This window comes from Pseudahrensia aquimaris, from assembly GCF_042676045.1.
Taxonomy (GTDB): domain Bacteria; phylum Pseudomonadota; class Alphaproteobacteria; order Rhizobiales; family Rhizobiaceae; genus Pseudahrensia; species Pseudahrensia aquimaris.
The window spans coordinates 57,672-113,416 of sequence record NZ_JBHTJV010000009.1 but is presented as its reverse complement, the minus strand read 5'-3'; the positions used below and the strand labels follow the sequence as shown (position 1 = coordinate 113,416).

Here is a 55,745-nt window from a genome sequence, read left to right as displayed (position 1 = left end):
ACGCTCCGCCGCTTTGTAAGGTGGGATGTGTTGGCCGCATTACCGCGATGCAGGAATCCGGTGATGGTCGCCTGATGATGAACCTTTCAGGAATATGCCGTTTCCGTCTCTTGGAAGAAGTTGAAGGCGAAAACGGTTATCGGCGGGCGCGAATTGCAGCATTTGGTGACGATCTTGGCGATATGAGCGAAGCCGAAAAAGAGGTGGATCGCGATGCGCTTTTGGCGGCGTTCCAGCAATTCCTGGAAGTGAATCAGTTGGAGGCAGATTGGGAAGGTGTGAGCGAGGCGAGCACCGAAACTCTGGTTAATTCGCTTTCCATGATGAGTCCTTACGGTCCCGCCGAAAAGCAGGCTTTGCTCGAAGCGCCAGATTTGAAAACGCGTGCCGAGACGCTGATTGCCATCACCGAGATTGCTTTGGCTCGTGAATCTGGCGATGCCGCCACCACGCTGCAATAGGAGCTTGATTTGAAGGAGCCTGGGTCCAGCAAGGGTTCGTCGGACAAATCCAACAAACTGACAAAAAAGCGTGCGAAGCCTGAAATGCAGGCTGCCGTGGAGGTGGACGGCAAGATGCTTCAGCTGCTGGTGTGTCCACTAACCAAGCGCCAACTGCATTTTGACCACGAGGCTCAGGAACTGATTTCCGAGACGGCCAAGCTGGCATACCCCGTTCGTGATGGTGTGCCGATCCTGCTGGTTTCCGAGGCACGTGAACTGGACTAACGGCGCGTTGATTTGACGGCTGGACGTGATGCGGTTGGCTGTGCCAAATTGGCGCAGTTGGAGCCCTTAATGAGCCAGATTGACGATGGACGACGCGCTGAGCCGCACAGATGACCGCGAAGACGCCGGTCTTTTACCAGAAGAAAAAGCTAAGCCACGACGCGAACTGGTGGAGCCGACTTTTCCGCGAAAATTGTTGGGCGGCTATGTCAATTTTCGTAAGAACCGCCTTTCGCGTGAGCGAGAGCGCTATGAAGAACTGGCCTCGTCTGGGCAAAAGCCAGATACGATGGTTGTCGCGTGTTGCGATTCCCGTTCCGCACCGGAGGTGATATTCGGTGCCGCTCCGGGGGAGATTTTTGTGGTGCGTAATGTGGCGAACCTCATGCCACCTTACGATCCTGCCGGCGCCTATCATGCCACTTCAGCGGCGCTTGAATTTGCGGTGCAGGAATTGCGGGTGAAGCATATCGTGGTCATGGGGCACGGGCGATGCGGTGGCATTGCCGCTTTTCGTAGGACAGCGACGGGCGAGGCAACGCCGCCGTTGTCGCCCGGCGATTTCATTGGCAAGTGGATGTCGATGTTGGCACCGGTGGCGGAGAAATTTGACTGTACGGGTGCGGACAGTGCGGAGCTTTTACAACGACAGTTGGAAGAGGAAGCTATCCGCCAGTCTATCGCGCATCTTAAGACCTTTCCCTGCGTTTCCATTTTGCTGGAGAGAGAGCAAATCTCGCTGCACGGGGCATGGTTTGATATTTCATCAGGCGAATTGCTGACCATGAACGAAGAGACTGGGGTTTTCGAACTGCCGTTTGGATGAGTGTTTCTAGGCGATGCTGTAAAGCTCGACGGGGCGGCTGATGCCGCGCAATGGCTCTTGGCCTTCATAGACAAGACTGGTGTGCAAGGTTGGCGGCAGACTGTCGGCAAAACTGCCGTCCAGCAAGATGGTTTTGCCCATTCCCTTGGCGCGCTGTTCCAGCCGTGCGGCGATGTTGACCGTTTCACCATAAACTGTGAAGGCCTGACGGTTATCCGTTCCGATCTTGCCTGCCACAACAGCCCCGTGGGAAAGCCCGATACGGCAAGCGAAGCCTTTGGATGCGCAGGTTTCAACAATTTTTTCGGCCGCCATGAAGGCATGAAACTGGGGCGTATCCTGCGGTATCGGATTGTTGAAAGAGGCGAGCAGCCCATCACCGGTATAGGAAATTGTCACGCCACCCTCGTCGGCGATGATTTGTGCGCACTGGGATAGATAATCGTCCAAGGCCGCGATGACCTCGCCGGGCGTGTGGGCGGCAGCGAACGTTGAGAAATCCGCAATGTCCAGCATCAGGATTGATGTGGGACGCTCTTCCGGTTCAATCCGCGTGTCCCCATCGAGTAAGCGTTTTGCAATTGGTTCTGGCACAAAGCGTTTCAACGTGTCTGCCGCAAGGCGCCTCTTTTGCCGCTCGCTGGCGTGCTGGCTTTCGAAACGTAGCTGGTTGAGGAAAACCTGCCGTGCCCGATAGACGGTAACCGCGAGAACGATCGACACCGTCAGCATAATGCCGATCTCGACTGCTCTGTTGCCTCGCCCGACAAAGTCTATGGACAAAAACACGGCCTGATAATCGGCGAGTGTTGGCTGGCGAGATAGGTCATCCCATGAAAGGGGCGTTGCGATACCGCTTGCCGTATAAAGGTAAAGTGCCAACCAGCCCACAGAGCAGATAATACCTGCCCAAATCACCAGTCTCCATGAGAGCGTTAAGCCCGCAAGCACGATGATTGGAATGAGCAAATGCACTCCCCAGATACGGATAGAGAGCACTTGCGGAATGTCGTCGTAATTGCTGATCGGAACGAAGGCGAAAGCGGCACAAATTCCAAGTGCATCGAGAGTTACAACAACAAATTTCAGCCAAGGACGGTCGTGACGGGTTCCGATCACCGTATAATGCACAAGGCCGAGCACAGTATAGAACCCGAGCACGCCGATGACGCTCATCCGAAAGGTGAAATCGAGGGCTAGTGTCAGGCTGAGCCACCACAAAAAGCCCACGCCGACAACAGCTGTCCGTAAGGCGATTGCAATTTTCAAGCCGTTGCGTTCAGCGCTCGCAAGCCGGCTCAGTGCGTTGACGCGAAAAGCATACTTAGGGTCTGTCGCGCCAAGCTGGGGATCGATGGCGCTTGCCGCAGCCATCGCGTCAGATCGCTTCGCCGTTCAATAGGGCCGGGTTAGTGCCTGCGCGGCCTGCGGCTTGATCAATGAACATCTTTTTGATGCCGGGCATGCGGTCCACTAGCCCGAGACCGAAAGAGCGCACCATACGCAGCGGGGTGATGTCGTTGGAAAACAGGCGGTTCAGCATATCGGTTACAAGTCCCATCTGTACCGTATCGAAACGGCGCCACAGCTGATAGCGTTCCAAGACGGTTTCCATACCAATATCGAGGCCGAGGCGGTCGGCTTCTACAATGGTTTGTGCCAGCGCTGCTGCGTCTTTGAAGCCAAGGTTCAGCCCTTGGCCGGCGATGGGGTGAATGCCGTGGGCTGCGTCTCCCACCAATGCAAAGCGGTGACGGATGAAATCGCGCGCCAGCGTAAGGCCGAGCGGAAAGGCTTTGCGCGGTCCTGCGACTGAGATTTCTCCGAGTTTGTGGCCAAAGCGGCTTTCCAACTCCAATTCGAACGTGAAGTCACCGGCTTCCATCAGGCGCTTGGCGTTTGCGGTTGGTTCTGTCCAAACGAGCGATGAGCGGTGTTTGCCGTCTTTGTCTGGCAGAGGCAGCGTTGCAAACGGGCCGCCGGGTAAGAAGTGCTCCTCGGCGCGTCCGTGGTGCGGGCGTTCGTGGGAAACGGTGGTGACCAAGCCCATCTGGTCGTAGTCCCAATGCACGGTTCGGATGCCGGCCTTGTCGCGCAGCGATGAGCGGACGCCGTCGGCTGCAATCAGCAGGCGGGTGCGAAGTTTTTTGCCGGAACCGAGGGTGATCTCGCTGGTCGGATCGCTCGTTATGAAATCATCGACGGTTTCGCCATGCAAGATAGTAACGCCCACCTCTTTAGCCTTGCCGCGCAGTGCGCCGACGAGAACTTTGTTGGGCACCATATGGGCGAAGGGTTCATTTGATTCTTCATTAACGTCGCCGAAGGTAAGGAAGACCGGGCGCACAGGGTCGGTCGTGCGGCTGTCGGTAACGATCATTTCGTTGATTGGCTGCGCTTCCTTCAGCATGTCCTCCCATAAGCCAAGCTGGCCCAACATGCGGCTGGCGGCAGCGGCAATCGCAGAAGCGCGTTCGTCTGTGGAGAGCGCGTCTTCGGGCGCGGCATCCACAACGAGCACGTTCATGTGCGGGGCTGCATGTTTCACCGCAACCGCAACTGACAGGCCTACATAACCACCGCCAGCAATGAGACAGTCTAGCGTGGCAGTGTCATTAGTTGTCTCAGCCATTTTTCGCTCCTGAAATATCAGCCGCGCGGCTTGCGCCCGGTGGCTTGACTTGGCGGTCAACGCGCCCATTCATGGGTGCATTATTGTTGAATTACACATCGGCAGTCGAGACCCGCATGACAAGCCCCAACCCCGCAAAATCCGGCAGAACGCTTAACGCAGCCGTGACCGAACTCCTTAGCATCCTTGACCTCGAATCGCTTGAGCACAACCTGTATCGTGGTCGCAGCCCGAAGACCGGCTGGCAGCGGGTTTTTGGCGGTCAAGTGATCGGACAAGCGATGGTGGCAGCCCAGCGCACCGTCCCAGCGGACCGGCATATCCATTCCCTGCATGGTTATTTCATGCGGCCCGGCGACCCTGCGGTGCCGATCATTTATGAGGTTGACCGCATTCGTGACGGCGGTTCGTTTACCACGCGGCGGGTGGTGGCCATTCAGCATGGTAAGGCAATTTTCTCCATGTCGGCGTCGTTTCAAATTGCCGAAGATGGTCTGGATTACTTCATGCCTATGCCGAACCAGCCAGACCCTGACGAACTGGAGAGCGATTCCCAGTCGAAAAACCGTTCTTTGGAAAATGCACCAGAGGCTGTGAAAAATTATTGGAAGCGCGAACGCCCCATCGAGATGCGCGCGACTTCTTATGAGCACTTTCTGTCCGACAAGAAGTTGGACCCGGAACAGCACGTTTGGATGCGGGCGACGGATACCATTCCTGATGATCAGGCATTGCACGCGGCTGTTTTGGCTTATGCATCAGATATGACCTTGCTGGACACTTCCCTTTATCCTCATGGGCGCAAAATTTTCGATCCAGAAATGCAGGTGGCAAGTCTCGATCATGCGATGTGGTTCCACCGTCCCATCAATGTGAACGACTGGATCTTGTTTGCGCAGGATTCTCCCAACTCGTCGGGAGCGCGGGGTTACAACCGGGGGAGCCTTTATTCACGCGATGGAACGCTTGTTGCCTCGTGTGTGCAAGAAGGTCTCATTCGCGTTCGTGATCCCAACAGGGCTTAATCCAGCGGCGCGTGGAGTTTTGTTCCTTTGGTGATGATCCCGCCACGGTTGCCGATTTCGAGCGAACCGTAGCGTTGGGCAAAACATTCGGGGAGGGCGCGGTCGTCGGGTATGGCGAGCCACAGGCGCAGCAAGTGGCGGCGCTTTTCGCGCTCCGGCCAATCTATGAAACCAGTACGGTCATGCAATTGGGAATGGTTGTAGACGAATTGCATATCGCCGGGTTGCAATTGCATCGAGAAGTGCAGATCGGGATCGTTGGCCAGATCATCGAATAAATCGAGCGCTGCTAGGTGTTCTGGCGTTAGCCTGAGCGCACCATCAAATCGCTGGGCGCTGTCGATATACTGGCGCTGGTAGCAAACAGTCAGACGGCCCTCATGCCATGTGAAGGGCGGGATTTCGAAATAGGGGTTCGCACCATCTGGAACTTCGCCGCGCCTGTCGGTGGCGATGGGGTCGAACAGGCGTTCCAGCAAATCCGGGCTTTGCCTTCGCATTTCATTGTAGATCGTCTCGGCGCTTACCAACAGGGAACGGCCACCTTCTTTCGCCTCGCGGATGCACAGCAATCCTACAACATCGGCGCTGTCGGTGTGGAATGTCTGGCGCTGGCTGGTTTGATAGATGCGGGTGTTCGGGTCGGTCGCATCCGCACCGGTGTCGCGTACATGGCCAAGAATGTGACCTTGTGCATTTTGCGAGCGCGCGCGGCCGAGATGAGCACCTATGCCACAGAAGATAGCGGCGGAGAATTTCTGGTTGTACCGGTCAATTGGCAGGCCGCGCAAAACCTCCACGCCAACACCACTGATCAGTTTTTCCCGCAGTGCTTCCAGATGCGCTGAAAAGTGAGGCAATGGAAAATCATCTGCAGTGATCTCGCCGATATCCAAGCCCAAAGCGAGAAAATGCCGAGCGGCAGCCTCTAGATCCTCTACATCTCGCCGAGCCAGTTCGTAAAGCCAACATTCGGGGTGTGCTGCCATATCCGAGCCAAGCCAAGCTGAGGGACGGTCTATTCGGCTTGGTAATTCAGAGAGCATGAGGGGAATCGTTGCATGGGCTTAAAATTGGACTGCAATTTATGCCTACAGGATTGCCGCGTCTGCGCAAAACGCGATGGAACAAGACCATTATCTACGCACAGAATTTAGTCATCTGTTAATGAGTGAATAAATTTTAAGCAGGCATGCCATGCCGGTAAAGCTGCTCCAATTTTGAGCATCGGCAAAATTATTGTTTTTAATCAATACGGTAGAAGAGAATATCAGAACTGGCACGCTTCTTGAAAGCTCTTGAACATTCCCGACCGCGTGATCGGGACAGGAAGGGGGTCGTGTGTGTTTGCGGCCTCTATCAGGAAACGGGACGAATTCATGAAATTCATCATCGCAATCATCAAACCGTTCAAGCTGGACGAAGTGCGTGACGCGCTTTCCGGTCTGGGCGTTCAGGGGCTGTCGGTCACTGAAATCAAAGGGTACGGGCGGCAAAAGGGGCAAAGCGAGATTTATCGCGGTGCTGAATACGCCGTGCATTTTGTGCCGAAGCTGAAATTGGAAATCGCGGTGTCTGCCGAGCAGGCGCCTGCGGTCGTGGAAGCGATCCGCGATACCGCATCCACCGGTCAGATCGGCGACGGCAAAGTCTTCGTACTCGATCTGGAATCAGCTGTGCGCATCCGCACCGGCGAGACGGGCGGTGAGGCGCTCTAAAGCGTCGCACAGGCTCTCAACAGACATTCAGGGAAAAGACAGATGAAATCTCTTACAAAAACAGGCGGTCTGATGGTTGGCATCGCCGCTCTTGGCGTGGCGCTTGCGCCCGCCGCATTCGCTCAGGACGCCGCTCCACCCGTTTCGCCCGAAACGGCCTATATCTTCAATACGCTGCTGTTCTTGATCGGCGGCTTCTTGGTCATGTGGATGGCTGCAGGCTTTGCGATGCTCGAAGCCGGCCTGGTGCGTTCCAAGAACGTCTCAATGCAGTGCTTGAAAAACATTTCGCTCTATTCAATCGCCGGCCTGATGTATTGGGTTGTCGGCTACAATCTAATGTATACAGGCGTTGACGGAGGCTACATGGGTTCCTTCGGCACCTATTCGTTTGATCCGGTCGGCGGCAATGCGCTTGATACGGGCTATTCGACAGCGTCCGACTGGTTCTTCCAGATGGTGTTTGTGGCAACTGCCGCATCCATCGTTTCGGGTACGGTCGCTGAGCGCATCAAGCTGTGGCCCTTCCTGATCTTTGTCGTTCTGCTGACGGGCTTCATTTACCCGATTGCCGGTTCCTGGAAATGGGGTGCTGGTTGGCTGGACGCGATGGGCTTCCTCGACTTTGCCGGTTCCACGCTGGTTCACTCCGTGGGCGGCTGGGCTGCTTTGACGGGTGCGATCATTCTGGGCGCTCGCAAGGGTAAGTACGGTGAAGGCGGTCAGGTTATGCCGCTGGTGGGTTCCAACATTCCGCTGGCAACGCTTGGCACGTTCATTCTCTGGCTCGGTTGGTTCGGCTTTAACGGCGCGTCCCAGCTCGCAATGGGTACGATCAACGATGTCTCCGACGTCTCACGCATCTTTGCCAACACAAACCTTGCTGCTGCCGGTGGTGTGGTGACCGTGCTGGTGCTGCTGCAGATCATGTACAAGAAGGTTGATGTGACACTGGTGCTCAACGGTGCGCTTGCTGGTCTCGTTGCCATAACGGCTGAGCCGCTGACACCGTCGCCCATTATGGCGATCATCATCGGCGGTATTGGTGGCGCAATCGTGGTGTTCACCGTGCCGCTGCTGGACAAGATGAAAATTGATGATGTTGTCGGTGCCATCCCTGTTCACCTGTTTGCAGGCATCTGGGGTACGATTGCTGTGGTTTTGACCAACAGTGATGCAAACCTCGGCGTGCAGCTGATTGGTATCGCGTCTTACGGCATCTTCACCGTGGTTGTCTCGGCTGTTGTCTGGCTCATCCTCAAAGCGGTCATTGGTATCCGTGTCAGCGAAGAGGAAGAGGCCAACGGTCTCGACCGTGGCGAGGTGGGTGTGGACGCCTATCCAGAGTTTACCTTTGGCCGTGGCTAAGGGTTGAACTGACACACAGGTTGACGCGGCGGGATCTCCTCCCCTCTCCACCCGCCGCGTCCGCAACACCCCAGATTTGGGGACAGGCCCATCCGGGAAACCGGGTGGGCCTTTTTCATGGTGTTTTGATCGTTGGGAAACGCTTCGATGGTTAACAGGGCTTTAACCATCGCCGTCCTATCTTGCCTTCAAATTAATCAGGGGTGAAGTGCGACTGCAGGTCGGCTCAACCTTTGATGTGTATGCGTTGTGGTGTTTGGGAAGGTGAATCATGCAGGCTGGCGATGTGACGATGATAGCGCCGAGACATGCTAGCGGTTCGGCCGCAGGCGCTGCCTCGGATATGGACCCCATCGCCACTGGCGGCACTCCGCGTGGCGCACGACGTATCTCTGTGCACGTCCCGCAGTTTGTCATCCGTTCGATTGACAGAATCTCCGGCGGTTCGCTGGTGGCAATTGCCCTTTTGGGTTGCATTGCGCTGGCCACTTGGAACGCTGCCGATCCCAGCATCACGTTTGCTAACGACAAATCACCATCGAATTGGTTGGGCTACGCCGGTGCGAGTTTTGCTGATATCGCTATGCAGTTTTTTGGTTTTGCATCGGTTGTGCTGTTGTTGCCGCCTCTCGTTTGGGGCTTGTTCAAATGGACAGCCCGTCCGCTTGGCCTTTTGAAAACCCGTTTTGGCTTTTGGGCTTTGGCACTGGGGCTTCTATCCTCCGCCGCAAGCTGCCTCGCTGTTCCGAATGGGTGGCCTTTGCCGGTAGGTATGGGCGGTGTTCTGGGCGATGCGGTGTTGGGCTTTCCAGCCGCTTTCCTAGGAAATTACCCAGGTGGCGCATTTGCAGTTGTATTGGGCGCGGTCTTCTTCGTGCCCGGCTTCTGGGCGCTTCTGCGCGCTTGCCGATTGACCAAGGGCATTCCTGCCCGTGCTGGTGCGGTGGTGGCTGATTCCGATGCAGTGGAAGAGAGCAACGTCGCCTTTGATGATTTTGCCGAGACGGATGACGGTTCGCGCGATTGGTTCGCCATCGCTGCAATGCCGATTGGTCTTGCAATGCACCTTTATTATTCCGCACGCGCTGGCCTTTCCAACATGGCTGGGCGCCGTGCAGAGCGCCATCAGGCTGCCTATCTGGCGAAGATGCAGCAGCAAGGTATGCAGCCTCAAGCACCTCACGCACCAATGGCGCAGCAGCCGCATGTTGAGCCACATTTCGATGCCCAACGTCCAAACACATTCGTGCCTGCCGCCGATGCCGACGATAACGAAGATTGGATCGAGCCGGAAGTGACGGCTTATGAACCTGTTACAATCGAACCACAGGCTGAAGCGATTGCGATGCCTGATTATGATGTTGCGCCATCTGCACCCGTTGCCTCCAAACCTGCTCCGGCTCCTGCGCAGGCTGTTCGCGCAAAGGCAAAGACGGGCGGCAAGTTTTCATTGCCAAATCTGGATTTGCTTTCGGAAGAGCGCAATTTGGTTCAGGACGAGACGCTCTCCAAAGAGCAGCTTGAGGAAAATGCCCGCACGCTGGAAGGCGTGTTGGAGGACTTTGGCGTCAAAGGCCAGATCATCGCTGTGCGACCTGGTCCTGTGGTTACGCTTTATGAACTGGAGCCAGCACCGGGTATCAAGTCTTCCCGTGTGATCGGTTTGGCTGACGATATTGCCCGCTCCATGAGCGCGATTGCTGCCCGTGTTGCAGTGGTTCCCGGTCGCAACGCCATCGGCATCGAATTGCCGAACAAAAAGCGCGAGACGGTGTATTTGCGCCAGCAGCTTTCCAGCAAAGAGTTCAAACAATCGAAGATGAAACTGCCCATGTGCTTGGGCAAAGATATCGGCGGCGCACCAATCATCGCCGACATGGCGAAGATGCCTCACCTTCTCGTGGCCGGTACAACCGGCTCGGGTAAATCGGTCGCTATCAACACGATGATCCTGTCGCTGCTCTACAAGCACGGCCCGGACAAGTGTAAACTCATCATGATTGATCCGAAGATGTTGGAATTGTCGATCTATGACGGCATCCCGCATTTGCTCACACCCGTCGTCGTGGACCCGAAAAAGGCCGTTGTTGCGCTGAAATGGTCCGTGCGCGAGATGGAAGAGCGCTACAAGAAAATGTCGAAAGTCGGCGTGCGTAACATCGATGGGTTCAATGCCCGCGTCGAGGAAGCCGCAGCGAAGGGCGAGAATATCACCCGCACCGTGCAGACCGGCTTTGACCGCGACACGGGCGAAGCGATTTATGAGGTCGAGGAACTCGATCTGGAGCCGATGCCTTACATCGTGGTCGTGATCGATGAAATGGCCGACCTGATGATGGTTGCCGGTAAAGACATTGAAGGCACCGTCCAGCGTCTGGCGCAGATGGCGCGTGCTGCGGGCATTCACGTCATCATGGCGACACAGCGTCCTTCAACCGATGTGATTACGGGCACGATCAAGGCCAACTTCCCGACCCGTATCTCCTTCCAGGTCACCTCAAAAATCGACAGCCGCGTGATGTTGGGCGAATCCGGTGCCGAGCAACTGCTCGGCATGGGCGACATGCTCTACATGGCTGGTGGTGGCCGCATCACACGTGTCCACGGTCCGTTCGTGGATGACCCTGAAGTGGAAGCCATCGTCAATCATTTGAAAGCCCAGGGTGTGCCGCAATATCTTGAAGGCATCACGGAAGAAGATGAAGAAGACGAAGGTGGCTCTGAAGGCGGTGGCGGCGGTGCTGCTGGTGGTCTGGGCGATAGCGACGATCCGTATGATCAGGCTGTGGCCATCGTATTGCGCGACCGAAAGGCATCTACGTCCTACATTCAACGCCGCTTGTCGGTTGGTTATAACAAAGCTGCTTCGCTCATCGAGCGGATGGAGCAAGAGGGCGTTATCAGCCCCGCCAACCATGCGGGCAAACGCGAGATTCTGGTGCCTGCGGAGGACGAGACGATATAGTCTCGCGCTCTGCGCGCATCATCATATCAGCGCCAAAGTTGGCGCTTAACACAAGGAACCGTCCGCCAGTAGTTTTCGAGTTCGCGGATTTCAAACACGCTTTATCGAAAGACGATCCCGCTATGGCATCCCTGACACAGTCCGTTTCCAGAATTTTCTTCGGTGCCGCCGTGGCCGGAATGTTGGCCCTTGCGCCTGCTCAGGCAAAAATGTCTGGCAAAGATGCCGCCGCGGTTAAGCGCATCAGCCAGCATTTCTCTGGCGTGCCATCGATGATGGGTGAGTTCATTCAGTTCGGTCCTAATGGCGAACAGACTGGCGGAAAGTTCTTTCTCAAGCGACCGGGCAAAATTCGCTTCGACTACGCCAAACCTTCCCCGATCCTTGTGAAGGCAGATGGCAAAACGGTTGCTATTCACAACCGCCGATTGAAGACTTGGGACTATGCGCCTTTGTCTAAAACGCCGTTGAGGCTTTTGCTGTCAGACCGCATCGACATTAACGACGAAGCGATCAAGGGTGTGAAGCGTGAGGCGGATCTGACCACGGTCTACCTCGCCAATAAGAGCGTGTTTGGAAATGCCAAAATAACGCTGATGTTTGACCCGAAATCGTATGAATTGCGCCAGTGGACGATCACTGACGATCAGGGCAAGGATACGTCGGTGATGATTTTCAACGTGCAGAATAACGTGAAGCTGCGCGACCGCATTTTCAAAATCAATCAGCTCGCCAACACCCGAAACAGCAACGATCGCTAAGTCTTTGGCTCATTTGCGCGTGGAGAAGCCCGTGCAGCCCTTGTGAGTGAAGCGCTGTCTCGGCAAATTGGGTCTTTGATCCCTTTGCTAAGGCGCACCCCGCATGGCCCCGTTTTCAATCGCAACATGGAACATCAATTCGGTGCGCCTGCGCATCGGCATCGTGGAAGATTTTCTGCGCGAGTACGAGCCAGACGTTTTGTGCTTGCAGGAAATCAAGTGCCAGAACGATCAGTTCCCGGCCAAGGCTTTCAAAAAGCTTGGCTATGAGCACCACGCTGTTCACGGTCAAAAGGGCTATCACGGAGTGGCGACAGTCTCTAAGCATCCGTTGCGCGATGTGAGTTCAACCGACTATTGCGGCAAGGGCGACACTCGTCATGTTCATACCCATATCGACACATCTTCCGGACCGATTGGCTTGCACAATTTTTACGTGCCTGCTGGTGGCGATATCCCGGACCCGGACAAGAACGAGAAGTTTGCCCACAAACTGGATTTTCTTGACGAAATGAAGCGGTTGAAAGCAGTGCAAAGCTCTGTGCCGCAAGTGTTGGTGGGTGATTTGAACATTGCGCCGCTGGAAACCGATGTGTGGTCGCACAAGCAGCTTCTTAAAGTTGTCAGCCACACCCCGATCGAAACTGAAGGCATGCACGAAATCATGCAGCTTGGTGGCTGGTCGGACGTTATGCGGCAGCACTTTCCGCCGGAGGACAAGCTGTTCACCTGGTGGAGCTATCGCTCTCCCAATTGGGATGAGAGCGATAAAGGTCGCCGTCTGGACCATGTTTGGACAGCGCCGGAACTGGCTGCAAAATTGGTGGATGTGTCGGTGCTGCGCGAAGCGCGCGGCTGGGTCAAACCGTCAGACCACGTGCCGGTGATTGCCCGTTTCGCGCTTTAGCGGCTGAATATGCCCTGCATCAGTGTTTGATCGAGTTCAAGCGCTGCGTTGTTTTTCAGACACTTGTTGTGGGTGACTGCAACGCTCCAATCGCCTCCTATGATAGCGAAATAGGAGCCTGCATCGTATTCGGGGTCAGGAAAGCACAACATGCCGAAATGCCATACATTGGTTCCTAAAGTCCGGTTTTTTCGAAAAAGAACGCCAGGGCCATAGTATAAGTTGTTGTCAATTTCCGCGTAGGGAAGGGCAAAGCGGTTGTTTTGGATATCGGTGTTTTGCCCAAAGGCTGCGTTGGCGAATGTCAAAAAACTCTGCGCTGATGCTTGCCAACCGCCAAAGGCGGAAATGGATTTTAGCAAGGGACTGGGCGTGATGCCGTCCATTCCGTCGAGCTCTTCCAGCGCTTCTTTGCACGCTTCTTCGTATGTCGTCTCAGTTTTGGCCTCGATGATCGCGCCTATCACCGCATAGTTTCCATTGTTGTAAAAGTAATCCCCAATCGTGCCGCGCAAATTACGCGCGTCGACGGCTTCCAGCGCGATCTCCTCCAAACGGTTTTCGCTCTTGTTGAAAAGATTTTGAACATTGCCCTGTGTGATGTCCGGCTGGAGCCCTGAAGTGTGCGTGAGGAACTGGGTGAGAGACACTTCGTCCGCGGCTGAATCGGAGAAGTCTCTCAAAATGCCTTCTGCCCGAAATTCGCCCAAGGTTGTGTCTCGGGAAAGAACCTCGTCTTTTTCAAGTTGTAAAAAACAAGCTCCGGTGACTGCTTTGCTGAGGCTGGCCAGCGTCATTGGAGCCTCAATTTCGGTGTTCAGTGCGCGGCTGTACACGATGCGACCGCGATAGCCCAATGCCAATTGCGATTGACTGACACGATTTTTGCGCGCCCATGCGAGCCAGTTGGTCTCGACTTTGGTGAAGCGCTGTTGGTTGGGTGCTTGCGCATTCGCGCTGTTGTTCGGTGCAGCAAATGACAACGCGCAGGCCAGCGCTACAAATGCGGTGCCGGTTGAAAAATTAAACGAAGCAAGCCCCATGCGCTTCATGTCTCGGCCTCTGATTTTGATTCTTGCGCGGCACGCTCGTTTGCTTGGTCCAGCTTAATGCGAACGGTTTCCAGTTTTGCGATGAACTCTGAAATGGATGTGCTGATACGGTCACGCAGACTTTCTGCCAGACTTGGGTATTCCTCCAGCATTCTGCGGAACAGCGGACGAGGAATTTTCAGCACCTCTGAATCTTGCGCTGCGGTCGCTGTGGCGGCGTGGTTGGTTTCTGTGATGAGAGCCAATTCGCCGATCAGCGCTCCGGTTGAATGGACGGAAATAACTGTATCATTTGGCCCGGACGTCAGTTGCATCATGCCGCTAATGATCACATAGCCGCCGTCTGAATAGGTATCTTGCCGATAAAGGCGAGTTCCCTGCGCCAGCGTGCGGTGCTCCGCGCCAAACGCGATCAAACGCAGATGTTCGGGCTGAAAGCCTTCGAACAACCGCACCCGCGACAGCAGGCGGATATCGTGATCCAGGCTCATGTGTGGGCCGTCCTGCGATTAGGGAACAAGTTTGTATCCACCTGAGTCGGTGACCAACAATTGTGCGTTAGACGGATCGCGTTCGATCTTTTGGCGCAGGCGGTAGATGTGGGTTTCCAACGTGTGGGTGGTAACGCCGGAATTGTAACCCCAGACTTCCTCCAGCAGAACATCACGCGTGATGACCTTACGCTCTGCGCGGTAGAGATATTTAAGGATTGCTGTTTCCTTCTCGGTCAGCCGGACCTTGGATCCGTCCTCCTCAATCATGATTTTCTGTGCCGGACGGAAGGAATATTGCCCGATGGTGAAAACGGCATCTTCGCTTTGCTCATGTTGGCGAAGCTGTGCGCGAATGCGGGCAAGCAGGACTGCAAATTTGAACGGCTTGGTGATGTAGTCATTGGCCCCAGCTTCCAATCCAAGGATCGTGTCGCTGTCGGTGTCATGGGCCGTGAGCATGATGATCGGTGATTTGAATCCACCCTTGCGCAGCAGCTTGACCGCCTCGCGGCCATCCATATCTGGCAGACCAACATCCATCACCAGAAGGTCAATTCGGTTGTCGCGGGCGGTTTTGATGCCTGCCGTGGCCGTTTGCTCTTGGATCATTGTGAATTCGTCGTAGAGCGACAATTGCTCTACGAGAGCCTCGCGCAGATCGTTGTCGTCATCGACAAGAAGCAGGGTGCGTTCGGTCATGTTTCCCTCGGATTGGTCTGAAATTTCAAAAGGCGCATCTAAGCCGCTAAATCATGATAAAAAACGGTGTGAATTAGAATCACACGCGATTGTGAAATCTGCCAGTCGATTGTGAGCCAAAAGGGGCCAAAGTGCAAAGAACTGACCATGTGTGCAATACGCCGTTTCGGCAGTTGATTGTTCGGAAACGGCCTGGCCACGAAACCCAAGGGTTTTTGCAGGCAGGTGGGCGCGTTTTGCGCTGCGCCTTGGGGCGCGGTGGTTTGGGATCAATCAAGCGGGAAGGTGACGGCAAGACACCAATCGGACGCTTTGTGCTGCTGGATGTCTATGCAAGACCAGATGCTGGATTTCAGAACGTCTCTGCGCTTCCGCAAGCGTTGATCGGGCCGAACGATGGGTGGTGCGATGCAGTTGGCGACCGCAATTATAACCGACGGGTCAAGCTGCCCTATCCGGCAAGCCATGAGCGGCTTTTGCGCGACGACCATCTCTACGACGTGTTCATTGTGATAGACCACAACATCACGCGGCGAATGACCCGTGGTGGCAGCGCGATATTCTTTCACCTCGCCCATGACGATTATCGACCCACTGAAGGGTGCATTGCAATCTCGCGGGCTGACATGCACTGGCTGTTGCCAAGGATCAACGGACGCACCGTGATGGTTGTTGGCTAGGTGCTGGTCTTTAGAAATTCGTTATAAAGAACTGCCAAGGCCGAGGAGGCGAGCCGCGCTTCGGCGCTGTCGGCGCGACTGGTGAGGATGACGGGGGCTGTTGCGCCAACGACAAGGCCAGACGTTTCGCCACCACCCATGAAGGTAAGGGCTTTGAAGAAGATGTTGCCCGCTTCGATGTTTGGCACAACCAGAATATCCGCGTCCCCCGCCACGGAAGATTTGATGCCCTTTAGCTCTGCGGCCTCTATGCTGACTGCGTTGTCGAGCGCAAAGGGGCCATCGACCTCGCCGCCGGTGATCTGACCCGCTTTGGCGGCGTCAGCAACTTGGCGCGCAACCATAGAAGAGGGAATGCCGGGGTTGGGTGTCTCGGTGGCCGACAGAATTGCTGCTTTCGGCGTTTCAATGCCAAGTGCACGAGCGAGATCAAGGCCGTTTTGAGTGATTGCGATCAGGTGCTTCAATTCCGGTGCGACGTTGAGTGCGGCATCGGTGATGATGACCGGACGGGGCCAATTGGGCACGTCCATCACGAAACAATGGCTGGTGCGGCCCTTGCCGCGCAGGCCGTTTTCCTTGCGGATAACGGCGGCAAGATAGGTATCGGAATGGATATAGCCCTTCATCAAGGCGTCGGCCTTTCCTTCCGATACGAGATCTACACCGCGATGCGCCGCTGCCTCTTCAGTATCGCCTTGCACAATTTCCAAACCCTCGATGTTCAGCCCGGCGGCGTTTGCCGTCATTTCGATGCGGCTACGATCACCCACTAAGATCGGGGCGATAAGTCCTGCATCACGGGCGTCGAGTGCGCCTTCGAGCGCGTTGGCTTCCTCAGGACAGATAACTGCTGTGCGCAGGGCTGGCAGGTCAGCACACATTTGCAGCAGCTTGTGAAAATGTGGACGGGTTTTGGCTGTGATCTCGGTCATGGCAGCGGCTCTTTCGAGGAATCGTTTTCGCTTCTTAGCCTGCTGGACGATCTTGGCCAATTGGTTCAGATATCTAGCGACGGTTTCATGAGGTATTCGAAATGACAGTTTTGATTGCTGGTGGTGGTATTGCAGGTTTGGCGCTCGGATTGACGCTGCACCAAATTGGCGTGCCGTTTCATATTTTTGAACGGGCAAGCGAGATGAAGCCGCTGGGTGTTGGCATTAACGTGCAACCCAATGCAGTGCGTGAATTGTATGAAATGGGTCTGGAAGACGCGCTATCGAAGGTCGGTGTGAAGACCCGTGAATACGGCATGTTCACAAAGCACGGACTGGAAATCTGGACTGAGCCGCGAGGCATATGGGCAGGCTATCATTGGCCGCAATATTCGGTGCATCGCGGTGAATTGACAATGTTGCTTTATCATACGTTGCTGGATCGTGCCGGGGCCGATTGCATCACTCTGGGTGCGAAGGCTCTGGGTTTTGATAACGGCGATGATGGTGTGCGCCTCCATTTGCTTCGCGGTGGTGAGCATATGAACGTCATCGGAGACGTGCTTATTGCAGCAGACGGCATTCACTCTGCTATTCGCACGCAGATGGCCCCCGATGAAGGCCCGCCGATTTGGAACGGTGCCGTTTTGTGGCGTGGAACAAGCCTTGGCAAACCGTTCCGCACGGGCGCGTCCATGGCGCTAATCGGCCACGCAACTCAGCGCATCGTGTCGTACCCAATCACTGCGCCTGACCCCGATACGGGTGAAGCGGTTATGAACTGGATTGCTGAATTGTGGTTTGACCCGTCGAAAGGCTGGGAAAAGAACGACTGGAATCGCGAAGCATCGTTGTCGGATTTTCTGCCACAATTTTATAGCTGGGTTTACGACTGGTACGACTTCCCGGCGTTGATGGAGAAGGCTGAGAAGGTGTTCGAATACCCGATGGTGGACCGTGATCCGCTGCCGCGCTGGACCCGTGGACGAACGACTTTAATGGGTGACGCTGCTCACGCGACTTATCCCGTCGGTTCGAATGGTGCGAGCACCGCGATAATTGATGCCCGCAAGATCGGTCGTGCGTTTCTTGAGTACGGGGTAAATTCTGCTGCTTTGGAAGCCTACGAGGCGGAAATGCGCCCCGCCATGCAAAAGCTGATAGAAACCAACCGAGGCTCCGGTCCCGATGCCGTTTTGCAAATGATGGAAGACAAGTGCCGCGGTATGTTTGAGAATCTGGAGGATGTGGTCAGCCGAGAGGAACTGGCGCATCATGCGGAAACATATAAAGCGGTTGCCGGATTTTCGATTGAAGCGCTGAATAATGCGCCGTCAATAGTTCCCAAGAGTGTTCACATTACCCACGTGTGACGGCTTGAGAGTGAAGTTTATTGATTTTATAATTTTTGTGCTTCTCTGTTTCGCGGTAGTCTTGAAATAATTCGCCGCCGGGGCTGCTTCAAAGCGACAGACGCTAGTCCTCGCCATGCCCTGCAACCATTGCACGGGTCGCCTCAAGCGCCATGCGTTCTTTAATGCGCATCCGTTCGGATTCTGATTTCAATTGCCCGCACGCGGCCAAGATATCGCGGCCTCTGGGGGTGCGAATGGGAGAGGCATAGCCGTTGGCGTTGATGAAATCAGCGAACTTTTCAATCTCTTCCCAATCGGAACATTCGTAGTTTGAGCCGGGCCACGGGTTGAACGGTATGAGATTGATTTTGGCTGGAATGCCTTTCAACAGTTGCACCAATTCCTTCGCCTCATTGAGCGAATCGTTGACGCCCTTGAGCATCACATATTCAAAAGTGATGCGTTTGGCGTTGGAGACGCCGGGATAATCGCGGCAGGCTTGTAGCAATTCTGCGATGTTGTGCTTTTTGTTGATCGGCACGATTTCGTCGCGCAGAGCATCGTTTGTCGCGTGGAGCGATATGGCCAAAGCGCAGCCGATTTCTTCGCCCGTTCGATAAATCGCTGGAACCACGCCGGACGTTGAAAGGGTAATGCGCCGTTTCGACAACCCTAATCCTTCGCCATCGGCGGCGATAAGCAGAGCTTGTTTTACGTGCTCGAAATTGTAGAGCGGTTCGCCCATACCCATCATCACAATATTCGTGACTTTCCGGCCCTCGCTTGGCACGACACCGCCTTGGGGAATGTCTGCATCGGGAAAATCGCCCAAGCGGTCGCGGGCGACCATCAATTGCATCAATATTTCACCTGCCGTGAGATTGCGCACCAGCTTTTGGGTGCCGGTATGGCAAAACGTGCAGGTGAGTGTGCAACCGACTTGGCTGGAAATGCATAGCGTGCCGCGATCCGCTTCTGGAATGTAGACGGTTTCCACTTCCACCGGCGCACCTGCTCCACGGGCGGGAAAACGGAAGAGCCATTTGCGTGTGCCGTCTTCGGAAATTTGCTCTTCGACGATTTCCGGACGTTCGAGCGTGAATTTTTCTTCCAGCGTGGCGCGCAGTTCTTTGCCGATATTCGACATGCGGGAGAAATCGTCGTGGCCGCGAACGTATATCCATTGCCACACTTGGCTCGCCCGCATACGCGCCTGCTTTTCGGGGACGCCAGCGTCCTTGAAAGCCTGCGCCATCTGCGTCTTGTTCAGACCGATGAGCGCGATTTTGTCGCCGCTCGCAGCCGTCATTCCGGCCCATTGCAGGCGGGTTTTGGCGTCGGTTAGATCGAGCGAAAGGGGCATCGGGTTTCCTAGTGGGCCGCCGCCAAACAGCAAAAAGGCGGCACGGGTGCCGCCTATATGGCTTTGTCTTGTGTCACTCGCAAGGCCGCGCGGCCGCTCAGCTTATTTGCAGTTGTTCACTTCGCTCAGTGCTGCCGTCACGCCCGACAACGAATAGGTGTAGGTCGTCTGAGTGCCACGGCGCGATTCTGCCGAGACTGTCATGGAGCGGCCAGCGCGCATGGCGGTGACAAGCTTTGGCTCTTCCGCGAGGTCTCTCACCCAAGCGTTGTTGCCTTGGCTGAACATCTGGAATTTGGTGCCATCAATGTCGACGGTCACGGGCGTTTCCGTTTTCAGCGGGTAGCCGACTTCGACCTGTGGTTCGAGCGCACCGGATTTATTTGGCTTCTGGCTGACCAGAAAAAACACATCGCCATGGTCGCGGTCTGCGGGCGCTTTTACCGTTGGGATCGACAGGATGTAGCAAATCTTCCCGGCGCGAGCGTCGTTATAGCTGTAGGCACCCCAAGCATTGTGTTGTTTGATCGGCACCGGAGCCTGCGCAAACGCGGCCTGTGGCAGCGTCATGGCTGCTGCGATCATTGCGCCTGCAAAGGCCGAAGTCTTCATAAGCGAAATACGTTTCATCATTCCCACCGCTTGTCTCATTTTTTTACGGCCAACACAGCGTGTTTGCTGTTTGACCCGTTCCCAACGTGCTTCACGCAAAGTGAAACAACACCGTTACAATTTGCTGAAAAGGTATGGTTAAAACTGTATCAATCGTCGCCTGCACCCACCAGCCCCTGTTTCTTTCATCACCAAAAAGGCGAGAATTTGAAATGCTCAGCTTTTGTTTGCCGGGCCAAGGCGGTTCCTGCCCTTTTTCGGCGGAATTCTTTTGCCGCCGCTGTACTTGGCCTTGCCGTCGATGTGTTGTGGAGCAGGGCTCGCGGGCGCACCCACCTTGACGGGTCGCTCTGCAAATTTGCCCAGTGACAACATGCGATCATACATAATCACCGCGCCTGCTGTGGCGACGTTCAGACAAAAGCGGGTCGGAATTTTGATGATGAACTCGCACTTTGCCGTCATTTCTGGCGACAGTGATCCACCTTCCGGCCCCAAAATGTAAGCTGCGCGGGTGGGATGGCGAAAGCTGGGAAGGTCTATCGCCTCGTCCAGCAATTCCACGCCAACAAGACGGCAATCGTCTGGCAAGCGCAGATCATCACAGCCTTTGAACGTGTACCAAGGCATGTGGTCTTGGGAGCGTGTCGTATCGGAAGGTGGCGCGTCGATATAGCGACCGGGAGCGACGGTGAAGACGAAACTCGCGCCGAAACCGTAGGCTGTGCGCGATAGGTTGCCGAAATTCATGGGCTTTGAAATGCCTTCGACTCCAATGCCGAAATAGCCGCGTGCGTTCATCGCATCGTGCTCCGCGCTTAAAAAATCCGCTCTCCTTATGGCGAAACTGGCACGGCTGCGATAGAGGCAAGGCAAATTGCTCAACCGCTCGGAGACCACCCCATGAAAGCCCTGTTGTCGAAAGAACCCGGTCCGCCGTCTACCCTCGTGGTGGAAGACATTGAAGCGCCGACGCCAAAAAAGGGCGAGGTGCTGGTGCGGGTAAAGATCGCTGCGCTGAATTTCTTCGACTGTCTCATCATCGAGGACAAATACCAGTTCAAACCACCGCGTCCGTTTTCCATCGCTGCCGAAATGTCTGGCGTGGTGGAAGCGCTTGGCGAGGGCGTCGAGGGCTTTTCGGTCGGTGACCGCGTTTGTGGCTATGTGCAGGGTGGCACAGCACGGGAGCTGATTATTGCCCCGCCAGTGGCGCTGTCACACATTCCTGATGGGGTAAGCGATGAGCAGGCGGCCTGCATCATGGTCACTTACGGCACGTCCTATCACGGCATCAAAGACCGCGGAGAGCTGAAAGCTGGCGAGACGCTGGCAGTGCTGGGAGCCTCTGGCGGTGTTGGTCAAGCGGCGGTCGAGCTTGGTAAAATCATGGGCGCGCGCGTTATCGCTTGTGCTTCCTCAGACGAGAAACTGGCATTTGCCAAAGAGTGCGGCGCAGATGAGGGCATCAATTACAGCGACGTCGATCTGAAAGATGCGCTGAAAAAGGCAACAGGCGGCAACGGTATGGACGTGATTTACGACCCCGTTGGTGGCGATTTTGCAGAAAGTGCGTTCCGGGCGATTGCCTGGGGTGGTCGGTTCTTGGTGATTGGGTTTGCGGCGGGGCCAATTCCGGCCATTCCGCTCAATCTGCCACTGCTGAAAGGCGCCGATATTCGTGGCGTTTTCTGGGGAGCCTTCACCATGCGCGACCCCGCTGGCAATCGTCAGAACATTGACGATCTGCTCGGCTGGTTGGCCGATGGCACACTAAAGCCGCATGTGGATTCGGTGTTTGCGTTGGAAGATGGCCCTGCGGCGCTGGAAAAAATTGCCGCTCGCAATGTCAAAGGCAAAGTTTTGCTGCGCGTCAGCGATTAAACTTCGGTCTTTTGCGACAACGCTTCGCGGGCTTTTTCCCGGTGTTCTTCGGTGATGTTCTGGCTGACAAGGGCGAGCGCTGCCATCAGCACGGCGGTATCGTCGGTGAAGCCAATAAAGGCCAAGATGTCGGGAACCACGTCGATCGGCATGATGAAATAAGCGAGCGCGGCGAACAAAGTGCCCCGCACTTTCAGCGGTGTGTTTTTGTCGGTCGCGCAATACCACGCGGCTGCTGCGTCTTCCGCAAAGGGGATTTGCGCGGCGAACGAACGCATTTTCGGCCAGAACTCGCTTTTCACCTTGTTCTCGCGCCGCTCCTGCTCCTCCAGAGGAACGGGAAGCAAAATGTCGTCTATTTTCGATTTATCCATCATTCACTCCTCCACGCTCATATGGGCATCAAACGCCAATCGTGCAAGAATCTGGCGTATCGTGGTAAATCTCGTTACAGGGTGCAGCCATGAGACTTGTGGCTGACAATCTAACCCTCCTGCGCGGTGAAGACGTGGTGTTGCACGGACTTTCGTTCGATGTGGCGTCCGGTTCTGCGCTCGTCATCACAGGCGAAAACGGGACGGGCAAATCCACGCTTCTGCGGGGTATTGCCGGGCTGTTGCCAATTGAAGCTGGCACTGTCGGCTTGGCAGATAAGCCTGAAGAATTTGGCGAGGCTTCGCTGGAAGAGCTTTGCCATTATCTTGGACCGGATAATTCCATGAAAGGCGCGATGAGCGTTGGGGAGAACCTTGCCTTTTGGCAGGATTTTGCCGGTCAGCCGTTTTATGAGATCGAAGAGGCGCTGGAAATGGTGGGTCTCGGTGGTCTTTCATCCATCCCGTTCTCGCATCTCTCCACCGGTATGCGGCGACGTGCATCCATTGCCCGGTTGCTCATTAGTTATCGCCCGATCTGGCTGTTGGATGAGCCGACTTCGGGTATGGACGCCGTGTCGCAGAAGCAGTTCGCAGACCTGATGGGCGCTCATCTGGAAGATGGCGGCATAGTCATTGCCGCAACCCACATTTCGTTGGGATTGGACAATATGCAATCGCTGGTGCTCGATGGGGCAAGTCTGTCGTGATCGCACTGTTGAAGCGCGAAATCCGCTTGGCTTTGCGTTCCGGTGGAGGGGCGGGGTCGGCGCTGTTGTTCTATCTTGCTGTGGTGGTGGCCATTCCCTTCGCAGTTGGGCCGAACGCGCAATTGCTGTCGACCATTGGTGGTGCGGTTTTATGGATTGGTGCCATGTTGGCATCACTGCTTGGCTTAGAGCGACTCTTTCAGGTGGACCGCGAGGACGGCTCGCTGGACCACTTGATGATGGCGCGACAACCGCTTGCGGCGTTGATCTTCGTTAAAAGTCTTGCCCATTGGCTTGTCACAGGCCTTCCTCTGGCGCTGGTCTCGCCGGTTTTCGCGCTGTTTTTGACGATGGAGCCGGTTGCGATAGGGGCTACGTTCGTCACGCTATTGGTGGGAACGCCTGCGCTGTCTTTCATCGGGGCGGTTGGCGCTGCTGTTACTGTTGGTTTGCCGAGGGGAGGGCTGTTGCTGTCTATCCTTGTTTTGCCGCTGTGTATCCCGGTGGTCATTTTTGGCGTCGGTGCCGTCCGTGGAGCGGTCACCGACCCGGACCCGTTCACAATGCCGTTTCTGATATTGTGTGCTATTTCACTGTTCTTCATGGTGTTGGGGCCGCTGGGAGCAGCTCTCGCGCTGCGTCAGGGCAGAGCGTAATTTGCCGCACGGGTGCCCAGAACAATTGAAAGCCGAGCCAACAATCCCCAAGAAGAGTTCATGACAACAGACACGACAAAAATTGCGCGCCCTTCTGGCATTATGGCGCTGGCAAACCCTACGCGGTTTCTTGGCTTCGTGCGCGTCGTGCTGCCTTGGCTTGCGATTGCCACAGCCATTACGTTTGCTATCGGTTTGGTGATGAGTTTTTCGGTGCCTGAAGATTACCAACAGGGCCGAACGGTCAAGATCATGTTCGTCCACGTCCCAGCCGTCTGGATGGCAATGGGGACGTATCTGGTGATGGTGTCGGGTGCGCTTGGTGTGCTGGTGTGGCGTCACCCGCTTGCCGGCGTTGCCTCGCGTGCTGCTGCGCCCTTGGGTGCTGCATTCACTTTTATCGGCTTGGCAACAGGCTCGATCTGGGGTCGGCCTATGTGGGGCACATGGTGGGTATGGGATGCGCGGCTAACGTCTTTCCTAATTCTGCTGTTGATCTATCTCGGACTTATTGCGCTCTGGCGGTCCATCGAAGAAAGCGCAGTGTCAGCTCGGCTGGCCAGCGTTTTCATTTTGGTCGGCGCGTTGATTTTGCCTGTCATCAAGTTTTCCGTCGATTGGTTCGTAACCCTGCACCAACCCGCAAGCGTTCTAACGGCTGATGGTCCGAAAATGGATTCCGTGTTCTTGCAGCCCCTGCTGGTGATGGCGCTTGCTTTTCTTTTGTTGTTCATCACGCTGCATCTGGGCGCTATGCGCAATGAAATTCAGCGTCAGCAAATCCGTTCCATGCAGCGTCGCGCTGTACGTGAGGCGCGAGGCCGATGAGCGCTGTTCTGTCGTGGAAATATGCGGGCTTCATTTTCAGCGCTTATGGCATCACCTTTGCTGTGCTGTTGGCGATGATCGGCTGGGTTGTTTTGACAAGCCGTGCGCGCAAAGCCTCGCTTGCTAAACTGGAAGCTGATGGATTGCGCCGTGCCGCTGCGCGGGAGGCTGCCAATGAGTGAAGATGCTGCGCCGCCCAGAAGCGGTTCATCCAAACTGCTTGTCGCTCTGCCCTTGCTGGTTTTTGGCGCTATGGCGGTTTTCTTTCTGGTTCAATTGCTTTCTGGCCGCGATAGCCAAGAATTGCCCTCCGCGCTTGTTGGCCGTGCCGCGCCGGAATTCACGTTGCCGCCTCTGCCGCGTTTGCAGCGCGACGGCGTTCCTGTTCCCGGCCTTGCCAGCAGCGATATGAAGGGCAAACCGCATCTGGTGAATATCTTTGCTTCATGGTGTGCGCCGTGCCGTGCGGAGCACCCAATCTTGATGAGCCTTGCTAATGACGAGCGATTCGATGTGGTTGGCATCAACTACAAGGACGACCCGGGCAATGCTCTGCGGTTCCTTGGCGGTTTGGGCAACCCTTTTGACCGTGTTGGCATTGATCCGCGTGGTCGCGCTGCACTGGATTGGGGTTTTTATGGAATTCCGGAGACTTTCCTGATCGATAAAGACGGAATCGTTCGCCATAAGGTCATCGGACCGCTGACGCCAGATAAACTGGAAGGTCTGAAAACAGCGATTGACGCTCTTTAAGTCACGCTTGAAGCGGATTGTATAAAAGAAAACCGGACTTCCGCGACTAGCAGAAATCCGGTTTTCAATTTGCGCCTGTCTCCGGGGAAGAGACAGTCCCGGTCAAGTTACGAAGCAAACTCAAGGCCCCAGGGGGGCTGGGGGGCAGTGAAAAGGGCACAAGAGCGCTTGCGTGCCGAGGCAACAACACAAATCTGCTCGGCAATTGTGGTCAAAAAGAGCGCAAAAAGTGGCGCTGCGATCAAACAGTCTTACAGTGCGATTCCGTTCGTGTGTAAGGCTGATCTGTCAGTTCGATCTTGCCAATAAGTCTTCGTCTGCGCAAACTGTATTCGTCCGCAAACCGTCAAAGGGGCCAGATGAGCGCACATTCCGGCAACAAACGTCACCGTGATAACCTGATCGTTCTGGCCGAACGGCGTCCGCTGCAATCGTCGGGCATCGCAAACACGATCATCGCATCCACAGGCAATCCGACGCCTGCCGCTCAGGTGACGTTTGATCGCAAAGAGCTGAACGCGATATTGAACCTTTATTCGTTCAGAGTTGCCGACGGGGAGTGGCGGGATTACGCGATTGACCATCTGCCCGATAGGGCGGTGTTTTCTGTTTATCGCAAAGCGTCGGAACGGGCGCTTTTTGCGATTGTCAAAGACCCGAAGCTGGCTCGCAAGCAAGGCGCTTACAGTGTGATCGCCGATACGGGTAAGGTGTTGAAGCGCGGACATGAGCTGCGCCAAGTGCTGAAAGTGTTCGATCGCCGTTTGAAATTGGTGGAATAGGCTCACCATCACTCCAATTCTTTGCGGTACAGGCGTGTTATTCGCTGAAGGTTCGCTTTAGACACTTGCTATGACCTTTCGTGCTTCCATTCTTACGCTTTATCCCGACATGTTCCCTGGTCCATTGGGTCATTCCCTTGCCGGGAAAGCGCTGGCGCGTGGAGATTGGACTTGCGAGCCGGTCAACATTCGCGACTTTGCTACCGATAAACACGCAAACGTCGATGATACGCCTGCGGGTGGTGGCGCAGGAATGGTTCTGCGAGCGGACGTTTTGGGCAGGGCTATTGACGCGGTCTCGCCTGAAGGCGATCCACGCCCTCGCTTGCTGATGAGCCCGCGTGGGCGGACGCTTGATCAGGAGTTTGTTCGTGAATTGGTAGAAAGAGATGGGGCGGTGATCGTTTGTGGGCGGTTTGAAGGGGTTGACCAAAGAGTTATCGACGGGCGTGGCCTGCAAGAAGTCTCCATCGGCGATTATATCCTGTCTGGCGGCGAAATCGCTGCGCTGACACTGTTGGACGCGGTTGTGCGTCTGCTGCCCGGCGTTATGGGAAACGCGGTTTCCGGCACTTATGAGAGTTTTGAGAACGGGCTGTTGGAACATCCTCATTATACGCGGCCAGCCGAATGGGAGGGGCGTGAAATTCCTCAGATTCTCACCTCTGGAAACCACGCGAAGATCAACGAGTGGCGCCATGAACAGGCTTTGGCGCTGACGCTTAAGCGCCGACCAGACTTATTGGACGATGAGACGAGCGAATAGGCTGGACAAGTCGTACGCTTTGGCCTATCTCACCTGCGCTTTCGGCAAAAACCGAAGAGAACGTGTATCGCCCTGATTGATGTCGATTTCGATCATCCGGCGGCTGACGCAATTTGGCCTTGGGGCTGGCTTGTGGAACGGCAATCGGACGCGGCGCTCTGGCTTTCATAACAAAAAGATCTGGTCGCCAAATCCGTGAGAATATCGGGGCGGGGCCGGACGCAAAGAAAAAGGTCTTGTGTGATGAACATCATCCAACAGCTCGAAGCCGAGCAAGCCGCTGCTATTGAAGAAAAGCGCAAATTTCCAGATTTCTCTCCCGGTGACACAGTGCGCGTTCTCGTGCGCGTGACCGAGGGAACTAGAACCCGCGTGCAGGCCTATGAAGGCGTGTGCATTGCGCGCAAGGGCGCCGGTTTGAACGAAAGCTTCACGGTTCGTAAAATCTCCTATGGCGAAGGCGTAGAGCGCGTGTTCCCGATGTATTCTCCGCTGGTTGAAGGCGTCGAGATCGTTCGTCGTGGTAAGGTGCGTCGTGCTAAACTTTACTATCTGCGTGGTCGTCGCGGTAAATCCGCTCGTATCGTGGAGAACACGAATATCCGTGCCAAAAACCTCAACGAAGCCGAACGCGCTGCGTTTCTGGCCGAGAAAGAGCGCATGGAGGCCGAGAAGGTCGCTGCAGCTCAGGCTCTCGCTGTTGAGAAAGCTGCGGAAGACGCAGCCGCTGCTGCTGCCGCAGAAGCGGAAGCTGCTGCTGCTGGCGAAGAAGCCAAAAGCGAATAAGAATCTCGTGCGGCGTATAGGCCGTACGATCCGGTTTTCCGGGGAAGCTAAGGCGTCGGTCGAAAGACCGGCGCTTTTTGCGTTTAGGTTTTTCAGCATTTGGTGCGGCACTGGCGAGGCTTGATTGCCGTATCAGCGTTGTTAAAACTGGCGAGCAATTACAGGAGCAGGCATGTTCAGTGCGATCAAAGATTTTTTGGGCGATTTAATCTCTGACGACAGCAGTGAGCCTGAGAACGCGCGGGTAATCGACAAAAAACTGTGTGCTGCAGCCTTGATGGTTCACGTCATGGCGGCGGACGGCAAGATTCAATCCGAGGAAGAAGCCAAACTTCTGACGGTGCTGGAAACTCACTATGATCTCACCGCGGATCAGGCACGCGAACTAGCCGAAGATGCGAAGAAAGCGCAAAGCGAATCCATCGATCTCTACGCTTTTACCAGTATTCTGAAAGCGCAGATGGATGAGACCGAGCGAATGGGCCTTGTCGAAGACCTGTGGGAAATGGTCTATGCGGATGGGGAAATTCACGAATTTGAGGACAATATGGTCTGGCGACTTGCGGAATTGCTGAACATCTCGTCAGAGCGGCGCATGCGTTTGAAAACAATTGTGCGAGACCGCGCTGGCGCAAAGGGCGATGACTTTTCATGAGCGTTGAGACCCGACCGATCCTGATCATTCTGCATCAGGAAACTTCAACACCCGGGCGCGTTGGTCAACGGCTGGTCGAGCGTGGTTTTTCGCTTGATATCCGCCGCCCGCCGCTGGGTGATCATTTGCCGGAAAGCCTTGACGACCATGCCGGCGCGATCATGTTTGGCGGACCCATGAGCGCCAATGACCCGGATGAATTCGTTAAGCGCGAGACCGATTGGCTGGCAGTTCCTCTTAAAGAAGAGCGGCCGCTGCTGGGCATATGTCTCGGTGCGCAGAAGCTGGTGAAGCATTTGGGCGGTGCGGTTGAAGCCCATCCTGAAGGTTTGGTTGAAGTCGGCTATTACCCGCTGGAGCCAACACAGCAGGGGCGTGAGTTCATGGAGCACTGGCCCGAGCACATCTATCAATGGCACCGCGAAGGTTTTGATTTGCCCCGTGGGGCGACCTTGCTGGCCAGGGGCGATGTCTATCCCAACCAGATGTTCGCCTATGGCAAACACGCCTATGCCTTGCAGTTCCACACTGAATTAACGCTGGCGATGATGTTGCGCTGGACGGTGAAGGGCGCGGAGAGAATGGTGCTGCCCGGTGCGCAAAACCGTAAGCAACACATCGAAGGGCGGATGGTGCATGACGCTGCCATCAGCGCCTGGCTGGATCAATTTCTCGACAAATTTATCGGCACTGCTGCAAACCCAGCAGAGGTCAACCGCGACGAACTGATTGCCGCAAAAGTCGCCTAGTCCAAGAAAACTGCGAAGTCTTCCAACGGGGCGCGATCCACTTTCAGCGTGTTTATCGTGGCTTCCGTGTCTTCATAGCCAAGCGCCATTCCGCAGAGCACGATGTCTTCATCTGGAATGTTCAAAACAGGGCGGATGACTTTGTGAAACGGCGCCCATGCGGCCTGCGGGCAGGTTTCCAACCCGTGCCCACGGGCAGCTATCATGATGTTTTGGAGGAACATGCCGTAGTCCAGCCATGAGCCGATTTCCAGCCGCTTGTCCATTGTGAACATCATGCCCACGGGCGCGCCAAAGAAGCGATAGTTCTCGCCGTGTTGAGCGTGCATTTTTTCCTTGTCGCCCTTTTCGATGCCTAGCAGGCCATACATATCCCATCCCACCTTGCGCCGCCTTGCCAGGAAGGGTTCAGGGAATTGATCGGGATAGTATTTGTAGGTCTGCTCACGCTCAAAGTTTGGGTCGTTATGGGCACCCACGACGGCATCGCATAGGGTCTTGAGCGTTTCGCCGGTGGCGACAGTCACTTTCCAAGGTTGCATGTTGGTGCCGGATGGAGCGCGGGCTGCGGTTTGCAAAATGTCTATGATGGTTTGGCGCGGTATTGGCGTATCGAAAAACGCGCGAACCGATCGGCGGCCCGCAATAGCTTCGTTGATGATGGCGGCGTTTGTCATGCGAATTTCCATGGCATTTAGATTTGGCAAAGCCTGCGCTGATGCGCGGATTCGATCAAGCTGCTTTCAAAAAGACAAATCCTCGTGAAATTTTTCTTGTAAATTTCATGAGGACGAGGTTTTCTTCTTCAAATGCAGTCGCTGCGTGTTTTGGAGCCGATAGACTTTGGGATTTCCTGCTGAACAGCAAAGCCATGATGCCGCCCACGCGGAAGCCTTGGGCAACGACGTGCGCGCGTTACGGAAATCCAAAAACCTGACCCTTAACGAATTGGCGCTGAGAGTTGGCCGCTCGGTCGGATTTATCAGCCAGGTTGAACGAGGCCTTTCTTCCCCCTCCATCGACGATCTGCGCAGCATCGCTTCGGCGCTTGGCGTTCCGACGAGTTGGTTCTTCATGTCGGACGATGTGGACCCGCGCGAACGCGGTGTGATCGTTCGGGCAGGCGGGCGGCGCTCGCTTGGAACGCGCGAAAGCGGCATCGTTGAAGAATTGCTGTCGCCTGACTTGGGTGGAGCTTTCGAGATGTTCCGCTCTGAATTTCAGCCGGGTGCCGAAATGATGACGCCGATCCTGCGCGAAACCGAAGAAGCAGGCTATGTCGTCTCCGGCCGTCTCGATCTTTGGATCGAAGACGAGATGTTTGAACTTAATGCGGGAGACACGTTCCGCTTCGACCACAAACCCTATCGCTGGCGCAATCCGGGAGAGGAACCGACGGTTCTGATCTGGACTGTAAGCCCCCCTGTTTACTGAAAACGAGAGAAACCATGAGCGACGCACCGACAACAAAACTGCCCTCGACCGCCCGTGTCGTCATCATTGGCGGCGGATGCGTGGGTGCATCAGCGCTTTACCATCTGGCGAAGGCTGGATGGACCGATTGCGTGTTGCTGGAGAAGAACGAGCTCACCGCTGGCTCCACCTGGCACGCGGCTGGCAACATTCCGACATTTTCGTCATCTTGGGCCGTCATGAATATGCAGCGCTATTCGACCGAGTTGTATCGTCGTTTGGGCGCTGAGGTCGACTATCCGATGAACTATCACGTCACCGGCTCCATCCGTTTGGCGCATTCCAAAGAGCGGATGCAGGAGTTTGAGCGGGTCAAAGGCATGGGGCGCTATCAAGGCATGAACCTCGATATGTGCTCGGTTGATGATCTGAAGGAGCGCTATCCCTTCCTTGAAACCCATGATCTAGCCGGTGGTCTTTACGACCCCCATGATGGTGACATTGATCCGGCCCAGTTGACGCAGGCATTGGCCAAGGGCGCCCGTGATCTGGGTGCGAAGATCGTGCGTTTCTGTCCGGCAACGGGCGTGCGGCGGGAAAACGACGAGTGGATCGTGGAGACCGAGCAGGGCGAAATTCGCTGCGAATTCGTGGTGAACGCAGCTGGCTATTATGCCCAACGCGTGGGCGAGTGGTTCAAGCCTTATGCCCGCGAAGGCATGGCTCGCACTCTGCCGATGATGGTGATGAGCCATCAATACTTGCTCACCGACGAAATTCCCGAACTGGAAGCATGGAGCAAGGAGAAGGGCGCAAAACTGCCGCTCCTGCGCGATGTCGACAGCTCATATTATCTGCGGCAGGAAAAATACGGGTTGAACCTCGGCCCCTATGAAAACAATTGCCGTGGCCATTGGATGACGGCGGAAGATCCGATGCCGGAGGATTTCTCGTTCCAGCTTTATCCAGACGATCTCGACCGCATTGAATGGCATATTGAAGACGCTATGGCGCGGGTGCCCATGTTGGGCACTGTGGGCGTCAACAAAGTCATCAATGGTCCAATTCCCTACACGCCGGATGGCAACCCGCTTATCGGGCCCATGCCTGGTGTGCCGAATGCGTTTGAGGCGTGCGTATTCACCTTCGGCATTTGTCAGGCTGGTGGTGCCGGCAAGGTTCTTTGCGAGTGGATTACCGAAGGCGGTACGGAAGACGATATGTGGGCGGTCGATCCGCGCCGTTTCACCGATTATTGCGATCAGGATTATTGCAACCAGAAGGGTATGGAAGTCTACGGCAACGAATACGCCATGCATTTCCCGCATCACGAGTGGCCTGCTGCGCGCAACAAGAAGCTCTCGCCGGTGCACGACAAGGTGGTCGCTTTGGGCGGTGTGATGGGTGCTTACAACGGCTGGGAGCGGGCCAATTGGTTCGCCAAAGAAGGCGATGACACGTCGCTGGAAGCAACCCACACCTGGGGTAGATCTGGCCCGTGGGAGCGGCGCGTGAAACAAGAGGCTGAGGCCGTGCGCGACGGTTGCGGCGTGCTTGATCTGCCGGGCTTCTCGCGGTTCACGCTGTCCGGCGACGGAGCGGCAGACTGGCTGCGCGAGCAGATTGCTGGCGGCTTGCCGAAAGTGGGGCGGATGAACCTTGGCTATTTTGCTGATGATAAAGGACGGTTGGTGACAGAGATGTCGATCATCCGCCTCGGCGAGGATGATTTTACTCTGATCACGGCTGCGACTGCCCAGTGGCACGATCAGGAATGGTTGCGCAATCATCTGGCTGAAGGGCTTACGCTGACGGACAGGACGCGGGATTTCTCAACCCTGATTGTCACAGGCCCGAAATCGCGGGACGTGCTTTCGTCCCTCGCTGAGGCCGACTTTGATCTCGGTTGGCTGACGCACCAGAGCGCGAAAGTAGCGGGGCAGGATTGCTATCTGGCGCGGGTGTCGTTTGCTGGTGAACTGGGCTGGGAAATTCACGCCAAGAACGCGGTGATGCCTGCTATCTACGATGCAGTGCTGGAAGCGGGCGCAAAACCCTTTGGCATGTATGCGCTCAATTCGCTGCGGCTGGAGAAAGGCTATCGCGCCTGGAAGGGCGATCTGTCGACCGACTACACGCTGCTGGAAGCGGGCCTCGACCGTTTTGTGAGATTCGACAAGGAGAGCTTCCGGGGCAAGGCGGCGCTGGAAAACGAGCGCCAGCAAGGCGTGACCAAACGCTTTGTTACCATGACCGTCGCCGCCAACGGCCACGACGCGCCCTATATGTCGACCGTATGGAGTGGCGACGATGTGGTGGGTGAGACGACGTCTGGCGGCTGGGGCTACCGCGTCGGAAAATCTATCGCACTTGGCACGATCAAGGCTGATCTGGCCAAGCCGGGCACGCAGTTGGAGATAGAGATTTTCGGGGAGCGTTTTCCTGCGACTGTCGAGAAAGACGAGCCGCTTTGGGATCCGGCAAATGAGAGGATACGGGCGTGAACGCCATCGTCTTTCTGGACGGTGGGATGGGTCAGGAACTGATCGCCCGTTCCAGCCAGCCACCATCGCCGCTTTGGTCGGCCAAGGTGATGATGGACGAGCCGGAAATCGTGGAAGCTGTTCACCGTGACTATGTGGAGGCTGGCGCCAAGGTTATGACGTTGAACGCCTATTCTGCGACGCCGGAACGGCTGGCGCGGGATGCAAGCGAAGATTTGTTCGAGCCACTGCAGACAAAAGCCATGGCTATAATGAAAGCGGCTGCTGGCGATAGTAGTGTGACCTTGGGTGGCTGCCTGTCGCCGCTTTTTGGCTCCTACCATCCAGACAAAGCACCAGAATACGAAGTTTGCCTTGCCACCTATCGGCGCATTGTTGCTCTGCAAAAGGACGCGATGGATGTGATCATTTGCGAGACGCTTTCCTCGGTGAAAGAAATTCGCGCAGCCGTCACCGCAGGCGCTGAAGTTGGCTGTGAAGTCTGGTGTGGCATGAGTGCAAAAGACGATGACGGCACCAAACTGCGTTCCGGCGAAAGCGTGGCCCAAGGCGCTGCCGCAGCGAAAGAAGCTGGCGCGGCGGCTGTTGCTATCAATTGCTCTTGGCCGGAAGCGGTCGCGCAGGCGCTGCCGATCATGGCTGAAACCGGATTGCCCTATGGCGGCTGGGCCAACGGCTTCACCAATGCTGCGGGCGATTTGGCATTGGGCAGTACGGTCGCAGGCATGGGCAAACGAACCGATTTGGGGCCCGATGCCTATGCGAACCACGTCATGGGCTGGGTGGAGCAGGGCGCAACTCTGGTCGGCGGGTGCTGCGAAGTCGGCCCCGCACATATCGCAAAATTGGCGCAACGCCTGACGGCAGCTGGCCACACACTTGTGGGGAGGTTCTGATGAACGCGAAACCCGTTCCTTCAAAAGCCCGTGCGGTCATCATTGGTGGTGGCGTTGCCGGTTGTTCGGTGGCCTATCATCTCGCGAAACTGGGCTGGAAAGATGTTGTTCTGTTGGAGCGCAAACAGCTTACCAGCGGCACGACATGGCATGCAGCAGGCCTGATCGCCCAACTTCGTGCGACGAAGAACATGACGCGGTTGGCGAAATATTCGCAGGAACTTTACGGCGAGCTAGAAGCGGAGACGGGCGTTGCGACGGGCTTTCGCCGCTGCGGGTCAATCACGGTGGCGCTGACTGATGAGCGGCGGGAAGAGATTTATCGGCAGGCCTCAATGGCGCGGGCCTTCGGGGTGGAGATCGAGGAGATTTCCGCAGCCGATGTAAAAGTACGCTATCCGCATCTCAACACCGATGATGTGACGGGCGCGGTTTATTTGGCGAAGGACGGGCAGGGCGACCCCGGCAACATCGCTCATGCGCTCGCCAAAGGGGCGAGGATGAATGGAGCGCAGGTGATTGAAGGGGTGAAGGTCACCGCTATTCATCAGGCTGATGGACGTGTCACCGGTGTTTCATGGAAGCGCGACGGCATCGATGACGAAGGCATGATTGATGCCGATTATGTGGTCAATTGCGGAGGCATGTGGGCGCATGAGGTTGGGCGCATGGCGGGTGTTTCGGTGCCGCTGCAAGCTTGCGAGCACTTTTACATCGTGACCGAGGCCATTGAAGGATTGACCCAATTGCCTGTGCTGCGGGTGCCGGATGAATGCGCCTACTACAAGGAAGATGCGGGCAAGATCTTGCTGGGGGCGTTTGAACCTGTCTCTAAGCCGTGGGCTGTCAAAGGCATTCCTGAAGACTTCTGCTTCGATCAGTTGCCCGAAGATTTCGATCACTTCGAGCCTATCCTTGAGAAGGCAGTGAGCCGTTTTCCTGCGCTGGCGGAAGCGGGTATTCATACGTTTTTCAACGGGCCAGAGAGCTTCACGCCGGACGATGCCTATCACCTGGGCGAAGCGCCTGAATTGCAGAATTTCTTTGTCTGCGCCGGTTTTAATTCGGTCGGTATTCAATCGTCTGGCGGTGCTGGCATGGCGCTGGCGCACTGGATGGAGCACGGCTATCCGCCGTTTGATCTGTCGGATGTTGATATCCGCCGGATGCAGCCTTTCATGAAGAACAAGACCTATCTGGAAGCCCGCGTAACGGAGACTTTGGGTCTGCTCTACGCCGACCATTTTCCCTTTCGCCAGATGGCGACGGCGCGGGGTGTGCGCCGCACGCCTTTCCATGAGCATTTGAAAGCCAAGGGCGCTGTGTTTGGCGAAGTGGCGGGATGGGAGCGTGCCAATTGGTTCGCCGATGATGGCGAAAAGCGCGAATATGACTATTCATGGAAACGCCAGAATTGGTTCGCGAACGCGCGACGGGAGCACGAGGCGGTGCGCACCAATGTGGGCATGTATGATATGTCTTCTTTCGGCAAAATCCGCGTTGAGGGGCGCGATGCGGAAGCGTTTCTGAACCGTATTTGTGGGAACGATGTTTCGGTCGCGGTGGGCAAGATCGTTTACACGCAATTCTTGAATGAGCGCGGTGGCATTGAAGCCGATGTAACGGTCACGCGCCTCTCCGAGACGGCTTACATCGTCGTCACGCCAGCGGCGACCGTGCCGCGGGAGCTTTCGTGGATGCGTCGCCATATCGGCGACTTCGCAGTTGCCATCGTGGACGTGACGGCTAACGAAGGTGTCTTGGCGGTGATGGGGCCTAACGCTCGGACCCTGCTGGAGAAGGTTTCGCCCCACGATTGGAGCAATGCCAACCACCCGTTTGGAACGGCGCACGAGATCGAGCTTGGCATGGGCCTCGCCCGCGCTCACCGCGTCACCTATGTGGGCGAGCTGGGCTGGGAGCTCTACATGACCAGTGATATGTGCGCCCACGCTTTCGAGGTGCTGAGCGAGGCGGGCTCAGATATGGGGCTGAAGCTGTGCGGAATGCACATGATGGATTCGCTGCGCATCGAAAAAGCTTTCCGCCATTTCGGCCATGACATTACCGAGGAAGACCATGTGCTGGAGGCGGGGCTGGGCTTTGCGGTGAAGCTGAACAAGGAGGCTTTCATCGGGCGCGAAGCGGTGTTGCGCAAGAAGGAAGCTGGGCTATCCAGCCGCATGGTGCAGTTCAAGCTGCGCGAACCAGAGCCGCTGCTCTATCACAACGAGCCAATCGTGCGCGATGGCGAAATCGTTTCTTACGTGACATCGGCCAATTATGGACACACACTCGGTGGCGCCATTGGCATGGGCTACGTGCCGTGCGAGGGCGAAAGTGCGGAGGATGTTTTGGGATCAAACTACGAGATTGAGATTGCAGGCGTGCGTGTTGCGGCAGAGGCGAGCTTGCGCCCGATGTATGACCCCAAAAGCGAACGGGTGAAGGCTTAGAATATGACCGATAATCCTGCTCCGCACGCGCCGGGTTTTCAGCGTGTCGATGTTGTTAAATGGACCGCGACCATCATCCAATTGATCGGTTATGGTCTGACTGGAATGAATGTCACGCCGTGGAATGTGTATGCATTTGTGGTTGGTATTGTGCTTTGGTTTAGCGTTGGTTGGATGTGGAAAGACAAGGCGATCATGGTGGTTCATGTTGGCGCATTTGTTGCGCTCGTGGCTGGCTACTTGAACTCCTAAGAGTTGGAAAAGACGAATATGACCGATCAAGCTGAAAAAGCGCGAGACTTTCGTGAGATGCATACGCCGGGCGATCCGTTCGTGCTGCCGAACGCTTACGATGTAGGCTCGGCCAAGATGCTGGCAGCATTGGGCGCAGATGCGATTGCGACGACCTCGGCTGGTTTCGCGTTCACCGTGGGCGAGCCGGACGGCTGCAAGGTGACGCGCGATCAGATGTTGGATCATTGCGAAGATGTTTGCCGTGCGGTGTCGCTGCCCGTGTCTGCTGATCTGGAGAACGGGTATGCGGATGACCCGGCTGGCGTGGCCGAGATGATCGAACTGGCGGCGGAAGTTGGTCTTGTCGGGTGCACGCTGGAAGACACGACGATGGAGACTGCCAAACCTTCCTACGATTTCGATATCGCCGTTGCTCGCATGGAAGCCGCGGTAGAGGCGGCGGAAGCGTTGCCGTTCGAATTCACCGTTTGTGCCCGTGCCGATGGGGTGATGATCGGCTCTTACGATCTCGACGAAGCGATCCGCCGCATTCAGGCCTATGAGGAGGTGGGCGCGCATTGCGTTTACATTCCCATGCCCGCGTCGATGGAAGACTTGAAGCTGATTTGTGCATCGGTCGGCGTGCCTGTGAACGCACTGTGCGCTGGGCCATTCGTGAAATACTCGAAGGTTGATTTCGCCAAGGCGGGGGCGGCGCGAATATCGGTTGGATCGGCGCTTTCGCGTGTGACGCACAAGATCGTCCACGACATTGGCAAAGCGATGATCGAAAACGGTGATTTCTCGGCTCTGGCTTTAGGAATGAGCGGAACTCAAGTGGATGCGTTGCTGGCGAAAGGCAGCGCATAGAGATTTGTTGAGGGCGCCCTGTGGGCGCCCTTTTTTGTGGGATATTTTTGCAAGGGAGGTTGCACATGTCGATCACAGAAGAAGCGCCGGTTCGTGTCGCACGTTCGGGCGGTCGCAACGCGCGCCGCAATTTGCGGGCTGCCCCCCTTGCTGATGATGTAAGGCCCATTCGAGCTGGTCTTGAAGGCACGACCTACAAGCCGCTGTCGGAAGCGGATGTGGAGAAGGTCCACGGAGCTGTGCTCGACGTGCTGGAGAATATCGGCCTGTCGCAGGCGACACCCACCTGCATCGAAGCCTGCGAAAGCCTGGGCGCAATCTATGGCGAAGATGGGCGGCTCCGCTTTCCCCGTGATGTGGTGATGGGTGTTGTCGCTTCTGCCAACCGGGACTTTGCCCTGCACGGGCGCGACCCAAAACACGACATGCACCCGCAGGGTTCCAAGGTTCATTTTGGCACTGCGGGCGCTGCTGTTCATGTGGTGGACGTGGAGAAGAACGAATACCGCGAGAGCTATTTGCGCGATATTTACGATGCTGCGCGGATTGTGGAGGGGTTGGACAATATCCATTTCTTCCAGCGGCCGATGGTGGCGCGGGATGTGGTAGACCCCAAAGAGATGGACCTCAACACGCTCTTCGCTTGCCTTTCCGGCACGACGAAGCATATCGGCACGTCATTCACGCTGGCAGATTATGTGCCGGATGCTTTGCAGATGATGTACAGAGTGGCAGGTGGCGAAGAAGCGTTTCGTGCGCGACCCTTTGTTTCCAATTCAAATTGTTTCGTTGTACCACCTTTGCGTTTTGCAGCCGATGCCTGCGATGTGCTGGAAGAATGCGTGAAAGGCGGGATGCCGGTTTTGCTGCTGTCCGCTGGCCAAGCCGGCGCGACCGCTCCCGCCGCAATTGCTGGTGCTGTTGTGCAGGCAGTTGCGGAGGTGCTGGCCGGTTTGGTCTATGTCAATGCGCTGGCACCCGGTCATCCGGCGATCTTCGGCACGTGGCCGTTCGTTTCCGATTTGCGCACGGGCGCTATGTCTGGCGGATCTGGTGAACAGGCCTTGCTTACTGCAGCTTGTGGGCAGATGGCGAATTTCTACAATCTGCCAGGCGGTTCAGCTGCCGGAATGTGCGACGCTAAAATGCCGGATATCCAAGCTGGATGGGAGAAAGGCATTGCCTACGTTCTCGCTGGAATGGCAGGCACCAATCTCGTCTATGAAGCAGCAGGAATGCACGGCTCGCTGATGGGTTTTTGTTTGGAAAGCCTGTTTCTTGACAACGATGCCTTGGGCCAAGCCCAGCGATGCGTTCGCGGCATTGAGGTAAACGATCAGACGCTTTCCATCGAAGCAATGCGCGACGTTTGCGTCGATGGGCCGGGTCACTATCTCGGCCACGGGCAAACGCTTGAACTTATGCAACGGGAATATCTGTATCCTGATCTCGCCAACCGCTTTTCGCCCAAGGAATGGGTGGAGCTTGGCAAGCCGGATATCGTGCAAATGGCGATAGAGCGAAAGAAGAAGGTGCTGGCTGAGTTCTTTCCGGACCATGTGGACGAAGAGACGGACGCTGCCCTGCGTGAGGAATTCGTCATCCATTTGGCGCGCGAGCATATGGGGCGATAGCGAGCCGCCGCTGGAGAACAATCGACTAATTGCCAACTGTCCAACGGCTTCCCCTGCCGCTTGGTAGTTTCTATAAAGGCTGCAGGCTCCTTTTGTTCAGTAGATATCACCCATGGCAATTTCCAAAATTCTCGTCGCCAACCGTTCGGAAATCGCCATTCGCGTCTTTCGCGCCGCCAATGAATTGGGGCTGAAAACCGTCGCCATATGGGCGGAGGAAGACAAGCTGGCGCTGCATCGGTTCAAAGCGGATGAGGCCTATCAAATTGGCACTGGCCCGCATTTGGCAAAACCGATGGGGCCGATTGAAAGCTACCTTTCCATCGAAGAAGTAATCCGCGTTGCTAAACTGTCGGGCGCGGATGCAATCCACCCCGGTTATGGCCTGCTTTCAGAAAGCCCTGAATTCGTCGATGCCTGTAACGAGGCTGGCATAACTTTTATCGGCCCGCGCGCTGAGACGATGCGGTCGCTGGGCAACAAGGTTGCGGCGCGCAATCTGGCGATTGAAGCTGGTGTTCCTGTTGTTCCGGCAACCAAGCCCTTGCCGAACATTGAGGCCAGTGGAGGCATGGATGCCATCAAGAAGATGGCTGACGAAATCGGCTATCCGATCATGCTGAAAGCCTCGTGGGGCGGTGGCGGTCGTGGCATGCGCACAATCCGGTCCGCCGATGATCTGGAAGGCGAGGCGCTGGAAGCGCAGCGTGAGGCGCGGGCAGCGTTTGGCAAAGATGAAATTTATCTGGAGAAACTGGTCGAACGGGCGCGGCACGTGGAAGTGCAAATTTTGGGCGACGGGCAGGGCGGCGCGGTGCATTTGTTCGAACGCGATTGTTCCGTGCAGCGTCGCAACCAAAAAGTTGTTGAGCGGGCACCGGCGCCCTACCTGAACGACGAGCAGCGCCAAGAGCTTTGTGGCTATGCGCTGGCGATTGCCAATCACACCAACTATCTCGGTGCGGGCACGGTTGAATTCCTGATGGATGCCGATACCGGCGCCTTTTACTTCATCGAGGTGAACCCCCGCGTTCAGGTGGAACACACTGTCACCGAAGAAGTGACAGGCATTGATATCATCAAGGCGCAGATTCATCTGGTGGACGGTCACAAGATCGGCACGCCAGAATCGGGAGTGCCGCCACAGGACAAGATCTGGTTGAATGGCCACGCGCTGCAGTGCCGCGTGACGACGGAAGACCCTGAACAGAACTTCATTCCCGACTATGGTCGTATCACCGCTTATCGCGCTGCCACAGGTTTTGGCATCCGCCTCGATGGCGGCACGGCTTATTCGGGTGCGGTGATTACGCGCTTTTATGATCCGTTGCTGGAAAAAGTCACGGCATGGGCACCGACGTATCAGGAGACGATTGCCCGCATGCACCGTGCGTTACGTGAGTTTCGTATTCGCGGGGTGGCGACCAACCTGACGTTTCTAGAGAACATCATCACGCATCCGAAATTTCTCGATAACACTTATACAACCAAGTTCATTGATACGACGCCAGAGCTTTTCCACGAGGTTAAGCGGCGTGACCGTGCAACGCGTCTTCTGAGCTACATCGGTGATGTGTCAGTCAACGGTCACCCTGAAGCGCGAGACCGCGCCAAGCCACTGCCAGGACTGGAGGCGCCGCGTGTACCTTGGTTTGATGGCGAGACTATTGATGGCACACGCCAGCGGTTGGAGCGGGATGGACCGGCGTCGTTTTCCAAATGGATGCGCGATCAAAAACAGGTCTTGATGACCGACACCACAATGCGCGATGGACATCAGAGCCTTTTGGCGACGCGCATGCGCACGGCCGACCTGGTGGCGGTAGCGGGGGCGTATTCCAAAGCTCTGCCTCAACTTTTGTCGTTGGAATGTTGGGGCGGTGCGACCTTTGATGTGGCAATGCGGTTCTTGACCGAAGACCCATGGGAGCGGCTTGCGAAGATCCGCGAAGCGGCACCAAACCTGCTGTTGCAAGCGTTGGTGCGCGGCTCCAACGGCGTTGGTTATACTGGCTACCCGGACAACGTGGTGCAGCATTGGGTGAAGGAAGCGGCGAAGGGCGGTGTAGATATTTTCCGCGTCTTCGACTCGCTGAACTGGGTCGACAACATGCGGGTGTGCATGGATGCGGTGCTGGAGACGGACAAGCTGTTGGAAGCCACGATCTGCTATACGGGCGATCTGCTGGATACAAACCGCAGCCAATATGATCTGAAATATTACACCGATATGGCCAAGGAATTGGACGAGGCCGGCGCGCATATCATTGCGATCAAAGACATGGCCGGCCTGCTGAAGCCAGCCGCAGCGCGCGTTCTGTTCCCTGCGCTTCGTGATGTAACGGACCTGCCAATCCATTTCCACACCCATGATACGTCTGGAATTTCTGCCGCCACCGTTTTGGCCGCGGTCGAAAGTGGCGTGGATGCAGTCGATGCAGCGATGGATGCGCTTTCCGGTGGTACGTCGCAGCCTTGCCTTGGTTCTATAGTTGAGGCTCTGCGCGGCTCTGACCGCGACCCTGGTTTGGATAGCGATGCAATCCGTCAGATTTCGCTGTATTGGGAGCAGGTGCGTGCGCAATACGCGGCTTTTGAGAGCGATGTGAAATCGCCCGCCTCCGAGGTCTATCTGCACGAAATGCCCGGTGGCCAGTACACCAACTTGAAAGAGCAAGCCCGCTCGCTTGGTCTCGATACGCGCTGGCACGAAGTCGCCAAGGCCTATGCTGAAGTCAACGACATGTTCGGGGACATCGTGAAGGTCACGCCATCTTCCAAGGTTGTTGGCGACATGGCGTTGATGATGGTGAGCCAAGGGCTGACCCGCGCGGATGTCGAAGACCCCAACAAAGACGTGGCGTTTCCTGAATCTGTTGTTTCCATGATGCGTGGCGATCTTGGTTTCCCCGTTCAAGGTTGGCCTGACGCCCTGCAAGCGAAGGTGTTAAAGGGCGAAAAGCCGTTGACGGACCGCGTGGGCGCGCTTTTGCCGCCTGCTGATCTTGATGCTTTGCGTGCCGAATGTGAAACAAAGATTGGCCGCAAGCCAAGCGACACGGATTTTGCGTCTTACCTGATGTATCCGAAGGTCTTTACCGACTATGCGCTGGCTCAGCGGGCCTACGGGCCGATGTCTGCCCTCCCCACTCCGATCTATTTCTACGGAATGAAGCCGGGCGACGAGGCACGTGTGGAGATTGATCAGGGCAAGGTGTTGATTATCCATTGTCTGGCGATTTCCGATATGGACGACCAAGGCATGAAGACGGTGTTCTTCGAACTCAACGGCCAACCGCGCCGCGCTCGGGTGCCGGACCGTCTGCACGGCAGCGAAGCGGCTGTTTCGCGACCCAAGGCTGACGAGGGCAATGATGCCCATGTCGGTGCGCCAATGCCGGGCGTTATTTCTGCGTTGACCGTTGCCGAAGGCCAGGAAGTGAAGGCGGGGGATGTGATTTTGTCCATTGAGGCTATGAAGATGGAAACGGCCCTCCATGCTGATGCTGACGGCGTTGTTGCCGAGGTCTACGTGAAGCCGGGTGATCAGATTGACGCTAAGGACTTGCTGGTGCGGATGGAAACTTGATCCAAGCCATGCGGCAAGACGCATGATTGTTCGCCTCTTTGGCTTGCTGCACTTTGGGCGCTAATCTGCCATCCATGAAAGTCCTGTTTAATGACGTGGTCTCCATCCAAAGTCGTCATCGTTGGTGCGTCCGGCGGCATAGGTTCTGCCTTTGTTGAAGCTGCCCAGAGCCGCTATGGGCAAGCACAGATTATTCCCCTGTCACGATCTGCCGGTTCGCTCGATTATGGCGATGAAGGCAGCATTTGTGCTGCGGCTGAGAAGATCGGCGCGGGTGTGGATTTGATCATTGTGGCAACCGGCCTGTTGCATACGCCGGATTTTGGGCCAGAGAAGGCGATGCGGTATCTGGAAGCCGATAATCTCGCGCAGACTTATCTCGTAAATACGATTGGCCCGGCACTGGTGATGAAGCACTTTCTGCCGCTGATGCCCCGTGATGACAAATCGGTGTTCGCTGCTTTGTCTGCCCGTGTTGGCTCAATTTCAGACAATCACATCGGTGGTTGGTATGGCTATCGTTCTGCGAAAGCTGCGCTTAACCAGATGATCCGGACCGCCAGCATCGAGCATGGGCGGCGTTGGAAAGAGAGTGCAGTTATCGGCCTGCACCCTGGAACGGTGGACACCGATCTGTCGAAGCCTTTTCAAAGCAATGTTGCAGAAGGTAAGCTTTTCACTGCGGACTTCGCAGCCGAGAAGATGCTGGATGTAATTGATGGTGTGGGGGCTTCAGCCACCGGCAAAGTGTTTGCGTGGGACGGGCAGGAAGTGCCGGCCTGATGCGTTAGCTTCCGCGCAATCCATCGATGACACTTGCGCCTAATATTTCGCCCGGCACGCCATCTTTGTCAAAAACCTGCAAAATCAGCGCGCAGGCATCGTGCCCCTTCATGCGCAGGGCGTCCTTTGGGAGTGTTACATCCACCACTCCCTGTTCGGCCATGCCGAGCATGAAAACATCGCGTACGACATTATGATATGTGATCGTTTCGCCCCGGTTCTCGCCGCGTTTGATTTTAACCTGCTGCTGCTTGTCGAAATAGATGACTGACAAGGTCACCTTCTTATCACTGGCAATTGCAGAGCTGGTGAAGCGAATTGTGTCGTTCGTCTTATTCACCTTTAAGGTCACACTAAGACCTTTGCCGGAAGCTGCATGGGTCTTGATCAGGCCATCAACATCTTCTTTGCGAGATCCAACAGCATGATCGCGACCGTTGACCACGGCTTGTGGCGTATATACGCCGCGTCGTTTGAAGGATTGTGCGTAGAGGCGCTGACGTTGGGAGAACTCAGCTTTTGAGAATGTGTCCTGCCAGCCAAGGTAGTTCCAATAATCCACGTGCCAAGAAAGGGCGAGCACGCCCTCGGTCTTGGCGTACTGTGCCAGAATTTTGTCCGCAGGTGGGCATGAAGAACAGCCCTGCGAGGTGAACAACTCAACGACTGCAATTTTCTGCTCCGCTGCCTGCACAGATGGTGCAGATAGACCCAAAGCGGTCAGTCCGCCCAGCAATGTAAGCGCGAAGCAATGGCGAGCGAGGAAATTGAACATCAGGGAACCCAGATTTTGTGTCGCCCATAAAGTGCCGAAGGTGTGGGTCACATGCAATTCACAATAGCGTGGCGCGGCGTGATGTCTGGTCGATTTTGGTCAAAAAGAAATCCCCTTGGTCGAAGAAATCGGCCAAGGGGATTACTAAATTTCGAGACCTAGCTGTTCAAGTTGCGCAGCACGTAATGGAGAATGCCGCCGCTGCGGAAATAGTCCAATTCGTCTTCTGTATCGATACGAGACAGCACTGTGATGGTTTTCGTTGTGCCGTCAGAATATTCGATATGTGCTTCAAGTTCCTGACGGGGTGTAAGGTTGTCGAGACCACGGATGGTGACTTTCTCATCGCCCTTCATGCCGAGTGACGTCCAATTGTCACCATCGGTAAACACGGCGGGCAGAACGCCCATGCCGACAAGGTTGGAACGGTGGATGCGCTCGAAACTTTCCGCGATGACCGCACGCACACCGAGAAGACGGGTGCCCTTTGCCGCCCAATCGCGCGACGAGCCGGTGCCGTATTCCTTGCCTGCCATAACGACCAGCGGCACGCCTTCGTCGGCATAGCGCATAGCGACGTCATACATCGCGCCTTGTTCGCCGGATGGGTAGTGCTTGGAATAGCCTCCTTCGACGCCATCCAGCATCTGGTTCTTGATGCGGATGTTGGCGAACGTGCCGCGCATCATGACTTCGTGGTTGCCGCGACGTGAGCCGTAGGAGTTGAACTCGATCGGGCGAACCTGATGTTCCACGAGATAGGCGCCGGCGGGGCTGTCGCCCTTGATAGCACCGGCTGGTGAGATGTGGTCGGTGGTGATGGAGTCGGCAAACAACGACAGCAGGCGCGCGCCTTCAATGTCTTGCACAGGCTCCGGCTGCATCGTCATGCCGTCGAAATACGGAGGGTTCTGGACGTAAGTTGATGTCGAATCCCAGCTGTATGTCTGGCCCTCGCCAACCTGAATTCCCTGCCATGCGGCATCGCCCTTGAAAACGTCGCCATAGCGGGTGCGGAACATTTCTTCTGTCACCGTTTCGCGCATGATGGCCGAGATTTCTTCGGTCGTTGGCCAAAGGTCTTTCAGGTAAACATCGTTTCCGTCTTGGTCTTGGCCGAGTGGCTGAGTGACGATGTTGTGGTGCATCGTGCCAGCAATTGCGTACGCGACCACCAATGGTGGTGAAGCAAGATAGTTGGCACGAACGTCCGGCGAAATACGGCCTTCGAAGTTGCGGTTGCCGGACAGAACCGAGCAAGCAACCAGATCGTTTTCATGGATAGCCTCGGAGATTTCTTCTGCCAGTGGACCTGAATTACCGATGCAGGTTGTGCAGCCGTAACCAACGAGGTTGAAGCCCAGCGCATCAAGGTCAGCGGACAGGTTTGCTTTATCGAGATAGTCGGTCACGACCTGTGAACCCGGTGCGAGCGATGTTTTCACCCAAGGTTTCACGTTCAAACCCTTGGCGCGGGCATTGCGTGCAACGAGGCCAGCAGCGATCAGCACCGATGGGTTTGATGTGTTTGTGCACGATGTGATGGCGGCCACAACGATGTCACCGTCACCAAGATTGTAGTTCGTGTTTTTGACGGGATAACCCATCGTATTCTTGGGCATAGGCTCCGGGTTCAGTTGCGCTTCGCCTTCGCCCATGAAGCGCATGACGGCTTCGTCGGCTGCTGGCGCAATGACCGGGCCGCCTTTCAGTGTTTCGAGAGCCTTGGCGAATTCTGTGTCTGCAACGTCCAGCGCCACGCGGTCTTGCGGGCGCTTTGGGCCGGAGATTGAGGGAACAACGGTTGAGAGATCGAGTTCAAGCGTATCGGTGAAGACAGGTGCGTCGCCGGTGCGCCACATGCCTTGTTCTTTCGAATAGGCTTCAACGAGCGCCACGCGGTCTTCGTCGCGGCCTGTGGATTTCAGGTAGTTCAGCGTTTCGCTGTCGACCGGGAAGAAGCCACACGTTGCGCCGTATTCAGGCGCCATGTTTGCGATGGTCGCTTGGTCTTCGAGCGAAAGGTTATCGAGGCCAGGGCCGTAGAATTCGACAAACTTACCCACCACGCCTTTCTCGCGCAGCATTTGAACGATCACGAGAACAAGGTCTGTTGCTGTGATGCCTTCCGACAATTCGCCATGCAGGCGGAAGCCGATGACTTCGGGTATGAGCATCGTGACTGGCTGGCCAAGCATAGCAGCCTCTGCCTCGATGCCACCAACACCCCAGCCGAGAACGGCCATGCCGTTGACCATCGTGGTGTGGGAGTCGGTGCCGACCAGCGTGTCCGGGTAAGCGATGGTTTCGCCATCAACCTCTTTGGTCCAGACGGTTTGTGCCAGATACTCAAGATTCACCTGATGACAGATGCCGGTGCCGGGAGGAACGACACGGAAATTCTCAAATGCCTGTTGGCCCCATTTCAAGAAAGTGTAGCGCTCGCCGTTGCGCTCATATTCGCGCTCGACGTTTGCCTTGAACGCGCCTGCGCCTCCAAAATTATCCACCATAACGGAATGGTCGATGACCAGATCGACAGGCACCTGCGGGTTGATGGCGGATGTCTTTCCGCCCAAATTTTGTGTCGCATCGCGCATGGCCGCGAGGTCCACAACGGCGGGAACACCGGTGAAGTCCTGCATTAGCACGCGGGCAGGGCGGTAGGCGATTTCCTTGCCGGTTGCGCCTTTGTGATCAAGCCATTGGGCAAAGTCGCGGATATCGTCTGCGGTGACGGAACGGCCGTCTTCAAAACGGAGAAGATTTTCCAGCAGCACTTTCAGCGAGAAAGGCAATTTGGAAATGCCCATCAGGCCGTTTCGTTCTGCCTCAGCGAGGCTAAAATAGGCATAATCCTTGCCGTTTACGGAAAGGGTTTTTTTGCAGCTGAAAGAGTCGAGTGACATAAAAGCGGGCTCCTGATCGCGGTCATGGCTTGCGAAGTTAGCGCTCTTATAAGGCGGTGTCGCGGCGGAATCCATAGTGCCGCAAGGTGAACCTTGGACTCATACTCGGCACGGGTCGGCGACTTGCGCTTTGGTGATGGGTGCATCATATCAAACCGATGGATCAAATGACCCCAAAAACCGAAAACCGTGTTCCTTCGCCGACAAACAAGAAGGATGAAAATGCGGGTACGAAGATGCTGCTGGAGCTGGGTCCGGTCGCCTTGTTCGCGCTGAGCTATTACTTTGGTCAGTCGATCATTGACGCCATCGGCATGAGTGGTGCGCTCGCGAAGCCGATATTCTTGGCGACGATCGTTTTGATGATCGCTACGCCTATTTCGATTTTTATGTCTTGGCTGAAGTTCAAAACCTTGCCTGCCATGCCCATCGTGACCCTGGTTGTCGTGTCCATATTCGGTGGTCTCACACTTTATTTGCAGGACGATTTGTTCATCAAATTAAAGCCAACCATCATAAACACGCTGTTTGGCACTGTGCTGATTACGGGTTGGCTGATGGGGAAAAGCTGGCTCAAAATTGTCATGGGGCCGGCCTTTTCGTTGGATGATGATGGTTGGCGAAAGCTGACGGTGCGTTGGGGCCTGTTCTTTTTATTTTTGGCGGTCGTGAACGAAGTTGTCTGGCGCAATACCAGCGAGAGCTTCTGGGTTGGCTTTAAGCTTTGGGGCATGACCGGGCTTTCTATGGCTTTTATTATCACTCAAATCCCCATGATTTCGCGCCATACGGTTGAAGACGACGGCTGATTTCAGCCGCCATCTCTCAGAAGGGGTCCGTATAGTCTCTCTAAGCTGTCAATTTCTGCCTGTGTGAAGCCTATGCGGCGAGCGGCTGCGTCCAGCGGCAGGTTGGTTATATCCTCTGCCGCCCGCGCCTTTCCCAGCCATGCACTTCCAAGCTGTTCGTCCGACATTGTGTTGTGCGGTTTCCGGCTATCTCTCACGTGTTTGGCGCAAGGTTGCTTGATCTTTTCCATTCCCGCTCTCCTATCGCACAATAATTGCCGAGCCGGGGCGTACCCGGTCGTAAAGGTGGATGATGTCGTGATTGACCAACCGAACGCAGCCGCTTGAGACGGCCTTGCCGATGCTGAAAATTTCCGGCGTGCCGTGGAGACGGTAGAGCGTGTCTTTGCCGTCTTGAAAAATATACAGCGCACGGGCGCCGAGTGGGTTGTCCAAACCGGGGGGCATGCCGCCGTTTTCCGCCGACCACTTCGCAAGATCTGGCTCGCGTTTGATCATCTCTTCCGGTGGCGTCCATGTCGGCCACGCGCGCTTCCAGGCGATGCGGGCGCGTCCTGACCATTCGAAACCCTGACGCCCCAAGCCCACGCCATAGCGCATAGCAGTTCCACCGTCTTCGACGTGGTAGAGGTAGAATGAGCCGGTATCGACGATGACTGTGCCAGGCTTTTCAGCCGTGTCGAACGGCACACGCTGACGGTGGAACTTCTTCGGCAGCTTGCCCGGTGGAATTGCGTCGATAGGAAACTGCTCGTTCAGCAGAGCTGGATAAAGGTTGGGTTCGGGTCTGGCAGCGATGCGCTCGCGCAGGCGCCGCAGCCTGCGCAGGCGGGGCCTGCGTGGCTCGTCCGGAGCACGGCGGGCGCAACCGGCGAGTGTTAGCGCTGCCAGACTGGTTGCTGTGAGAATAAAGGCGCGCCGCGATGGATTGCCTGCGTCGGTTTCAAAATTTGTGTCGTCCATGACCATTTTGCCAATTCCGATCTTTGATCGGTGAAATCGTTTTGCAAATCGGACCGATTGAGCGACCGTCCGTTGGTTGAAGAACCTGTCGGCAGCGGGTGATCAAACTGTCTCATGAGGGTAAATGTTGGTCGCGCGAAAGCGTTCAACAAGATCTCAGGCGATGGATCGTGGTGGTCTTTTCAGTGTGTAGATGAGGCTTGATGTGCCATCGGTGCGCGACAGCGTGAAACGGTCTTTCGCTAAGCGTGGCACCGCGTAGCCTGCCTCATAGGCCATATCGAGGGCTATTCCGCAGACCAGCGCGTTGCTGTCGCCCTTGCATTTGCAGGGCTTCTTTTCGCTCTTGGCCTCGATTGCGGGCTGAAACGTGTCATCCTCGGCGCTTCCTTGCAAAACCGATGCGGTCGACGGCAACGCGATCTGCAGCCCCTTATGATCCATGTCGGCGCGGGCGGTGAAGGCCGCCGCGACGAAGCACGCTATCATCAGATATGACAAAAACCGTTTCATAGGAGGAAGCTATAGGCTCCAAAGGCTTCAGGAAAAAGAACGGTTGAACACAGTTTCGTGATCAATCTGTGATGACGCGGCGCAATTCACCCCAGTCCACGCTTTTCGATCATGGCATCTGCAGTCGGCATTTTGCCGCGAAACGCTTTGTAGGTTTCTTCAGGGTCTACGGAGCCGCCTGCCGAATAGATGTGGTCGTGCAGGCGCTTTGCGGTTTCAATATCGAAAACATCGCCGGTCTCTTCAAACGCAGAAAAAGCGTCTGCGTCCAGAACTTCGCTCCACATATAGCTGTAATAGCCTGCTGAGTAACCATCGCCGGAAAAGACATGGGCAAAGTGAGGCGTGCGGTGGCGCATTGAAATCGCCTTGGGCATGCCAAGGCGTTCAAGTTCCTGTTTTTCGAAGGCGATGACGTCTTCCGGCACTTCCTTGGCTGTGTGAAAGGCCATGTCGACCAACGCGGAGGCTGTGAACTCTACAGCGGCGAAGCCCGCATTGAATGTCTGTGCGGCCAAAACCTTGTCGAGCAATTCGCGTGGCATGGGTTCGCCTGTCTCGACGTGTCGCGCGTGTTGCGACAGCACGGCGGGGACGGTGAGCCAGTGTTCATAAAGCTGGCTCGGCAGTTCCACGAAATCGCGGGCGACTGAGGTTCCGGCGACCGATGGATAGGTGACGTCCGACAGAATACCGTGGAGAGCATGGCCAAATTCGTGGAACAGCGTGCGGGCGTCTTCCATGGAGATCAATGCGGGCTGGCCCTTGGGCGGTTTGGCAAAGTTGCACACATTGATGATGATGGGCGCTTGGCCTTCACCGAGTTTGTGTTGGCCTTGAAAGGCACTCATCCACGCGCCGGAGCGTTTCGAGGTGCGGGCGAAATAATCGCCTATGAACGTCGCGCGGTGGCTGCCGTCTTTGTTCAGAACTTCGAAAATGCGCGCGTCAGGATGGTAGGCATTTGCGTCTTTGTGCTCTTTGAACGTAATGCCGAAGAGTTTTGTCGCCACGTCAAAGGCGGCCTCAATCATGGCGTCGAGCGACAGGTAGGGCTTGATGGCGTCTTCGTCGAAATCGAATTTCTCAGCCCGGACTTTCTCGGAATAATAGCGCCAATCCCATGGTGCGACGTCGTGGTTGGCGCCGGTACGGGCGATCATTTGTGCGAGGTCGGCTTCTTCTTTTTCCGCTTTTGCTTTTGCTTTGTCCCAAACCGTTTCCAGCAATTCCACCACAGCTTCGGGCGTTTTCGCCATTTGGTCTTCCAATTTGAAGCGGGCGAAATTTTCGTGGCCCAGCAGTTCGGCGCGTTGCTGGCGCAGTTTCAGCGTCTCGGCAATGATTTCCCGATTGTCGCGCTCGCCCTCGTTTTCACCACGCGCGAGCCAGGCTTTATAAGCCTGTTCGCGCAGATCGCGGCGGTCTGATGATGAGAGGAACGGTTCGATGATGGAGCGCGAAAGCGTGACGGCGTATCCCTCCTTACCGCGTTCTTCAGCGGCGGATTTCATGGATTGGCGCAGGCCTTCGGATAGACCGGTTAGTTCGGCTTCGTCGGTCAAAATGAGAAACCAGTCTTTCTCATCGCCCAACACATTTTGCGAAAAGTTCGCTCCGAGTTCGGCCAGTCGGGCGTTAATGTCAGCCAGCGTCTTTTGCTCGGCATCGGGAAGGGCTGCCCCGCCTTTGACGAAGCCTTTCCATTTGCGTTCCAGCACGCGCTCCTGCTCGTGGGTCAGGCTGAGGCTGTCGCGGTTTTGCCAAAGGGCGTCTATGCGGGAGAAGAGTTTTTTGTTGGTGGCGGTTTCTGAACTGTGCCGCGATAGTCTTGAGGCGATATCGCCTTCGATGGCGCGCAAATCGTCGTTGCTGTCCGCGCCGACGAGGTTCCAGTAAATCGATGCGACTCGTGAAAGGGCTTCTGCATTTGCGTCATGCGCGCCCTCCAGTGCCTCAATCGTGTTTTCGAAAGTCGGCTCGGCCCCATTGTCCGCGATGGCGTCAATATGGGCGCGGTCCAACGTTAGCGCGTGGTCGAAAGCCTCTTTGAAATCCGTGGAAGCAATTTTGTCGAATTCGGGCAAGCCAAGCGGACCGTTCCACTGGAAGATATGCGGGTTGACGTCGGCCATGGTTTTCCTCGGCGGTTTCTTGCGTTCTCTCCCATCTAGTGCGCGAACGGGGTTTCAACAATGTGCTGATTGTCGCTGAGTGCGGGAAGCGTGGACCTTGCTACTGGACTGGCGCTGTTTTTGGCTTACATGGCGGATATTCGTTTTTAAGCCGAGGGCAATGCCGATGCGCGAGCAGGTTGCCGAACTGATCGCTAGCAAGCGTTTTGAATACACCGTCATCGCGCTGGTCGTGGTGAACGCCATTGTCTTGGGGTTGGAAACTTCTCCTTCCGTCATGGCGGTTATTGGCCCGTTTTTGCTAACGCTCGACAAAATTATCCTCGCCATTTTCGTCATCGAATTGCTTTTGCGGTTTTACGTGCACCGGCTGCGCTTTTTCCATGATGGGTGGCGGGTGTTCGATTTGATTGTGGTCGGTATCGCGCTCATCCCCGCCTCTTCCGGTTTTGCCGTCATCCGCGCCTTGCGGGTGTTGCGCATCTTGCGTTTGCTCTCGGTCATTCCCTCTCTGCGAAAGGTGGTGACTGGTCTGGTGGCCGCTATCCCCGGAATGGGCTCCATTGTCGTGCTGATGGCGTTGGTGTTCTACGTCTTTGCGGTGATGGCGACCGGGCTGTTTGCGGAAGCCTTTCCGCAATGGTTCGGATCGCTTGGAAAGTCGGCCTATTCGCTGTTCCAGATCATGACACTGGAGAGTTGGTCCATGGGTATTGTGCGGCCCGTGATGGAAGTCTTTCCGTGGGCCTGGTTGTTTTTCATCACGTTCATCATGTCCACCACCTTCACTGTGCTGAACCTGTTTATCGGTATCATCGTTGCGGCCATGCAGGCGGAGCATGATGAGCTGGCCGCTGAGGAGCGGGGACAACTTCACTCCGATCAGGAGCAGATGCTGGCCGAGATGAAAGCCATGCGCGCCGAGATGGAAAAGATGCGGGCGGCGCTGGAGCGGCAGCCCTAAACCGGCTTTAAGGTGTGCGGGTCAATCCCGCCCATTCGGCACACTTCGATCCACTCGTCCTCTTTCACCGGCTGAACCGAAAGGCGCATGGAGGTGACGAGGGACATATCGGCCAGCTTTTCGTTGGCTTTCACCTCTTTCAGTGTCACCGGCCTTGGCATGTCGGCCAATGCACGGATGTGGACGCAATCCCAGCGCTCGTCGTCTGTCGTTGAGTCGGGCGCTGATAGAGCGCTGACTTCCGCGATACCGACGACTTCCAGACCCTCGTTGGAATGATAGAAAAAAGCGCGGTCGCCCAGTTCCATCTGGCGCATGAAGTTGCGGGCTTGGTAATTGCGGATGCCGTCCCATTCCTCACCAGCCTCGCCTTTGGCCTTTTGCTGCTCCCAAGACCATTTGAACGGTTCGGATTTGAAGAGCCAATATTGCATGGGTTTTTCCTGTCGTTTTGGTGTCGAGAAAAATCAATGTTCGCGTTTGAGCGGTCGTGCAAGCAGATTTTGCATGGCTTCTTGCGGTGTCCAGACGCTGTCGAGCACTTTCACCACCGCTTCCATGATCGGCGCTTCCATCCCAGCTTGTCTGGCGGAATGAAGCGCTCGCTGCGCCGTATGCACGCCCTCGGCTAGTGGCTGGTTATCCGTAAGCGATCTTGTGACGAAAGCCTGCCCATAAGCAAAGTTCCGGCTCTGGGGGCTGGAACAGGTCAGCACAAGATCACCCAATCCGGAAAGGCCGGAGACCGTTTGTGCTTCACCGCCTTGGCCCACAATCGTGGCCTGCATCTCAACAAAACCTCGGGCGATGAGGGCGGCTTCGGCACTGGCGCCAAGGTTCAAGCCGCGTGCCATGCCCACTGCCAACGCGATCACGTTTTTCAAGGCACCGCCCAGTTCGACGCCAATCGTATCGTCGCTTGCATAAAGCCGTAAGGTTGGAGTGCTGAGCTCGGCTGATAATTTTTCCGCATCAGCAATGTTTTCCATTGCAAGGGTAATGGCGGTGGGCAATTCACGGGCAACATCGCTGGCGAAGCTGGGGCCGGACAGAACGGCAAGGCGGGTTTGATCCACCACCTTGCCCAAAATGCCCCATGGGGTCAGCGCCGACTGTTTGTTGATGCCTTTGCTGCATAAAATGATCTGTGAAGTGGGCGGGATATGCAGGGATACCTTTTCAAAGACTTCACCAATGGTCTGTGCCGGAGTAACGAGCGCGATGTGATCGCAGCTGGAGAGTGCGCTGGGGTTGGCGGTTGTTTGCAACGATGCCGACAGGGCGATGCCTGGTAGATAGGCCTCATTCATTCCTGTTTCGCGGATAACTTTTGCTGCCTTTTCCGTTCGGGCGAGCAGTGTCACGCTGTTTTCCGCCTGTGACCAAGCATGGGCCAGAGCAGTGCCCCAAGCGCCTGCGCCAACAACACCGATCTTGCTCATGCCTTTGCACCCTTCTTTCCAGAACCAAGCCTTTGGGCCGCGTCCGGATCAAGCGGCCAGCGGGGGCGGATGCCTTCGTCTTCGATAATGGAATTGGCGGCCAATCGTTCCACGCCCGCCCAGGCGATCATGGCTGCGTTGTCGGTGCAAAGGTTTGGCGGCGGGGCGATCCAGCGCCAGTCTTTGCCTTGGGTGATGGTTTGCAGGCGGGCGCGCAGATAGGCGTTCGCAGCCACGCCGCCTGCAACGATGAGGGCTGCGGGTCTTGAGTATTCCTGTTTGAACCGCTCGAAAGCGCGGGTAAGACGGTCAGCCAGCACGTCGCCAACGGCGGTTTGGAAGCTGGCGCAGATATCGTCGACCCGCTCTGGCTCAGCCAGTGCCGCTTTGCGAACGGCAGTCTTCAGGCCGGAAAACGACATGTCCAAGGTTTCGCGGCCACCCAAGGGCCGTGGAAAATCGAAGGCTTTCGGGTCGCCTTTGCGGGCCGCTTTCTCCACCTGCGGACCGCCGGGATAGGGAAGGCCGAGCAGTTTCGCCGTCTTGTCGAAAGCCTCGCCCAGTGCGTCATCGATTGTGGTTGCCCAGCGTTCGTAATCGCCCACACCGCGCACTAACAATATTTGTGTGTGACCGCCGGAGACGAGCAGCAGCAGATAGGGGAAGGCGACACCATCCGTGAGGCGGGCGGTCAAAGCGTGGCCTTCCAGATGGTTGATCGTGAAAAGAGGCTTGCTGTGGACCGCTGCAATCGCTCGGGCGGTCATAGTGCCGACGATCAGCCCGCCAGCAAGGCCGGGGCCTGAGGTGACGGCGATGGCGTCGAGGTCTTGGAACGTTGCCTCAGCTTCTGCCATGGCCCGCTCGATGATGCCGTCCAGCGTTTGCAAATGCGCGCGGGCTGCAATTTCTGGCACGACGCCTCCGAATGGTGCGTGGTCCGCGATCTGGCTGCGTACGATGTTGGAAACGATCTCGCCCGGTCCGTCACCATGCCTGCCACTGCGCACAACGCTGGCCGCAGTTTCGTCGCATGAGGTTTCAATGCCGAGAACAAGGCTCATTTGCTTCGCTTGGGGGTTGGAGAAATCGTTGCGCTTGGGTTAGACAAATTGGACACTGGGAAAGTCGCCTTTTCTGGACATTTAGTATTTCGGGAGCGAGAGCACCAGCATGACCAAAATCCGTATCGGCACACGCGGCAGCGCGTTGGCCATGGCGCAGGCGCACGAGGTGCGCGCCCGTCTTTCCAGCGTTCATGGCATGGATGAAGAGGCTTTCGAAATCAAGGTTATCTCCGTGCTTGGCGACCGGGTGCAGGACAGGCCGCTTTCCGAAGTTGGCGGCAAGGGTCTTTTCTCCAAGGAAATTGAACTGGCGCTTTCTGATGGTGAGATTGATCTGGCGGTTCATTCTACGAAAGACATGGCCTCGGTGCTTCCTGATGGGCTGGAGATTACCTGCTATCTGCCGCGCGAGGATGTGCGCGATGCGTTTTTGTCTCCGGTTGCCAAGCGCGTGCAAGATCTGCCCCAAGGCGCTGTGGTCGGCTCTTCGTCGCTGCGCCGTCAGGCCCTGCTGAAACGCATGCGGCCTGATCTGGAAATCGTGATGTTTCGCGGCAACGTGCAGACGCGCATGGCGAAGCTGGAGGCTGGCGACGTGGCCGCAACCTTGCTCGCGAATGCCGGCCTGCGGCGCTTGGGCATGGATCACGCGATCACTTCCCTGATGGAAGTGGACAAATTTCTGCCCGCGCCGGGGCAAGGCGCTATCTGCATTGAAAGCCGTGA

General features: G+C 56.1%; 55 protein-coding genes (2 of these 55 cut by a window edge). 34 read left to right on the top strand and 21 right to left on the bottom strand.

The genetic code is table 11. From position 1 onward, the window contains the following. The 3 genes from ACFQ14_RS09380 to ACFQ14_RS09370 all read left to right on the top strand — a co-directional run. Nucleotides 1–461, top strand: the 3' portion of a protein-coding gene (locus tag ACFQ14_RS09380) for an LON peptidase substrate-binding domain-containing protein (protein WP_377212475.1). The gene continues 211 nt to the left of window position 1, outside the view; the window shows 461 of its 672 coding nt (coding positions 212–672); its start codon lies beyond the left edge, outside the window; its stop codon occupies nt 459–461. Nucleotides 462–545: 84 nt separating this feature from the next. Further along, nucleotides 546–728 carry a Trm112 family protein gene (locus ACFQ14_RS09375; RefSeq protein ID WP_377212940.1) on the top strand — a complete coding sequence of 61 codons (183 nt, stop codon included), beginning with the start codon at nt 546–548 and terminating at the stop codon, nt 726–728. An 85-nt stretch (nt 729–813) separates the two neighbouring features. After that, entirely contained in the window at nt 814–1,554 is a 741-nt protein-coding gene (locus tag ACFQ14_RS09370) for a carbonic anhydrase (protein WP_377212474.1), read from the top strand. 6 nt (nt 1,555–1,560) lie between these two features. On the opposite strand, the gene ACFQ14_RS09365 is transcribed toward ACFQ14_RS09370, so the two are convergent. Both ACFQ14_RS09365 and ACFQ14_RS09360 read right to left on the bottom strand, forming a co-directional pair. Beyond that, nucleotides 1,561–2,928 (bottom strand): adenylate/guanylate cyclase domain-containing protein, encoded by a 1,368-nt coding sequence (locus ACFQ14_RS09365; protein ID WP_377212473.1) that lies wholly within the window; start codon nt 2,926–2,928, stop codon nt 1,561–1,563. A 4-nt stretch (nt 2,929–2,932) separates the two neighbouring features. Further along, nucleotides 2,933–4,186, bottom strand: coding sequence for a ubiquinone biosynthesis hydroxylase (locus tag ACFQ14_RS09360; RefSeq protein ID WP_377212472.1), 1,254 nt, complete (start codon nt 4,184–4,186; stop codon nt 2,933–2,935). 116 nt (nt 4,187–4,302) lie between these two features. Between ACFQ14_RS09360 and tesB the strand changes: the two genes are divergently transcribed. Next, nucleotides 4,303–5,211: an acyl-CoA thioesterase II gene (tesB, locus tag ACFQ14_RS09355; protein WP_377212471.1), complete on the top strand. Its 909-nt coding sequence runs from the start codon at nt 4,303–4,305 to the stop codon at nt 5,209–5,211. Here the strand turns inward: tesB and ACFQ14_RS09350 are convergent. After that, complete coding sequence (locus ACFQ14_RS09350; protein WP_377212470.1) at nt 5,208–6,200, bottom strand: TauD/TfdA family dioxygenase; 993 nt, start codon at nt 6,198–6,200, stop codon at nt 5,208–5,210. The genes tesB and ACFQ14_RS09350 overlap by 4 nt on opposite strands. A 390-nt stretch (nt 6,201–6,590) precedes the next feature. Between ACFQ14_RS09350 and ACFQ14_RS09345 the strand changes: the two genes are divergently transcribed. From ACFQ14_RS09345 to xth, 5 genes are all read left to right on the top strand, one after another. Next, nucleotides 6,591–6,929 carry a P-II family nitrogen regulator gene (locus tag ACFQ14_RS09345; protein ID WP_377212469.1) on the top strand — a complete coding sequence of 113 codons (339 nt, stop codon included), beginning with the start codon at nt 6,591–6,593 and terminating at the stop codon, nt 6,927–6,929. Between the two features lie 42 nt (nt 6,930–6,971). Next, entirely contained in the window at nt 6,972–8,297 is a 1,326-nt protein-coding gene (locus ACFQ14_RS09340; protein ID WP_377212468.1) for an ammonium transporter, read from the top strand. Between the two features lie 271 nt (nt 8,298–8,568). Next, entirely contained in the window at nt 8,569–11,262 is a 2,694-nt protein-coding gene (locus ACFQ14_RS09335; RefSeq protein WP_377212467.1) for a DNA translocase FtsK 4TM domain-containing protein, read from the top strand. 122 nt (nt 11,263–11,384) lie between these two features. Then, complete coding sequence (locus ACFQ14_RS09330; RefSeq protein WP_377212466.1) at nt 11,385–12,023, top strand: LolA family protein; 639 nt, start codon at nt 11,385–11,387, stop codon at nt 12,021–12,023. A gap of 103 nt (nt 12,024–12,126) precedes the next feature. Continuing rightward, a complete protein-coding gene (gene xth / locus ACFQ14_RS09325; protein WP_377212465.1) occupies nt 12,127–12,930 on the top strand; it encodes an exodeoxyribonuclease III in 804 nt (267 codons plus the stop codon). On the opposite strand, the gene ACFQ14_RS09320 is transcribed toward xth, so the two are convergent. The 3 genes from ACFQ14_RS09320 to ACFQ14_RS09310 are packed head-to-tail and all read right to left on the bottom strand — an operon-like array spanning nt 12,927 to nt 15,175. Then, a complete protein-coding gene (locus tag ACFQ14_RS09320; protein ID WP_377212464.1) occupies nt 12,927–13,982 on the bottom strand; it encodes a serine hydrolase domain-containing protein in 1,056 nt (351 codons plus the stop codon). The two genes, xth and ACFQ14_RS09320, sit on opposite strands and share 4 nt — an antisense overlap. Continuing rightward, nucleotides 13,979–14,473, bottom strand: a complete 495-nt coding sequence (locus ACFQ14_RS09315) for a cyclic nucleotide-binding domain-containing protein (RefSeq protein ID WP_377212463.1) — start codon at nt 14,471–14,473, stop codon at nt 13,979–13,981. Before ACFQ14_RS09315 ends, ACFQ14_RS09320 begins: the two co-directional genes overlap by 4 nt. An 18-nt stretch (nt 14,474–14,491) precedes the next feature. Then, the gene (locus ACFQ14_RS09310; RefSeq protein ID WP_377212462.1) at nt 14,492–15,175 is read right to left on the bottom strand and encodes a response regulator transcription factor; all 684 of its coding nucleotides are present in this window, start codon (nt 15,173–15,175) and stop codon (nt 14,492–14,494) included. Between the two features lie 131 nt (nt 15,176–15,306). Here ACFQ14_RS09310 and ACFQ14_RS09305 point away from each other — a divergent pair, with 131 nt between their 5' ends. Continuing rightward, nucleotides 15,307–15,855 (top strand): L,D-transpeptidase family protein, encoded by a 549-nt coding sequence (locus ACFQ14_RS09305; RefSeq protein WP_377212461.1) that lies wholly within the window; start codon nt 15,307–15,309, stop codon nt 15,853–15,855. Here ACFQ14_RS09305 and ACFQ14_RS09300 read toward each other — a convergent pair. Next, complete coding sequence (locus ACFQ14_RS09300; RefSeq protein WP_377212460.1) at nt 15,852–16,850, bottom strand: bifunctional enoyl-CoA hydratase/phosphate acetyltransferase; 999 nt, start codon at nt 16,848–16,850, stop codon at nt 15,852–15,854. The two genes, ACFQ14_RS09305 and ACFQ14_RS09300, sit on opposite strands and share 4 nt — an antisense overlap. Before the next feature lie 41 nt (nt 16,851–16,891). Here ACFQ14_RS09300 and ACFQ14_RS09295 point away from each other — a divergent pair, with 41 nt between their 5' ends. Continuing rightward, entirely contained in the window at nt 16,892–18,163 is a 1,272-nt protein-coding gene (locus tag ACFQ14_RS09295; protein ID WP_377212459.1) for a flavin-dependent oxidoreductase, read from the top strand. Between the two features lie 103 nt (nt 18,164–18,266). Here ACFQ14_RS09295 and rlmN read toward each other — a convergent pair whose 3' ends face one another. The 3 genes from rlmN to ACFQ14_RS09280 all read right to left on the bottom strand — a co-directional run bounded on the left by rlmN (nt 18,267) and on the right by ACFQ14_RS09280 (nt 20,921). Then, the gene (gene rlmN / locus ACFQ14_RS09290; RefSeq protein ID WP_377212458.1) at nt 18,267–19,508 is read right to left on the bottom strand and encodes a 23S rRNA (adenine(2503)-C(2))-methyltransferase RlmN; all 1,242 of its coding nucleotides are present in this window, start codon (nt 19,506–19,508) and stop codon (nt 18,267–18,269) included. Between the two features lie 102 nt (nt 19,509–19,610). Then, nucleotides 19,611–20,141 carry an invasion associated locus B family protein gene (locus ACFQ14_RS09285; RefSeq protein WP_377212457.1) on the bottom strand — a complete coding sequence of 177 codons (531 nt, stop codon included), beginning with the start codon at nt 20,139–20,141 and terminating at the stop codon, nt 19,611–19,613. Nucleotides 20,142–20,336: 195 nt separating this feature from the next. Then, nucleotides 20,337–20,921: an RNA methyltransferase gene (locus tag ACFQ14_RS09280; RefSeq protein ID WP_377212456.1), complete on the bottom strand. Its 585-nt coding sequence runs from the start codon at nt 20,919–20,921 to the stop codon at nt 20,337–20,339. A 102-nt stretch (nt 20,922–21,023) separates the two neighbouring features. Between ACFQ14_RS09280 and ACFQ14_RS09275 the strand changes: the two genes are divergently transcribed. Continuing rightward, the gene (locus tag ACFQ14_RS09275; RefSeq protein WP_377212455.1) at nt 21,024–22,004 is read left to right on the top strand and encodes an NADPH:quinone oxidoreductase family protein; all 981 of its coding nucleotides are present in this window, start codon (nt 21,024–21,026) and stop codon (nt 22,002–22,004) included. Here the strand turns inward: ACFQ14_RS09275 and ACFQ14_RS09270 are convergent. After that, nucleotides 22,001–22,378, bottom strand: coding sequence for a YkvA family protein (locus ACFQ14_RS09270; protein ID WP_377212454.1), 378 nt, complete (start codon nt 22,376–22,378; stop codon nt 22,001–22,003). The two genes, ACFQ14_RS09275 and ACFQ14_RS09270, sit on opposite strands and share 4 nt — an antisense overlap. Before the next feature lie 89 nt (nt 22,379–22,467). Between ACFQ14_RS09270 and ccmA the strand changes: the two genes are divergently transcribed. The 10 genes from ccmA (at nt 22,468) to ACFQ14_RS09220 (ending at nt 29,063) form a co-directional block, all read left to right on the top strand. Continuing rightward, nucleotides 22,468–23,088, top strand: coding sequence for a heme ABC exporter ATP-binding protein CcmA (ccmA, locus tag ACFQ14_RS09265; protein ID WP_377212453.1), 621 nt, complete (start codon nt 22,468–22,470; stop codon nt 23,086–23,088). Beyond that, complete coding sequence (gene ccmB / locus ACFQ14_RS09260) at nt 23,085–23,744, top strand: heme exporter protein CcmB (RefSeq protein WP_377212452.1); 660 nt, start codon at nt 23,085–23,087, stop codon at nt 23,742–23,744. Before ccmA ends, ccmB begins: the two co-directional genes overlap by 4 nt. Before the next feature lie 60 nt (nt 23,745–23,804). Then, entirely contained in the window at nt 23,805–24,572 is a 768-nt protein-coding gene (ccmC, locus tag ACFQ14_RS09255; RefSeq protein ID WP_377212451.1) for a heme ABC transporter permease CcmC, read from the top strand. Then, a complete protein-coding gene (gene ccmD, locus ACFQ14_RS09250) occupies nt 24,569–24,754 on the top strand; it encodes a heme exporter protein CcmD (protein WP_377212450.1) in 186 nt (61 codons plus the stop codon). The genes ccmC and ccmD overlap by 4 nt, the downstream gene beginning before the upstream one ends. Then, nucleotides 24,747–25,325 (top strand): DsbE family thiol:disulfide interchange protein, encoded by a 579-nt coding sequence (locus tag ACFQ14_RS09245; RefSeq protein ID WP_377212449.1) that lies wholly within the window; start codon nt 24,747–24,749, stop codon nt 25,323–25,325. The genes ccmD and ACFQ14_RS09245 overlap by 8 nt, the downstream gene beginning before the upstream one ends. Before the next feature lie 359 nt (nt 25,326–25,684). Beyond that, complete coding sequence (locus tag ACFQ14_RS09240) at nt 25,685–26,107, top strand: DUF2794 domain-containing protein (protein WP_377212448.1); 423 nt, start codon at nt 25,685–25,687, stop codon at nt 26,105–26,107. Between the two features lie 70 nt (nt 26,108–26,177). After that, nucleotides 26,178–26,873: a tRNA (guanosine(37)-N1)-methyltransferase TrmD gene (gene trmD, locus ACFQ14_RS09235; protein WP_377212447.1), complete on the top strand. Its 696-nt coding sequence runs from the start codon at nt 26,178–26,180 to the stop codon at nt 26,871–26,873. A 243-nt stretch (nt 26,874–27,116) separates the two neighbouring features. Beyond that, nucleotides 27,117–27,659 (top strand): 50S ribosomal protein L19, encoded by a 543-nt coding sequence (gene rplS / locus ACFQ14_RS09230; RefSeq protein ID WP_377212446.1) that lies wholly within the window; start codon nt 27,117–27,119, stop codon nt 27,657–27,659. A 172-nt stretch (nt 27,660–27,831) separates the two neighbouring features. Beyond that, nucleotides 27,832–28,314 (top strand): tellurite resistance TerB family protein, encoded by a 483-nt coding sequence (locus ACFQ14_RS09225; protein ID WP_377212445.1) that lies wholly within the window; start codon nt 27,832–27,834, stop codon nt 28,312–28,314. Next, the gene (locus ACFQ14_RS09220) at nt 28,311–29,063 is read left to right on the top strand and encodes a glutamine amidotransferase (protein ID WP_377212444.1); all 753 of its coding nucleotides are present in this window, start codon (nt 28,311–28,313) and stop codon (nt 29,061–29,063) included. Before ACFQ14_RS09225 ends, ACFQ14_RS09220 begins: the two co-directional genes overlap by 4 nt. Here ACFQ14_RS09220 and ACFQ14_RS09215 read toward each other — a convergent pair. Then, entirely contained in the window at nt 29,060–29,740 is a 681-nt protein-coding gene (locus ACFQ14_RS09215; RefSeq protein ID WP_377212443.1) for a nitroreductase, read from the bottom strand. The genes ACFQ14_RS09220 and ACFQ14_RS09215 overlap by 4 nt on opposite strands. A gap of 166 nt (nt 29,741–29,906) precedes the next feature. Here ACFQ14_RS09215 and ACFQ14_RS09210 point away from each other — a divergent pair, with 166 nt between their 5' ends. The 9 genes from ACFQ14_RS09210 (at nt 29,907) to ACFQ14_RS09170 (ending at nt 43,442) form a co-directional block, all read left to right on the top strand. Then, nucleotides 29,907–30,497 carry a helix-turn-helix domain-containing protein gene (locus ACFQ14_RS09210; RefSeq protein ID WP_377212442.1) on the top strand — a complete coding sequence of 197 codons (591 nt, stop codon included), beginning with the start codon at nt 29,907–29,909 and terminating at the stop codon, nt 30,495–30,497. A 14-nt stretch (nt 30,498–30,511) separates the two neighbouring features. Next, on the top strand, nt 30,512–32,980 hold the full coding sequence (locus tag ACFQ14_RS09205; RefSeq protein ID WP_377212441.1) for a GcvT family protein: 2,469 nt from the start codon (nt 30,512–30,514) through the stop codon (nt 32,978–32,980). Then, nucleotides 32,977–33,876 carry a homocysteine S-methyltransferase family protein gene (locus tag ACFQ14_RS09200; RefSeq protein ID WP_377212440.1) on the top strand — a complete coding sequence of 300 codons (900 nt, stop codon included), beginning with the start codon at nt 32,977–32,979 and terminating at the stop codon, nt 33,874–33,876. The genes ACFQ14_RS09205 and ACFQ14_RS09200 overlap by 4 nt, the downstream gene beginning before the upstream one ends. Continuing rightward, nucleotides 33,876–36,332, top strand: coding sequence for a GcvT family protein (locus tag ACFQ14_RS09195; protein ID WP_377212439.1), 2,457 nt, complete (start codon nt 33,876–33,878; stop codon nt 36,330–36,332). Before ACFQ14_RS09200 ends, ACFQ14_RS09195 begins: the two co-directional genes overlap by 1 nt. A gap of 3 nt (nt 36,333–36,335) precedes the next feature. Beyond that, on the top strand, nt 36,336–36,584 hold the full coding sequence (locus ACFQ14_RS09190) for a DUF6552 family protein (RefSeq protein WP_377212438.1): 249 nt from the start codon (nt 36,336–36,338) through the stop codon (nt 36,582–36,584). Nucleotides 36,585–36,602: 18 nt separating this feature from the next. Next, nucleotides 36,603–37,436: an isocitrate lyase/PEP mutase family protein gene (locus tag ACFQ14_RS09185; RefSeq protein WP_377212437.1), complete on the top strand. Its 834-nt coding sequence runs from the start codon at nt 36,603–36,605 to the stop codon at nt 37,434–37,436. Between the two features lie 65 nt (nt 37,437–37,501). Next, complete coding sequence (locus ACFQ14_RS09180) at nt 37,502–39,070, top strand: trimethylamine methyltransferase family protein (RefSeq protein ID WP_377212436.1); 1,569 nt, start codon at nt 37,502–37,504, stop codon at nt 39,068–39,070. 112 nt (nt 39,071–39,182) lie between these two features. Further along, nucleotides 39,183–42,659: a pyruvate carboxylase gene (gene pyc / locus ACFQ14_RS09175; protein WP_377212435.1), complete on the top strand. Its 3,477-nt coding sequence runs from the start codon at nt 39,183–39,185 to the stop codon at nt 42,657–42,659. A gap of 90 nt (nt 42,660–42,749) precedes the next feature. Beyond that, on the top strand, nt 42,750–43,442 hold the full coding sequence (locus tag ACFQ14_RS09170; RefSeq protein WP_377212434.1) for an SDR family NAD(P)-dependent oxidoreductase: 693 nt from the start codon (nt 42,750–42,752) through the stop codon (nt 43,440–43,442). Nucleotides 43,443–43,446: 4 nt separating this feature from the next. On the opposite strand, the gene ACFQ14_RS09165 is transcribed toward ACFQ14_RS09170, so the two are convergent. Further along, complete coding sequence (locus ACFQ14_RS09165) at nt 43,447–44,268, bottom strand: DUF1223 domain-containing protein (RefSeq protein WP_377212433.1); 822 nt, start codon at nt 44,266–44,268, stop codon at nt 43,447–43,449. Nucleotides 44,269–44,375: 107 nt separating this feature from the next. After that, entirely contained in the window at nt 44,376–47,126 is a 2,751-nt protein-coding gene (acnA, locus tag ACFQ14_RS09160; protein ID WP_377212432.1) for an aconitate hydratase AcnA, read from the bottom strand. Nucleotides 47,127–47,293: 167 nt separating this feature from the next. Between acnA and ACFQ14_RS09155 the strand changes: the two genes are divergently transcribed. Continuing rightward, nucleotides 47,294–47,935, top strand: a complete 642-nt coding sequence (locus ACFQ14_RS09155; RefSeq protein ID WP_377212431.1) for a septation protein A — start codon at nt 47,294–47,296, stop codon at nt 47,933–47,935. 2 nt (nt 47,936–47,937) lie between these two features. Here the strand turns inward: ACFQ14_RS09155 and ACFQ14_RS09150 are convergent, their stop codons facing one another. From ACFQ14_RS09150 to ACFQ14_RS09135, 4 genes are all read right to left on the bottom strand, one after another. Further along, complete coding sequence (locus ACFQ14_RS09150) at nt 47,938–48,165, bottom strand: hypothetical protein (RefSeq protein ID WP_377212430.1); 228 nt, start codon at nt 48,163–48,165, stop codon at nt 47,938–47,940. A 10-nt stretch (nt 48,166–48,175) separates the two neighbouring features. Continuing rightward, nucleotides 48,176–48,898, bottom strand: a complete 723-nt coding sequence (locus ACFQ14_RS09145; RefSeq protein ID WP_377212429.1) for a L,D-transpeptidase — start codon at nt 48,896–48,898, stop codon at nt 48,176–48,178. Between the two features lie 156 nt (nt 48,899–49,054). After that, the gene (locus ACFQ14_RS09140) at nt 49,055–49,411 is read right to left on the bottom strand and encodes a hypothetical protein (protein WP_377212428.1); all 357 of its coding nucleotides are present in this window, start codon (nt 49,409–49,411) and stop codon (nt 49,055–49,057) included. A gap of 86 nt (nt 49,412–49,497) precedes the next feature. Continuing rightward, a complete protein-coding gene (locus tag ACFQ14_RS09135; protein ID WP_377212427.1) occupies nt 49,498–51,546 on the bottom strand; it encodes a M3 family metallopeptidase in 2,049 nt (682 codons plus the stop codon). A gap of 166 nt (nt 51,547–51,712) precedes the next feature. Here ACFQ14_RS09135 and ACFQ14_RS09130 point away from each other — a divergent pair, with 166 nt between their 5' ends. Next, entirely contained in the window at nt 51,713–52,510 is a 798-nt protein-coding gene (locus ACFQ14_RS09130; RefSeq protein WP_377212426.1) for an ion transporter, read from the top strand. Here the strand turns inward: ACFQ14_RS09130 and ACFQ14_RS09125 are convergent. Genes ACFQ14_RS09125 through tsaD form a run of 3 tightly spaced genes read right to left on the bottom strand, consistent with a single transcriptional unit; the run spans nt 52,507 to nt 55,016 of the window. Next, complete coding sequence (locus tag ACFQ14_RS09125) at nt 52,507–52,944, bottom strand: EVE domain-containing protein (RefSeq protein WP_377212425.1); 438 nt, start codon at nt 52,942–52,944, stop codon at nt 52,507–52,509. The two genes, ACFQ14_RS09130 and ACFQ14_RS09125, sit on opposite strands and share 4 nt — an antisense overlap. 33 nt (nt 52,945–52,977) lie before the next feature. After that, a complete protein-coding gene (locus tag ACFQ14_RS09120; protein WP_377212424.1) occupies nt 52,978–53,952 on the bottom strand; it encodes an NAD(P)H-dependent glycerol-3-phosphate dehydrogenase in 975 nt (324 codons plus the stop codon). Beyond that, nucleotides 53,949–55,016, bottom strand: a complete 1,068-nt coding sequence (gene tsaD, locus ACFQ14_RS09115) for a tRNA (adenosine(37)-N6)-threonylcarbamoyltransferase complex transferase subunit TsaD (protein WP_377212423.1) — start codon at nt 55,014–55,016, stop codon at nt 53,949–53,951. The genes ACFQ14_RS09120 and tsaD overlap by 4 nt, the downstream gene beginning before the upstream one ends. 109 nt (nt 55,017–55,125) lie before the next feature. On the opposite strand from tsaD, the gene hemC reads away from it, so the two are divergent. Further along, nucleotides 55,126–55,745, top strand: partial view of a hydroxymethylbilane synthase gene (hemC, locus tag ACFQ14_RS09110; protein WP_377212422.1) — the 5' portion only. 310 nt of this gene lie beyond the right edge of the window; the window shows 620 of its 930 coding nt (coding positions 1–620); it begins with the start codon at nt 55,126–55,128; its stop codon lies off the right edge, out of view.

Excerpts from the sequence above, each read along its gene's own strand:
- ACFQ14_RS09120 (WP_377212424.1), bottom strand. The coding sequence starts at position 53,952 with ATGAGCAAGATCGGTGTTGTTGGCGCAGGCGCTTGGGGCACTGCTCTG.
- ACFQ14_RS09365 (WP_377212473.1), bottom strand. The coding sequence starts at position 2,928 with ATGGCTGCGGCAAGCGCCATCGATCCCCAGCTTGGCGCGACAGACCCT.
- ACFQ14_RS09170 (WP_377212434.1), top strand. The coding sequence starts at position 42,750 with ATGACGTGGTCTCCATCCAAAGTCGTCATCGTTGGTGCGTCCGGCGGC.
- ccmC (WP_377212451.1), top strand. The coding sequence starts at position 23,805 with ATGACAACAGACACGACAAAAATTGCGCGCCCTTCTGGCATTATGGCG.
- ACFQ14_RS09345 (WP_377212469.1), top strand. The coding sequence starts at position 6,591 with ATGAAATTCATCATCGCAATCATCAAACCGTTCAAGCTGGACGAAGTG.
- ACFQ14_RS09245 (WP_377212449.1), top strand. The coding sequence starts at position 24,747 with ATGAGTGAAGATGCTGCGCCGCCCAGAAGCGGTTCATCCAAACTGCTT.
- ACFQ14_RS09140 (WP_377212428.1), bottom strand. The coding sequence starts at position 49,411 with ATGAAACGGTTTTTGTCATATCTGATGATAGCGTGCTTCGTCGCGGCG.
- ACFQ14_RS09350 (WP_377212470.1), bottom strand. The coding sequence starts at position 6,200 with ATGGCAGCACACCCCGAATGTTGGCTTTACGAACTGGCTCGGCGAGAT.
- ccmA (WP_377212453.1), top strand. The coding sequence starts at position 22,468 with ATGAGACTTGTGGCTGACAATCTAACCCTCCTGCGCGGTGAAGACGTG.
- ACFQ14_RS09125 (WP_377212425.1), bottom strand. The coding sequence starts at position 52,944 with ATGCAATATTGGCTCTTCAAATCCGAACCGTTCAAATGGTCTTGGGAG.
- ACFQ14_RS09310 (WP_377212462.1), bottom strand. The coding sequence starts at position 15,175 with ATGACCGAACGCACCCTGCTTCTTGTCGATGACGACAACGATCTGCGC.
- pyc (WP_377212435.1), top strand. The coding sequence starts at position 39,183 with ATGGCAATTTCCAAAATTCTCGTCGCCAACCGTTCGGAAATCGCCATT.
- ACFQ14_RS09190 (WP_377212438.1), top strand. The coding sequence starts at position 36,336 with ATGACCGATAATCCTGCTCCGCACGCGCCGGGTTTTCAGCGTGTCGAT.
- ccmD (WP_377212450.1), top strand. The coding sequence starts at position 24,569 with ATGAGCGCTGTTCTGTCGTGGAAATATGCGGGCTTCATTTTCAGCGCT.
- xth (WP_377212465.1), top strand. The coding sequence starts at position 12,127 with ATGGCCCCGTTTTCAATCGCAACATGGAACATCAATTCGGTGCGCCTG.
- ACFQ14_RS09360 (WP_377212472.1), bottom strand. The coding sequence starts at position 4,186 with ATGGCTGAGACAACTAATGACACTGCCACGCTAGACTGTCTCATTGCT.
- rlmN (WP_377212458.1), bottom strand. The coding sequence starts at position 19,508 with ATGCCCCTTTCGCTCGATCTAACCGACGCCAAAACCCGCCTGCAATGG.
- ACFQ14_RS09135 (WP_377212427.1), bottom strand. The coding sequence starts at position 51,546 with ATGGCCGACGTCAACCCGCATATCTTCCAGTGGAACGGTCCGCTTGGC.
- ACFQ14_RS09315 (WP_377212463.1), bottom strand. The coding sequence starts at position 14,473 with ATGAGCCTGGATCACGATATCCGCCTGCTGTCGCGGGTGCGGTTGTTC.
- ACFQ14_RS09340 (WP_377212468.1), top strand. The coding sequence starts at position 6,972 with ATGAAATCTCTTACAAAAACAGGCGGTCTGATGGTTGGCATCGCCGCT.
- ACFQ14_RS09280 (WP_377212456.1), bottom strand. The coding sequence starts at position 20,921 with ATGAACGCACGCGGCTATTTCGGCATTGGAGTCGAAGGCATTTCAAAG.
- ACFQ14_RS09220 (WP_377212444.1), top strand. The coding sequence starts at position 28,311 with ATGAGCGTTGAGACCCGACCGATCCTGATCATTCTGCATCAGGAAACT.
- acnA (WP_377212432.1), bottom strand. The coding sequence starts at position 47,126 with ATGTCACTCGACTCTTTCAGCTGCAAAAAAACCCTTTCCGTAAACGGC.
- ACFQ14_RS09150 (WP_377212430.1), bottom strand. The coding sequence starts at position 48,165 with ATGGAAAAGATCAAGCAACCTTGCGCCAAACACGTGAGAGATAGCCGG.
- ACFQ14_RS09180 (WP_377212436.1), top strand. The coding sequence starts at position 37,502 with ATGTCGATCACAGAAGAAGCGCCGGTTCGTGTCGCACGTTCGGGCGGT.
- ACFQ14_RS09320 (WP_377212464.1), bottom strand. The coding sequence starts at position 13,982 with ATGAAGCGCATGGGGCTTGCTTCGTTTAATTTTTCAACCGGCACCGCA.
- ACFQ14_RS09145 (WP_377212429.1), bottom strand. The coding sequence starts at position 48,898 with ATGGACGACACAAATTTTGAAACCGACGCAGGCAATCCATCGCGGCGC.
- ACFQ14_RS09195 (WP_377212439.1), top strand. The coding sequence starts at position 33,876 with ATGAACGCGAAACCCGTTCCTTCAAAAGCCCGTGCGGTCATCATTGGT.
- ACFQ14_RS09370 (WP_377212474.1), top strand. The coding sequence starts at position 814 with ATGGACGACGCGCTGAGCCGCACAGATGACCGCGAAGACGCCGGTCTT.
- ACFQ14_RS09225 (WP_377212445.1), top strand. The coding sequence starts at position 27,832 with ATGTTCAGTGCGATCAAAGATTTTTTGGGCGATTTAATCTCTGACGAC.
- ACFQ14_RS09285 (WP_377212457.1), bottom strand. The coding sequence starts at position 20,141 with ATGATGAAACGTATTTCGCTTATGAAGACTTCGGCCTTTGCAGGCGCA.
- ACFQ14_RS09335 (WP_377212467.1), top strand. The coding sequence starts at position 8,569 with ATGCAGGCTGGCGATGTGACGATGATAGCGCCGAGACATGCTAGCGGT.
- ACFQ14_RS09295 (WP_377212459.1), top strand. The coding sequence starts at position 16,892 with ATGACAGTTTTGATTGCTGGTGGTGGTATTGCAGGTTTGGCGCTCGGA.
- ACFQ14_RS09130 (WP_377212426.1), top strand. The coding sequence starts at position 51,713 with ATGCGCGAGCAGGTTGCCGAACTGATCGCTAGCAAGCGTTTTGAATAC.
- ACFQ14_RS09155 (WP_377212431.1), top strand. The coding sequence starts at position 47,294 with ATGACCCCAAAAACCGAAAACCGTGTTCCTTCGCCGACAAACAAGAAG.
- trmD (WP_377212447.1), top strand. The coding sequence starts at position 26,178 with ATGACCTTTCGTGCTTCCATTCTTACGCTTTATCCCGACATGTTCCCT.
- tesB (WP_377212471.1), top strand. The coding sequence starts at position 4,303 with ATGACAAGCCCCAACCCCGCAAAATCCGGCAGAACGCTTAACGCAGCC.
- ACFQ14_RS09330 (WP_377212466.1), top strand. The coding sequence starts at position 11,385 with ATGGCATCCCTGACACAGTCCGTTTCCAGAATTTTCTTCGGTGCCGCC.
- ACFQ14_RS09205 (WP_377212441.1), top strand. The coding sequence starts at position 30,512 with ATGAGCGACGCACCGACAACAAAACTGCCCTCGACCGCCCGTGTCGTC.
- ACFQ14_RS09270 (WP_377212454.1), bottom strand. The coding sequence starts at position 22,378 with ATGGATAAATCGAAAATAGACGACATTTTGCTTCCCGTTCCTCTGGAG.
- ACFQ14_RS09185 (WP_377212437.1), top strand. The coding sequence starts at position 36,603 with ATGACCGATCAAGCTGAAAAAGCGCGAGACTTTCGTGAGATGCATACG.
- ACFQ14_RS09215 (WP_377212443.1), bottom strand. The coding sequence starts at position 29,740 with ATGACAAACGCCGCCATCATCAACGAAGCTATTGCGGGCCGCCGATCG.
- ACFQ14_RS09240 (WP_377212448.1), top strand. The coding sequence starts at position 25,685 with ATGAGCGCACATTCCGGCAACAAACGTCACCGTGATAACCTGATCGTT.
- rplS (WP_377212446.1), top strand. The coding sequence starts at position 27,117 with ATGAACATCATCCAACAGCTCGAAGCCGAGCAAGCCGCTGCTATTGAA.
- ACFQ14_RS09275 (WP_377212455.1), top strand. The coding sequence starts at position 21,024 with ATGAAAGCCCTGTTGTCGAAAGAACCCGGTCCGCCGTCTACCCTCGTG.
- tsaD (WP_377212423.1), bottom strand. The coding sequence starts at position 55,016 with ATGAGCCTTGTTCTCGGCATTGAAACCTCATGCGACGAAACTGCGGCC.
- ACFQ14_RS09375 (WP_377212940.1), top strand. The coding sequence starts at position 546 with ATGCAGGCTGCCGTGGAGGTGGACGGCAAGATGCTTCAGCTGCTGGTG.